Raw genomic sequence first — 53,489 nt, 5'->3', positions numbered from 1 at the left:
CCGTCTGTCCGTTACCGACGCGAACGGCAACCGCAGCAACTTCACCTATGACGGGCATGACCGATTGACCCGCTGGACCTTCCCGTCGCCGACGACGCCGGGGTCGGTCAATCCGATCGACTACGAAAACTACACCTATGACGCGAACGGTAACCGCACACAGCTGCGTCGCCGCGACGACACGAGGATCAACTACACCTACGATGCGCTGAACCGGATGACGCTCAAAAACGTACCCGGCACCGCGCAAGACGTCTATTACGGCTACGAACTGCAGGGACAGATGCTCGAAGCGCGCTTCGGTTCGGCGGGTGGCCTCGGCATAACCAATACATACGACCAGCTTGGCCGGATGACCTCGGCTGCGAATTCCACGGGCGGCACGACGCGCACGCTGACCTATGCCTATGACCTTGCCGGCAACCGCACCCGGATTACCTATCCCGGCAGTCAGCAGTTCCATTACAGCTACGATAACCTCTACCGCCTCGACATCATCCGAGAAAACAGCACGAGCGGCACGATCATCGCCGACTTCGCCTATAACAATCTCGGCCAGCGGGTCATCAGCAGCGCCGGGGTCGGACCGGATACGACTTACGGCTACAACGCCGCCAATCGGCTCTCCAGCCTGACACAAAGCCTCACCGGCACCGCCAACGACCTGACTACGGGCTTTGCCTACAACCCGGCCGGGCAGGTGACGACGCGGACCCGCTCGAACACGCTCTACAGCTTCACCGGCTATCAGAACGAGACGCAGGCTTACGCCGCCAACGGCCTCAACCAGTATACCAGCGTCGCCGGGCAGGCCTTCACGCACGACGCCAATGGCAATCTCACCTCCGACGGCAGCAACACATACGCCTATGACAATGAGAACCGGCTGACCTCGGTATCGGGCGGATCGAGCGCCGCCCTCGAATACGATCCGCTCGGTCGGCTCATCCGGATCAGCGGCGGACCATCGGGCGATGTGCGGTTCGTGCATGACGGCGATGCGCTGGTCGCCGAGTATAGCGGCTCGGGCACGCTGCTCGCCCGCTATGTCCATGGGCCGGGCGTGGATGAGCCGCTGGTCTGGTACAATGGCGACACCGTCTCCAACGGCACCCGCCGCCACCTCCTCGCCGATCATCAGGGCAGCGTCATCGGCACATCGGACAATGATGGCGACCTGATCCGGGCCAACCGCTATGACGCATGGGGCGTCAGCGATCCCTCCAATATCGGTCGGTTCGGCTATACCGGCCAGGCCTGGTTCCCCGATGTCGGCCTCTATTACTATCGCGCCCGGATGTATGCGCCGGAAGCCGGCCGGTTCCTGCAGACCGATCCGATTGGGTATGAGGATAATCTCAATCTCTATGCCTATGTCGGGAATGATCCTTTCAACAATATCGATCCGACGGGCACTCAGTGTTACACATGCTTGAGCGGGGAACAGGTCACTAATCCTGATGGCACGGTGACGATCAGAAGTAACGAGTTGTTGCGCCTTTTTGTTCCTGGGCAAGTACAGTGGGATAATGCGAGAACCTCGTGGGCGAATGGTGATCGCGTAGGAGCGGCAGTGGCTGTTGCTGCTATGGGCGGTGAGCAAGTGTTGACCGCAGCGACGGCAGGCATCGGGCGGGCAGCGCTGATCGGAACTCAGCCAGCAAGAGCACAAGCTGCTGCGGCCACGGCCTCGTTTGCGTCCGAAAGCAGATTGCTGGATCATTTTGCAAGACACGGCGAACGTCTCGGCGTTAGTACTGCTACCGAGTACCAACAGGCCGCTAGCACGTTTTTGACTGGAAGGCCGGGGCGTGGAGTCCTTCAAACAACAAGAGCGAACGGAGATATTCGTCGTTTTGACCCAAGAACCAATGAGTTTGGTGTGATAACCGAAAGAGGTACAATTAGGACATATTTCCGGCCCGATCCGGCTCGCAACGGAATGTCAAATTTGGAGTGGTTCTTAAATGGCCGATAAGAATATATGCCCGGTATGCGGCTATCCAGACTTAGAAGAGCCGCCCTACGATGAGCATGGATGTTCGTCATTTGAAATCTGTCCAAGCTGCGGCGTAGAATTTGGGTACGATGACTCAACGACGGATCATGAAGCCCTGAGAGAAAGATGGGTAGCCGATGGAATGAAATGGCATGGGGTTGCTAAACCTCAACCATCGGACTGGAATCCTAAAGAACAGCTCAAGCGGACCGCAACCTAAGCTGCTTTATCGAACACGCTCTACAGCTATACCGGCTATCGGAACGGGACACAGGCCTATGCCGCCAACGGCCTCAACCAGTACACGGCTGTTGCCGGGCAGGCGTTCACGCACGACGCCAATGGCAACCTCGCTTCGGACGGGGTCAACACCTACGCCTATTACAATGAGAACCGGCTGACCGCGGTATCGGGCGGATCGAGCGCCGCCCTTGAATATGATCCCCTCGGCCGGCTCACCCGCATATCGGGCGGGCCTTCGGGCGATATACGGTTCGTACATGACGGCGATGCGCTGGTCGCCGAGTATAGCGGATCGGGCACGCTGCTCGCCCGCTATGTCCATGGGCCGGGGGTGGACGAGCCGCTGGTCTGGTATGACGGGTACACAATGTTGTTCGTCATCCGCCAATTCCTCGACGCCGACTCTGCGGGAGCCGATCGGTCAGAAGCGAATACCAATATTTCCCATCGCTCGGTTTTCGCGATTCCGAAGCCTGGGAAAAAGTTGAAAATTGTCAGCACTGGGATTTAGGGGTTGGCTGGAAACACCAAAGCTGCTGCGTAGGCTGAGTCCGTTTTCGCCGCCAATCCGGATGTCGATTTCCGTTAGATTTTCTTCATTGTCGGATCGGTAACCGGCAAGCCATCGCGCCCTTGTATTCGAATCGAGGGGCTGACCCGACGGAGGCAAGATGCGTAATTGCAACCAATCGTCGCCGCGACTGGCATTGCCAAGCAGTTCGGGAGAAGATTCATTTAGCCCGGTAATATAACCCCCAGAAAATGTGGGTGTATCGATGGATCGTACTGGCTCCAACTCGAAGTCAGCCGGGCCGATCCTTTCATCGGAAAGCGATGACTGGCTGAAAGCTGCTGGGACCGAGCCGAAACTAATAATAGTGGCAATCCCCAAACAAGTAGAAGCTCTCCGCCAACTTAGACTTGCTGCATGTCTCATTACCTATTTTCCCATACGAGCAAGTGAATATAGCATCTTCCGGCCAACGCTCAAAATTCAGCCGACGCCGCGAACGAGTTCCAACACGCTCAACAGCTTCACTGGCTATCAGTGGGACACAGGCTCATGCCGCTAACGGCCTCAATCAATATACGAGCGTCTCCGGGCAGGCCTTCACCCATGACGCCAATGGCAACCTGACTTCGGACGGCGTCAACACATACATCTATGACGATGAGAACCGGCTGTTGAGCGCGACGGGCACGGTATCGGGCAGCCTAACGTACGACGGCCTGGGCCGGCTGCTGACCAGCGCGGGCGGAACGATTAGGCTTGCTTACGGTCGAATGGGATCACCTGGGCTCCGCCGCTCATGGTATCGAGTTGATCGCTCCACCATTGCGCCATCTCGACGCGCTCTTCCCAATATTTGCCACGATGATACGCTGCCCGCGTCGCGTTCGTATCCTTGTGCGCCAAGGCCCGCTCGATCGCGTCCGGGCTGAATTTCCCACTTTCGTTCAGCAGTGTGCTAGCTGTCGAACGAAAGCCGTGTGCGGTCATTTCCTTGCCGGTGTAGCCCAGCCGCCTCAGAGCCGCGTTGATCGTATTCTCTGACATCGGCCGATTGCCAGGATAAAGCGAAGAGAACATATAGCGTTGCCCGGCGCTAATCGCCTTGGCAGACTCCAGTAGTTCCAACGATTGACGCGACAAGGGCACTAGATGGGCATTGCGCATCTTCATTTTCTCCGCTGGTATCGCCCAGATCGCCGCATCCAGATCAAACTCGTCCCATTCGCACGCCGCAACTCGCCCGGGCGCACGAATAGGTGCGGCGTGAGCTTCAGCGCAAGGCAGGTGAGCGGATGGCCGGAATAGCCGTCAATGGCGCGCAGCAATGCGCCGACCTCCTTCGGGTCGGTTATAGCGCTGTGATGCGTCACTTTGGGAGCCACCAACGCGCCGCGAAGCAGCGCGGATGGATCAGCCGATGCGCGCGATGTCGCAACGCCATAACGGAAGATGCGGCTGGCCAGTGAGCGCATCCGCCGAGCGGTCTCCAGATGTCCTTTTTTCTCGACCTTCTGCAATGTCGCTAGCAACTCGGCAGGCGTCACGTCCGCGATCGGGCGATGGCCAAGGTCGCCTTCCATCAATGAGAACAACCAACGCGTTTTCTTGATCGTGACCGCCGCGCGCCCCTCCCGCGCAATCTTGTCGATATATTCCTCGCCGACGGCCTTGAACGTATTCGCTGCCGCTTCTTTCGCGGCTTCCGCCTCGTCCACCTTCACTTCCGACGGATCGATGCCATCGGCGATGTGTGCGCGGGCTTCGTCGCGGCGCTGTCGCGCCAGTTTCAGGCTGACATCGGGATAAATGCCCAGCGACAGCTTCTTCTCCTTATCGTCAATCCGGTATTTCAGCCGCCAGAGCTTTCCACCGGACGGCTGCAGCAAAAGAAACAGCCCGCGCTCATCGAAAAGCTTGATCGGCTTCGGGCCATGTTTCGCATTCCTGATTCGCGTGTCCGTCAATGCCATTTGGGGGCCACTCCTGAAGCGGGTTTCAAAGTGGCCCCAAATGTGGCCCCCAAAATACTCCGGCTGTGGGCGGACGAAGGCGAACATTGGCGACCAATGCAGCCTCATTTTTACCGGTTTTCTGGGGTTTTCGCAAGCTTTTACGAACATCTGCGAATGGTCAAATGGTGCCCAGAAGAGGACTCGAACCTCCACGTCCACAAAGGACACCAGCACCTGAAGCTGGCGCGTCTACCAATTCCGCCATCTGGGCCCGCGGCTCCGGCGAAAGGCTCGCCGGAATGCAGGCTGCGCGCTATGATGGCGGATCGCGCGCTTGTCAATCCGTTGGCGAAACGCCATCTGGGCCATGCGTATCTAAAGGAGCGGATTTGCGATGCAGGACAGGCTGGTAACGATGTTCGGCGGCGGCGGCTTTCTGGGCCGCTATGTCGCACAGGACCTGCTGAAGGCCGGGCTCCGCATCCGCATCGCCGAGCGCAATCCGGGCGACGCGTTTTTCATCAAGCCGATGGGCGGCCTGGGCCAGACACAGTTCGTATCGGCCGACATTACCAAGCCCGAAACGCTGCCGCGCGCGCTCGAAGGCGCGGACGCGGCGATCAATTTCGTCGGTATCCTCAAGGGCGATTTCCGCAAGGTTCATGCCGACGGCGCGCGCAATGCGGCGGAAGCGGCCAAGGCGGCCGGCGTGCGCGATTTCGTGCAGATCTCGTCCATCGGCGCATCGCCGGACGCGCAATCGCTCTATTCCCGCACCAAGGCGATGGGCGAAGAGGCCGTGCGCGCGGCCCTGCCCGATGCGATCATCATGCGCCCCTCGGTCGTGTTCGGGCCGGAGGACGGATTTCTCAACCGCTTCGCCAGCCTCGCCCGCATGGCGCCATTGATGGTGCCCGTGATGCGGCCCAACACGAAATTCCAGCCCGTCTATGTCGCGGACGTGGCGGACGCGGTCGCGAAGGTGCTGCAGAACCCGGCGGAGTATCGCGGACGCACGTTCGAGCTCGGCGGGCCGCAGGTCATGTCGATGCGCGAGATCAACGGCTTCATCCTCAAAGCGATCGGTAAGCCGGACAAGCCGATCTTCCAGGTGCCGGACGCGCTCGGCAGCACGATGGCGCGGTTCGGCTTCCTGCCCGGCGCACCGATCAGCTGGGACCAGTGGCTCTCGCTGCAAAGCGATAACGTCGTCGCCGACGATGCCGAAGGGTTCGAGGCGCTGGGCATAACCCCGCGCCCACTCGCCGCCGTGGCGGACAAGTGGCTGGTCCAGTACAAGTCGCAAGGCCGCTTCGCGAACCAGGCCCTGGACGACGCCTGACCGGGAGGCATAAGGCAAAGGCAAGGGGAGGAACGCGGCCGTGAACGACAGCAAGACCGACACGGCCGGCCAGCAACCCAGCGTCTTCATCAGCCATCACAGCGCACACGAACATTCCGCGCGGCGGCTCAAGAAAATCCTCGAACGCAACGGCTTTACGGGCTGGATGGCGCCGGACGACGTGCCGCCCGGCAAGGCGTTCGACGACGCGATCGTCGAGCAGATCGGCCGCGCCGACGTTATCGTGCTGCTGTTCAGCCGGGGCGCCGATACCTCACGCCATGTGAAGCGCGAGATGATCCTCGCCGACAATCAGGGCAAGCCCGTCTATCCGGTGCGGCTCGAGGAAGTGCCGGCCGAGGGCCTCGCTTATTGGCTCAACGATCAGCAATGGGTCGACTGGTTCGACGGCAAGGACGCGACGATCCAGCGCGCGCTCGATGCGATCCGCAGCCAGATCGCGGAAGCGGCCGGTGCCGCGCCCGATGCGCTGGCGGCCGACGATGTGCGCGGATTTGCCGAGCGGCTGCGGCGGCCGCGCGGGTCTTACACGCGCAGCATCTGGCAGCGGCGGATCGGCTGGGGCGCGCTGGCGGCAAGCCTCGCAGCCGCAGCGTTCGTACTGGTGCCGCAACTGAGCGTGGCGCCGGAGGCGGAGGAAACGAGCGCGCCGTTGATCCGGGCCGGGCTATGGGAAACGCGGCTCGATGTCAGCCAGATCCTGCAGACGCAAAACCCCGATGCCGATGCGATGCGCGCCTGGGAGGCGGCGTTCGAGCTCGAAGCGCCGCAATTCTGCGTGAGCGAAGAGGAAGCGCAGATGCCCGGCATCGCCTTTTTCGATCCCCATGGCCGTAACCAGTGCGCGCTCGTCGATATCGCCATGGCGGACGGCGACCTCGCACTCGCCATGGAATGCCAGCCGAACAGCCTCGAAGGCGATAATCTCAACCTCTCGATGGACGGGCAGTATACGAGCGACGGCTATGTCGCCGATGCCGAATATGCGTACGACCAGGGAACGGACCGCGAGTTCCGCTTCCTTGTGCGCCAGACCGCCCGCTATCTGGGACCCTGTGCCGAGGACGATAGCGAAGCGGTGGAGACCGCGGGCTAGCGGCTCAGAACATCCAGAGCAGCACGATCCCGAGCAGCACGCGATAGACGACGAAGACCATCATCGAGGCCTTGCGCAGAAAGCGCATCAGGAAGTGCATCGTCGCTAGCGCGGCGAAGAAGGTGAGCGTGCCGGTGATCAGCGCTTCGGTCACGAGATCGCCGCCGACTTCCATGATCTCGGGCACGATCAACACCCCTGCCCCGGCCACCGCCGGGATCGAGAGGAGGAAGGAGAAGCGCGCGGCCTCCACGCGTTTGTAGCCCAGGAAGCGCGCCGCCGTCATCGTCACGCCCGAGCGGCTCGTGCCGGGGATCAGCGCCAGCGCCTGGGCGAGGCCGACCACGATCGCGTCGCGCAGCGACATATCCTCATAGACTTTTTCCTGCCGGCCGAACCGGTCGGCGAGGCCCAGCAGCAGGCCATAGACGATCAGGTTGACGGCCACGAGATCGGTCGAGCGGAAGCTGTCGAGATAGCCCTGCGACTGAAGAAAGAACCCGAAAGCGACGGCCGGGATCGTGCCGATCACGATCCACCAGAACAGCCGCTTCTGCTCCGGCGCCTTGCCGATCCCCACGGTCGAAAACCCGCCGCGGACGAGCCCCCACGCATCGCGGAAGAAATAGACGATGATCGCGAGCAGCGAACCGACATGGACGGCAACGTCGATCAGTGGCCCCTGGTCCTCCGCGCCGAGGAATACCGGCGTCAGGATCAGATGGCCGGACGAGGAGATCGGCAGGAACTCCGTCACCCCCTGCACGATGGCCGTGATCAGCATTTGGAGGAATGTCATGCGCGCCCAGTATCACAGCCGATTCCGCCCTGTCTCGCGCTATTATAGGTCCGTTTCGGCCATTTAAGATCGCCTTTGCCGATCTTACGCCTGCTTGCGCACGAAATAATCCGTCTATTAGGCAGTTATACTGACCTATATGCGCGTTTTCCGCGTGACTTCGCCATTTTTCCTGTTAGCGTATCCCCTTCAACGGAGAATCCGATGGCAGACAATCCAATGCTCAAATTTGTGGGCGTTGAGCAGGCCTATCCTGCGAAACGCGCGCCCGGTACGCGAAGCGAGGACTTCGACGAGATCGCGCGCGCCTATGCCATGGAAAAGGCCGAGGAACAGTCGGCCCGCTGCTCGCAATGCGGCGTCCCCTATTGCTCGGTCCATTGTCCGCTGCACAATCATATCCCCGACTGGCTGAAGCTGACCGCCGAGGGCCGGCTGCGCGAAGCCTATGAGCTGTCCAACGCCACCTCGACGATGCCCGAGATTTGCGGCCGCATCTGCCCGCAAGACCGGCTGTGCGAGGGCAATTGCGTGATCGAGTTTTCCGGCCATGGCGCCGTCACCATCGGCGCGATCGAGAAATACATCACCGATACGGCCTGGAAGGAAGGCTGGGTCGAGCCCATCGTGCCCGTCCGCGATCGCTCGGCGCAATCGGTCGGCGTGATCGGCGGCGGACCCGCCGGGCTGACGACCGCGGAATATATGCGCGGGCACGGATACGACGTGCATGTCTATGACCGACATGACCGGGCCGGCGGCCTGCTGACCTATGGTATTCCCGGCTTCAAGCTCGAAAAGGATGTCGTGATGCGCCGCGTCCAGCGCCTCAAGGATAGCGGCATCCAGTTGCACGAAAATTTCGAGGTCGGCCGCGACGCGAGCCTGGCCGAACTGCGCGAGAAACATGACGCGCTGCTGATCGCCACCGGCGTGTACAAGGCGCGGCAGCTGAAGGCCCCCGGCGTCGGCACCGAGGGCGTCGTCGAGGCGCTCGATTTCCTGATCGCGTCCAACCGCAAGGGCTTCGGCGAGAAGGTCGAGGCGTTCGACAGTGGTGCGCTTAACGCGGCGAACAAGAATGTCGTCGTGATCGGCGGCGGCGATACGGCGATGGACTGCGTGCGCACCGCCGTCCGCCAGGGTGCGAAATCGGTGAAATGCCTGTACCGGCGCGACCGCGACAATATGCCCGGTTCGCAGAACGAAGTCCGCAACGCGGAAGAGGAAGGCGTCGAGTTCGTCTGGCTCTCCGCGCCCCAGGCGTTCGAGGGCACCGAGGGCGTGACCGGCGTGAAGGCGCACAAGATGCGGCTCGGCCAGCCCGACGCCTCGGGCCGCCGCGCGCCGCAGGTCGATCCCGGCAGCGAGTTCCAGCTCGACGCCGATCTCGCGATCAAGGCGCTGGGTTTCGATGCGGAAGACCTGCCCGGCATGTTCGGCAGCCCGGACCTGTCCGTCACCCGCTGGGGCACGCTGCGCGTCGATCACAAGACCATGCAGACGAGCCTCGACGGCGTGTTCGCCGCAGGCGATATTGTACGCGGCGCGAGCCTCGTCGTCTGGGCGATTCGCGACGGCCGCGATGTCGCCGCGCATATGCACAACTATCTCAAGGCGAAGGCGGCGGCCACAACGGAAACCGTTCGCGAAGAGGAATTGGCATGAACAGGGCTTTGGTCATTCTTTCCATGGGTATGGCGGCAATCGGCGCGCCGCTCGCTGCGCAGACGCCGCCTGCCCCGCCGGCTGCGGAAGCGCCCGATCCCGACCGGGTCGAGGAAGCGCGCGAATTGCTCGATCTCGTCCTGCCGCCCGAGCGGCGAGAGACGATGATGATGCAGATGATCGAACCGTCCATGGCCAATGTCGAACAGGGCCTGATGGAATCGCCGCAATTCATGGACGCCATGCGCGAAGACCCCGCGATGCAGCAGATGTTCGTCGAACTGCTGCAGCGCCAGCGCGTCGCGACGCGCGAGCTGATGGCCGCCTCGCTACCGGGCCTGATCGACGCGATGAGCCGCGCCTATGCGCGCCGCTTCACCGTTCGCCAGTTGCGCGACATGCAGGACTTTTTCGAAAGCGATACCGGCCAGGCCTATCTCGCCGAAGCGCCCGCGATCATGGCCGATCCCGATGTCGGCGCGTGGCAGCGCAACCTGACCGTCCAGTCGATGGCGATGATGGAGAGCGAGATCGAGGCGCTGATGGCGCATGTCGAACACCGCGCGCCGGGCCCGGCGACCAACCGGCCCGTCACCAGCAGCAATCTCGATGCGATGCGCGGTGGCGGGGAGCCCGATGCGGCTGGCGTCGACGAGCAGCCGGCAGAACAGGAGTAGGCGCATGAAAGGAATATCGATTGCGGTAGCGGCGATGTTGGCCATCGCCCCGGCGCCGCTCCTCGCGCAGACGCCGACTGCGCCCGTAAGCCCCGACCTCGAGGCGCGGATGGAGCTGGCCCGCGAAATCGCCGTGCTGGCGCGCGCCGAGGAACAGCTCGACCATGCCTTCGAGCGGCTGCGCCCCGGCGCCGTCTCGAACATGCTGGACCAGCTCATGCGGGTCAGCCCGGCGCGCGATATCGGCGCGGAGATCGAGAGCCGCTATCCGGGCGGCCAGGCCGGATTCGAACGCGAATTTTCGCGCCGCTACGCCGAGCAGTTCCGCACCCATTATCCCGAGATTCTCGAGGAGATCGCGCACTATTGGGCGCAGAACATGTCGCTCGAGGAACTCCAGGCGACCGCCGCCTTCTTCCGCACCGATCTCGGCAGCGCCTGGGTCAGGCTGCTCCCGAGCGTCTACCAGAACATGACCGCGCTCGGCCGGCAATACAGCCTGCAAGCGGGGATCGTTGTCGCGGGCGAGATGATGAACGCGTTCGACAGCAATAATGGCGGTGCTGAACCTGCTGAGGACATGGAAGGCACCGAATGACCGATACCCCCGCCCATAATCGCCTCGCCACGGAAGGCATGTACCATGCCGATATGGAGCATGATGCCTGCGGCGTCGGACTGATCGCGGCGATCGACGGGCAGCCCTCGCGGCGCGTTGTCGAGGCGGGGATCGAGGCGCTCAAGGCCGTCTGGCATCGCGGCGCGGTCGATGCGGACGGCAAGACCGGCGACGGCGCGGGCATTCTCGTCGACCTGCCCGAGCGCTTTTTCGACGAGGCGATCGCTGACAGCGGGCACAAGGTGCTGCCCAACCGGCTGGCGGTCGGCATGGTGTTCCTGCCGCGCACCGATCTCAACGCGCAGGAAACCTGCCGGACGATCGTCGAGAGCGAGATCATCGAATTCGGCTATGAGATTTACGGCTGGCGGCAGGTGCCCGTCGATATCTCGGTGATCGGCACCAAGGCGCAGGCGACCCGGCCCGAGATCGAGCAGATCATGATCGCCGGGCCGATGCCCGACGATGTGGACGCCGCGGAGTTCGAGAAAAACCTGTTCCTCATCCGCAAACGCATTGAGAAGCGGATCGTCCAGGCGCAGGTGCGCGATTTCTATATCTGCAGCCTCTCCTGCCGGAACATCGTCTATAAAGGCCTGTTCCTCGCGGAATCGCTGTCGACCTTCTATCCGGACCTGACCGACGAGCGGTTCGAGAGCCGCATAGCAATCTTCCACCAGCGCTATTCGACCAACACCTTTCCCCAATGGTGGCTGGCCCAGCCGTTCCGGAGCCTTGCGCATAATGGCGAGATCAACACGATCCGCGGCAACAGGAACTGGATGCAGAGCCATGAGATCAAGATGGCGAGCCTCGCATTCGGCGACCATTCGGAAGAGATCAAACCGCTGATCCCGGCCGGGTCCTCTGACACGGCTGCGCTCGATGCTGTGTTCGAAACGATCTGCCGCTCGGGCCGCGATGCGCCAACGGCCAAACTCATGCTCGTGCCCGAAGCGTGGCAGCATGACGACGACATCCCCAAGCCGCATCAGGACATGTACGCTTACCTCGCGAGCATGATGGAGCCCTGGGACGGGCCGGCCGCGCTCGCGATGACGGACGGCCGCTGGATCGTCGCGGGCATGGATCGCAATGCGCTGCGCCCCTTGCGTACGACGCAAACGTCGGACGGGCTGCTGATCGTCGGTTCGGAAACCGGGATGGTCGTCGTGCCCGAAAGCCAGATCGTGAAGAAGGGCCAACTCGGCCCCGGCCAGATGATCGCCGTCGATCTCGAGGAAGGCGAACTGTTCGAGGATCTGGCGATCAAGGACAAGATCGCGGGCGAGCGCCCTTATGGCGAATGGGTGAAAGGCTTCAAGACGAGCGCCGACCTGCCCAAGCCCAAAAAGCGTTACGCGCCGGACTGGGAGCGCGCGGAGCTGCTCCGTCGCCAGGTCGCTGCCGGGCAGACGATGGAGGATATGGAGCTGATCCTCGCGCCGATGGTCGAAACCGCCAAGGAAGCGATCGGATCGATGGGCGACGATACGCCGCTCGCCGTGATCTCCGGCAAGCCGCGCCTGATCAGCCAGTTCTTCCGGCAGAATTTCAGCCAGGTGACGAACCCGCCGATCGACAGCTTGCGCGAACGCCATGTGATGAGCCTCAAGACGCGCTTCGCGAACTTCGCCAACATCCTCGACAAGGAAGCCGAGCAGGACAGTGTACTCGTGCTCGATTCTCCGGTCCTCACCTCCGACCAATGGGGCGGGCTCAAGGAAGGCTTTGGCGACGTCGCCGCCGAGATCGATTGCACTTATGAGACAGGCGGCACGCTGCGCGAGGCCATCGCAACCGTCCGCAAACAGGCCGAACAGGTGGTGCGTGAGGGCCATATCGAGCTGTTCCTGACGGACGAAAATACCGGGCCCGACCGGATCGCTATCCCGATGGTACTCGCCGCCGCGGCCGTCCACACGCATCTCAAGCGCCAGGGGCTGCGCAGCTATGCGTCCGTGAACGTGCGCTCGGCCGAATGTCTCGACACCCATTATTTCGCGGTGCTGATCGGCGTCGGCGCGACGACGGTGAACGCCTATGTCACCGAGGCGGCGATTGCAGAGCGCCATGCGCGGGGCCTGTTCGTCGATCTGACGCTCGAAGACTGTCTGGAACGCTACCAGCTCGCGATCGACGAGGGCCTCAGAAAGATCATGTCGAAGATGGGGATCGCGGTGATCTCCAGTTATCGCGGCGGCTATAATTTCGAGGCGGTCGGGCTCTCGCGCTCGCTGGTCAACGAGTTCTTCCCCGGTATGCCCGCCAAGATTTCGGGCGAAGGCTATGCCTCGCTCCAGCTCAATGCCGAGCTGCGCCATGAAGCCGCCTGGGATCCGGCGGTCGTCACCCTCCCCATCGGCGGCTTCTACCGCCAGCGCGCGGGCGAAGAGAGCCACGCCTTTTCCGCCCCGCTCATGCACCTGCTGCAGACCGCGGTCAGCACCGACAGCTATTCGAGCTACCTCCAATTCTCGCGCGGCGTGCGCGACCTCGAGCCCGTCTATCTGCGCGACCTTATGGAGTTCAACTACGCCAAGGAACCGGTGCCGATCGACGAGGTCGAGGCGATCACCGAGATACGCAAGCGTTTCGTCACGCCCGGCATGAGCCTCGGCGCGCTCTCACCCGAAGCGCATGAAACGCTGGCCATCGCGATGAACCGGATCGGCGCGAAGGCGGTGTCCGGCGAAGGCGGCGAGGATGTCGAGCGCTACACGCCGCGCAGCAATGGCGACAATGCGAACAGCGTGATCAAGCAGATCGCGAGTGGCCGCTTCGGCGTTACGGCCGAATATCTGAACGCGTGCGACGAGATCGAAATCAAGGTCGCCCAGGGCGCAAAGCCCGGCGAAGGCGGGCAACTGCCCGGCTTCAAGGTGACCGAGTTCATCGCCAAGCTCCGCCATTCGACGCCGGGCGTAACGCTGATCTCCCCGCCCCCGCATCACGACATCTATTCGATCGAAGACCTGGCGCAGCTCATCTACGACCTCAAACAGATCAACCCCAAGGCGCGGGTCTGCGTGAAGCTCGTCAGCTCCGCGGGCATCGGCACGGTCGCCGCCGGCGTCGCCAAGGCGCATGCCGATGTGATCCTCGTCGCCGGCAATACGGGCGGCACCGGCGCCTCGCCGCAGACGTCGATAAAGTACGCCGGCACGCCGTGGGAAATGGGTCTTAGCGAGGTCAATCAGGTGCTGACGCTCAACGGCCTCAGGCATCGCATCCGCCTGCGCACCGATGGGGGGCTGAAAACGGGCCGCGATATCGTGATCGCCGCGATCCTCGGCGCCGAGGAATTCGGCATCGGCACGTTATCGCTGGTGGCCATGGGCTGCATCATGGTGCGGCAGTGCCATTCCAACACCTGCCCGGTCGGCGTCTGCACGCAGGACGAGCGGTTGCGCGAGAAGTTCGTCGGCACGCCCGAACGCGTCATCAACCTGATGACGTTCATCGCCGAAGAAGTGCGCGAGATATTGGCGCGCCTCGGCTTCCGCTCGCTCGACGAGGTGATTGGCCGGACCGAATTGCTGCGTCAGGTCTCGCGCGGGGCCGAGCATCTCGACGATCTCGACCTCAATCCGATCCTCGCCAAGGTCGACGCACCGGACGAAGAACGGCGCTTCAATATCGAGGGCTGGCGCAACGAAGTGCCCGACAGCCTCGATGCGCAGATGATTGCCGATACCCAGGCCGTGTTCGAGCGCGGCGAGAAGATGCAGCTCACCTATACGGTCCGCAACACCCACCGCGCGGTCGGCACGCGGCTATCGTCCGAAGTCACGCGCCGCTTTGGCATGTCCGAACTTGCCGACGATCACGTCCATGTCCGCCTGCGCGGATCGGCGGGGCAATCGCTGGGCGCGTTCCTGTGCAAGGGCATTACGCTCGAAGTGTTCGGCGATGCGAACGACTATGTCGGCAAGGGGCTTTCGGGCGGCCATATCGTCGTCCGCCCGACCGTCTCCTCGCCGCTCGAGAGCAAGGACAATACGATCATCGGCAACACGGTCCTTTACGGCGCTACGGCCGGCAAGCTGTTCGCCGCCGGGCGCGCGGGCGAGCGGTTCGCGGTGCGCAATTCGGGCGCGGAGGTCGTGATCGAGGGCGCGGGCGCGAATGCCTGCGAATATATGACCGGCGGGATCGCCGTCATCCTCGGCCGCGTCGGCAAGAATTTCGGCGCGGGCATGACCGGCGGCATGGCCTTCGTCCTCGACGAAGACGGGCTGCTCGAGCGTCATGCCAATCCCGAAAGCATCGTCTGGCAACGCCTCGCCTCTTCGCACTGGGAGGAACGGCTGCTCGAACTGATCGGCGAACATGCCAAGGCGACCGACAGCCCCTGGGCCCATTCGATCATCGACGACTGGGACCGCTGGCAGAGCCATTTCTGGCAGGTCTGCCCGAAGGAAATGATCGGCCGCCTCGATCACCCGCTCAGCGACGAGGAAGAGATCGCGGCCGCCGAATAGCGGCGGCGCTGCGCCTAAAGCCCCTCGACGGCCCTGCTGACGAGGATATTGACCGAGACGCGGCGGTTCTGTGCCCGGCCTTCGGCGGTCGTGTTATCGGCGAGCGGGTCCGCTTCGGCCATGCCGGTGGGCGTCAGCATGCGCCACGGCGCCCAGCCGCATTCCTGCTGCAGATAATTGACCACGCGCCCGGCCCGCCTTTCGCTCAGCACCTGATTATAGTCCTGATCGCCGACGGAATCGGTATAGCCGACGACGAGCAACAGCGCGTTGTCCGTCGCATCGGCTTGCGCGGCGGTCGCGCATAGCTCGCTCTCGGCCTGGGACGAGAGCTGCCAGCGGCCGGTATCGAAATAGACGTTCGTCGTGCCGCGAATATTATACTGATCGATATCGCCGACGCGGCCGCGCAGCGCTTCGGTCGCCGCCGTCTGTTCGGCAAAGCCCTGGGCCGTGCCCGTACGGATCATCGAGGCGGTTTCGAGATCCTCGTTGCTGAAGCGGATTTCGCTCGCGACCAGCCCGCTATTCCATTCGACGGTCTGCACCGTGACCGGCAGGCCGTTGAGCAGCGAGTCGGCGCCGAGCGTGGTGCGGCCGAGGCCGAGAAAACCGCCACGGCCCCTGATATCGGTCGCTTCGGAGATGAGGATCGTCGTCATGCTGCCGTCCGCGCTCGATACCCGCATGGCTTCGCCATCGCGCGCCGAAATCAGGCCTTCGATCTCGGGGCCCGGCGTCAATCCGGTGAGATCGGCCGGCGCCGAACCGTAGACGAGGATCGATTCCGCGCCCGTGGCCGGGTCCATCTCCTGCGCCGAGACGCTGGCCGGTATCGGCGTCGCGAGGATGGCGATACACGCCAATGCTTTGGGCCCTCTGATAATGATCTGCACGATGGTTCTCCTTCAACCTCTCAGGACCGCATAACATGGCCGTGAATTTTCGCTAAACTTGCCGATCTGTGAAGAGTTCCCACCCCCCACGGGCGGCGGGACGTTTGGAGCAAATCCTGCGGTAAACGGTTAACGCGCCCTTAGCTTCACGTTGCCCATTGCGCACCGCCCGATAAGAACATATAGTGAACACAGAGGAGGATCCGCCATGCAGATGCCCAATTATATCGAGCTCGCAACGACCGACATGGAGGCCATGAAAGCCTTCTACACAGCAGCATTTGATGTCGAATTCACCGATTACGGCCCCGAATATGCGGGCGCCAATACGGATATTTTCGAGATGGGTCTCGCCTGTTTCGGCGAGACTCCGCCGCCCCTGCCCGGCTTTCAGACCGACGACATTGCGGCGGCGGAAAAGGCGGTGCGCGCGGCGGGCGGCGTCATCGTCAAGGAAACATACGCTTTTCCCGGCGGGCGGCGCTTCCACTTTCGCGATCCGGGCGGCAACGAGCTGCTCGTCTATCAGTATGAGACTGAAGGCTGATTTCGCCATTCAGCCGAGACTCATTTCGCTTCGGTCAAGAAGTTGCTAAACATTCGATCCTGATTCCGGGAGATTTTTCATGCGCGTATGGCCGCTTCTCGCTCCGCTGGCGCTGGCAACCGCCGCCCCCGCACTCGCCCAGGACGGCGATATCTGGGACGACGATCCCTATGCGGCGCAGGATGAAACCGTGATCGCCGTCGACCGGTTCATGGATGTGCTGCTCGATCTGCCGATCGGACGGCTCGCTGGCTCCGTACCCAATGTCGAGATCGAGGGCGATGTCCGCCCCGACGATACGCTGCGCGACATGATGGTCCGCAACGATCCCAACGCCGAGGAAGATCTGCGCGGCAAGGCCCGCATGGCAACCGCGATGATCGGCTCGATGCTCAGCGAAATCGAAACGATGATCCCCGAACTCGAAAGCTGGGCCGAGCGGTTCGGCAACGCGGTTCCCGAATAACAAACAACCGAAAATCCGGCCGCCGCGGGAACGGGTCTCTCGTGCCTCTTACTAGGGCCGCATGAACGCGCGCACATCCGCCATCGAAGCCGCCAGAATCGCGACGCGCGATGTGTATGAGCGGCGGGCGCACGTTTGGGACAAGGACCGTCCCCGTTCCCTGTACGAGAAACCATGGCTCGATCAATTTGCGGCGGCGGTCGGGGGAAGTGGCCGCCTGCTCGATCTCGGATGCGGCGCCGGCGAACCTATTGCGGCCTATTTCATCGAAGCTGGCTTTACGCTCGTCGGTGTCGATTACTCGGACGCAATGATCGCGCTCGCGCGCCGCCGCTATCCGCAGGCGGAGTGGCTGGTCCGCGACATGCGACAGCTCGACCTGCCCGGCCGTTTCGATGGCATCTATAGCTGGGACGGCCTCTTCCATCTGTCCGTCGCCGAGCAGCGCGCCGCCCTGCCCGATCTCGCGGACCGGATCGGCGATGGCGGCGCGATACTGCTGACGGTGGGCACCGGCGAAGGCGAGGTCACCGGCACGGTGGGCGGCGAAACAGTTTATCACGCCAGCCTGTCCGAAGCGGAATATCGCGATATCCTGAGAAGCGCCGGGTTCCGGGAGATTACCTTCGTTCCGGAAGATCCCGAATGCCTCGGCCGATCGGTGCTGATGGCATCGCGCAAGCGCATCGCCTGACGAATAACCGCTGGACGGATTCCCCCGCCGCGCTACAAGCGCAGCGCATGTGGGAACTCTATCAATTTCCGCTCTGTCCGTTCAGCCGCAAGGTGCGGCTGCTGCTCGGCGAAAAGGGCATCGGCTACGATCTCGTGCGGGAATCGCCATGGGAGCGGCGCGACGAGTTTCTCGACATCAATCCCGCGGGCAAGACGCCGATCATGGTCGAAAAGGACAAGGGCGCGACGCTGATCGACAGCCGCGCGATCTGCGAATATTTCGAGGAGACGGTGGATGCCGCGCGCATGATTACCGGCCCGGCCGGCAGCCGCGCCGAAATCCGCCGCCTCGTCGCCTGGTTCGACGAGAATTTCTATGTCGATGTCGTCGCCCCGCTCATGCATGAGCGCATGTTCAAACGGCTCTTCCACCGCGAGGCGCCCGACGGCACGGTACTGCGCGAAGCGATGAAGGCCGCGGATTCGCATCTCGACTATATCGATTATCTGCTCGACCATCGCCGCTGGGTCGGCGGATCGACGCTGAGCCTTGCCGACCTGGCCGGCGCCGCGCAGATTTCGGTCGCCGACTATCTGGGCGGGTTCAACTGGTCGAGCCACAAACAGGCCAAGGCCTGGTATGCGGGGCTGAAAAGCCGGCCGAGCTTCCGCCCCTTGCTGTCCGAACGCATGGAAGTGATTTCGCCGCCTGCCCATTACGACAAGGTCGATTTCTGACGCGATGGCGTTTCTCGTAAGCGAGTATAATTTCTGTTTTTTCGCGGCCCCGGCGACGGGCAGCACCGCGGTCATCGTGGCCCTGCAGGAGGCCGGGATCGGAGCCTTCTGGCCGGCGGAGGATATCGTCGAGGACGGCCGCCGGATCGCGCCGAGCAAGCACAGCACATTGCCGCAGCTCCGTGATGCGGGGATTGCCGAACCGGTCGAACCGGCGATCAAGGTCGTCGGCGTGCGCAACATGTTTTCCTGGTATGTCGCCAAATTTCTGCGCAACCGCACCAGCCGGATGCGCAACGTGAAGAACAAGAAGAGCTGGATCTACGATCTCCCACCCGACGAGCGGGACCGCTATATCGAAAAGCTGACGCGCCAGTCCGAAATGACGTTCGAGGAGTTTCTCCATGACGGGCTGGACCGGCACGACGCCATCGACGTGCACGAAGCCTTTCACCTAGAGATGGACGTCTATCTGCATCAGGAAGCGCTGGCGGGCGAGTTCGCCGCGTTCGGCGGAGCAATCGGCCTGCCCGCCGACATCATCATCAAGCCGTACAATGTCACCGGCGCGATGCCCGCGGACCGCACCTATAAAGACTATTATACCCAAGAACTTGTCGACTATCTCTACGAGAAGACCGCGCCCTTTTTCGCGCGTTTCCCCGAATATTCGTTCGACGGTTACGATCCCGCGCGGGCCCGGCCGCTGCAGATCGAGCGGCAGGTTCCCACCCGCTAAGACGCCAAGTCAGCGCGCCGGAATTGCCGTCACCAGATAGTTGAGCGCGGTGCGGTCGCTGACTTCGAAACCGCGGGCCGGCGAAAAACTCAGACCCGAAATATCGGTAACGCGCAGCCCGGCCGTTTCCAGCAGTTCGGTCAGCTCTTCGGGCGTCAGGAACTTGTTCCAGTCATGCGTGCCCTTGGGGATGAGGCCTGCCCCCTCGCCAACCGTGATCATCGCCAGCCTCGAAAGCCCGGTGCGGTTGGGCGTCGACATGACGAGCAGACCGCCGGGCGCCAGCGCATCGGCCAGCCCTTGCGCGAACGCCGCCGGATCGGCGACATGTTCGATCACCTCCATACAGGTAACGAGATCGTATGGCCCGTCTGCTACCTCGATTCCGCCCGCGCGATAGTCGATCTCGAGCCCCGACTGCGCGGCGTGCGCCTTGGCCGCGGCGATATTCTCCGCCGCCGCATCGATACCGGTAACGTCCGCGCCGAGGCGCGCGAGCGGTTCGGCGAGCAGGCCCGCCCCGCACCCGATATCGGCCGCGCGCTTGCCGGCCAGCGGATGCCGCTCATATTCCGCACTGCCCCAATGCTGGTCGATCGCCTCGCGGATATAGCGCAGGCGCGGCGGATTGAGCCGGTGCAGAATCGCGGACGATCCCTTCGGGTCCCACCACTCGGCCGCGAGCCTGCCGAAATGTTCGGCCTCTTTCGGATCGACGGAGTTTTGCGGTTCCGGGGACGATGCTGCACTTGCGTTCATAACCCGCCCTGCCTAACAGGATCGCCCGCGCTCTGCCATGGGGCAAAGCGCATTTTTTCGGGGGTTTTCGGCAGTTCAATGGCCCGCATCGTGATGAAATTCGGCGGCACGTCCATGGCCGGGATCGAGCGGATCCGGGCCGTCGCCGAACGCGTGAAGAGCGAGGTCGACAAGGGCAACGACGTTGCGGTGATCGTATCCGCGATGGCCGGCGAAACCGACCGGCTCGTCCAGTTCTGCCGCGAAGCATCGTCGCTTTACGATCCGCGCGAATATGATGTCGTCGTAGCGTCGGGCGAACAGGTGTCGTCCGGGCTGCTCGCCATCATGCTCCAGTCGATGGATGTCGATGCGCGCAGCTGGATGGGCTGGCAGCTGCCGATCCGGACCTCGGAAGCCTATAGCTCGGCGCGGATCGACGATATCGACGCGGACATTCTCCGCGAAGCGATCGCGGGCGGCAAGGTCGCGGTCATTCCCGGCTTCCAGGGCATGACGCGCGAGGGCCGGCTGGCGACGCTCGGCCGCGGCGGATCGGACACGTCGGCGGTGGCGATCGCGGCGGCGGTGCAAGCCGATCGCTGCGACATCTACACCGATGTCGACGGCGTCTACACGACCGATCCGCGCATCGTGCCCAAGGCGCGCAAGCTTTCGAAAATCACCTATGAGGAGATGCTGGAGCTCGCCAGCGTCGGCGCGAAAGTGCTGCAGACCCGCTCGGTCGGGCTGGCGATGAAGCATCGCGTACCACTCCAGGTGCTATCTTCCTTCGAGGACAAGCCGGGCACGATGATCGTCGACGAGACGGAATTTGAGGACAAGGATATGGAACAGCAGCTGATCACCGGCATCGCCTATGCCAAGAACGAGGCGAAGGTCACGCTCACCTCGATCGCCGACAAGCCCGGCTCGGTCGCCGCGATCTTCAAGCCGCTCGCCGAGGGCAACATCAACGTCGACATGATCGTGCAGAATTTCGCGCGCGATACCGGCAATACGGACGTGACCTTCACCGTCCCGTCGGACGATCTCGCCCGCTCGCTCGACATCCTCGAACAGGCGAAGGATTCGATCGGTTACCGCGAGATCATCCATGATACCGATGTCTGCAAAGTCTCGGTCGTCGGCGTCGGCATGCGCAGCCATGCGGGCGTCGCCTCCACCATGTTCGAAACGCTGGCCGATCGCGGCATCAACATCATGGCGATCACGACCAGCGAGATCAAAGTCAGCGTGCTGATCGAGGAAGACTATACCGAGCTCGCCGTGCGCGTGCTGCACACGGCCTACGGCCTCGACCAGCAGGATGACGCGGCGTGAATGATGCCGCCCAATTCTCGTCATTCCCGCGAAAGCGGGAATCCCGCTTCTTTCTTGCCACGCCGCCGGGAGTTGGGATCGAAGAAGAAAATCGGGATTCCCGCTTTCGCGGGAATGACGGTGTTGGAGACATCGCATGACCACGACCATCGACGACATCAAAACCATGATGCAGCGCGGCCGGGATTTTCTCGGCACCGAATATGCAATCATGGGCGGCGCGATGAGCTGGATTTCGGAGCGCAACCTCGTCTCCGCCATCTCGAACGCCGGCGGCTTCGGCGTCATCGCCTGCGGCGCGATGGAACCGCACATGCTCGACGAGGAGATCGCCGAAACCAGGAAGCGCACCGACAAGCCGTTCGGCGTCAACCTCATCACCATGCACCCGCAGCTCGACGAACTGATCCAGGTCTGCGCGGATCATGAAGTCGGCCATGTCGTGCTCGCCGGCGGGCTGCCGCCGGGCTGGGCGATCCCGAAGATCAAGGAATTCGGCGCCAAGCTGATCTGCTTCGCCCCGGCGCTCTCGCTGGCGAAGAAGCTGCACCGCACCGGTGTCGACGCGCTGGTGATCGAGGGGATGGAAGCGGGCGGCCATATTGGGCCGGTTTCGACATCCGTCCTCGCCCAGGAAATCCTTCCCGAGCTGCGCGACGAGCTGCCGATCTTCATCGCCGGCGGCATCGGCCGGGGGCACGCGATCGCGGCCTGGCTCGAAGTGGGCGCGGTCGGCGTCCAGCTCGGCACGCGCTTCGTCTGCGCCACCGAATGCATTGCGCATCCGGACTTCAAAAAGGCGTTCATGCGCGCCCCGGCCCGCGACGCGATCGTCAGCACGCAGATCGACGATCGTCTTCCGGTTATCCCCGTCCGCGCGCTCAAGAACAAGGGCACGCAGGAGTTCAACAAGAAGCAGATCGAGGTCGCCAAGCTGCTCGATGCGGGCGAGATCGAGATGGGCGAGGCGCAGCTCCAGATCGAACATTTCTGGGCCGGCGCGCTGCGCCGCGCGGTGATCGACGGCGATGTCGAAAACGGCTCGCTGATGGCCGGCCAGAGCGTCGGGATGGTGAAGACCGAGGAACCGGTCGCCGACATCATCGCCGGGCTGATGGACGAGGCGGTCAAGGCGCTGGAGAAGAACCGGGGCTGATTTCGCCCGGCGGACAAACGGCCAGGCCTTCGCGGCGGTGCCCGATGCGGTTATACTGCGCGCCTCGAAAAGGGAGGAACTGCCCATGCGGAGCGTCTGTAATCGCCGTGCTTTTCTGAACCGGATCGGAGCGGCGACCTCGCTCGGCGCGCTCGCAGTGATCAGCGGCGCGAAGGCGCACGCGCAAAGCACCGATAGCGATACCGCCGAAGCAGAACCGGAACCCGCGCCGACCGGCATTACCGATGCCGATGCCGGCGCGTCGGCCGACCCGGTGGGGCATGGGCTCGGCGCGCCGGAGGCAGAAGCGCCGGCCGCGCGGCCGAGCAGCCCCATGACCGACAGCGACACCGGATCGATGGCCGACCCGGCCGGCCGCGGGCGCGGACTGACCCAGCATTTCCGGCCCGACAACAGCCGCAGCGACAGCGATACCGGCGCCACGGCCGATCCGGCGCGAGTCGGCAACGCGAAACCGGAATAGGCGGGCAGAGGTCGGCATGGTGAAGACCGAGGAACCGGTCGCCGATATCATCGCCAGCCTGATGGACGAGGCGGTCAAGGCGCTGGAGAAGAACCGGGGCTGATTTCGCCCGGCGGACAAACGGCCAGGCCTTCGCGGCGGTGCCCGATGCGGTTATACTGCGCGCCTCGAAAAGGGAGGAACTGCCCATGCGGAGCGTCTGTAATCGCCGTGCTTTTCTGAACCGGATCGGAGCGGCGACCTCGCTCGGCGCGCTCGCAGTGATCAGCGGCGCGAAGGCGCACGCGCAAAGCACCGATAGCGATACCGCCGAAGCAGAACCGGAACCCGCGCCGACCGGCATTACCGATGCCGATGCCGGCGCGTCGGCCGACCCGGTGGGGCATGGGCTCGGCGCGCCGGAGGCAGAAGCGCCGGCCGCGCGGCCGAGCAGCCCCATGACCGACAGCGACACCGGATCGACGGCAGACCCGGCCGGCCGCGGGCGCGGACTGACACAGCATTTCCGCCCCGACAACAGCCGCAGCGACAGCGACACCGGCGCCACGGCCGATCCGGCGCGGGTCGGCAAAGCGAAACCGGAATAGGCGGCGCCCTTCGCCGCGCGGTGATCAACGGCGATGTCGAAAACGGCTCGCTGATGGCTGGCCAGAGTGTCGGGGTGGTGAAGACCGAGGAACCAGTCGCCGATATCATCGCCAGCCTGATGGACGAGACGGTCAAGGGCTGGAGAAGAACCGGAGACAAGCACAGACCCAACGCTACACCGTTAGGGATGTTTAGGCGGCGGAGATGTGCCCCCTTCTTATCGAGAGAAAGAAACCACAGCGACTAGCTAGAGTTCTCTGTTATCGGCCATTCGAGTCCTTCTGTGTTAAACGTGAACTGCCGATTCCCGTTACTGTAGAATGGGAGCTCGATAATTACCCTCTCCGATCCTTGAATCCGCGAAAGCAATGGTCTTGGAAATCGAAAAAACACGATTTCGCTGTTGTAATCGGCGGACGTGTTAAGGCTTAAAGTTTCTGGATTTCCGTCGATATTTATCAGGCCCGAACAGCCATCGTACGATCGGCACACAATCTGAGAAGGACGCGCCTCAACGAATATGTCGAGTCCGTATGAGGGGTGCTGCCGTATCACAAGTCGAGCTCTTGTGCCTCCATCGTACGGAGGTGACAGAAAGACCTGGTTTTCGCTAGTTATGGATGCTGTCTTTATGTCCGCACCACGAGCTTCGTCTTGCGAGACGATATACTGCCAATTACCGATAGTTTCGGACGTTGAATCCTCCCCCAACGCACCTGCCGCGGCTGCTTCCATTTCTGCCATTATCGCATCGGCCTCTGCTCCGATATCCGTCGCAGTATCCTCGGCGAACGTTGAGCCAGAGTCCTGCCCGCCTGCAAGGCTTGCGTAGAGAAAAAAGGCCGCAAGAATTAGGCCGCCAATCAAAAGCGGCTTCGCGCTTACATTTGGATTTTCGGTAAATCCGTTCTCGGTACTCGAAGACTCAGTCTCTTGGATGCTCGGTGGATTTTTCGTTTCGACCAAAGGACTCTTTGAAAACTCATAATTGCAGAATCGGCAAATCCTCGCTTCAGATTTAACAAATTCAGCACAATCCGGGCATTGTTTTTCTGAATCCCCCACTGCACTCTCCAAGCTCAAGTAAGTATCCAAACCATTGGATACTATCCACTATTCAACAACCCCTCTTCAAGACGAATCCGAATAGAATCTTCAAAACGGATTCACCGTAAACCCCTCCTGCTGCAGCAGCGCGTGCGCCGTCATTGCGGATAGCGCCATATCGACGCCGGGCAGCAGGTCGCCGAGGCCGATCTCGTAATAGGCGGCGGTCTGGCCGCACAGGATGATCTGGACATTGTTGGCGAGCAGCGCCTCGATCGCCGCGGCGTTCGCATCCTCCGCGCCGTCCTGCCGGGCCGCGTAGAATTCGGCGCGCGTCAGATCGAGCGATGCCTGGCCATGGACGACGACCGCGACGCGGATATTCTCGCGCGGCACACCGGCCGCGACATGCATGTTGATGAAGCGCGCGGCGCTGTTGAGCGTCCGGTTGATCTCGCCCACATCCGCGCGGGTCGCCGTGTCGAAAGCGACCGCGAACTGTGCGTCGGCCGGGATGGCCATGGTCGTTTCGACATCGGCGGTCTGGCCGAAATCGGTGAAGACCGGGCCGGTGCGGAACGCATCCGGTTGCGCGGCGAGCGGCGTTGCGATGAGGCAGGCGGCGGTCAGGGCGGCGGCGAATGTGCGCATGGGATATCCTTCCGGCAACGGCGTTTGGCCTTCCCTATCGCTCCACCCATCGGTGCACCAGCCGGCCGAACCCTATTTCCTGTCCTACAGGCGCCCCGCCATGCTATCGTCACCGCAATCGCCCCGCGTCCGTCCGTTCGGCCGCGCGCGGGACAGGCTCTTTGATCCGTCGATCCACGGGAACCGCGAACTGCGCCGGCACAGCTCGCCCGGAATAGCTCGCTACGCGTCAACTTTGTCAACTTAGCGCCAGGATGACCCACGATTGCCCAGGCCCAGTGTCAACCAGTGTCAACCGCGGGTCGGTTCAGCCGATCTCTTTCGCGAGCAGGATCATCTTGCGCCGGTCTTCATAGACCGGCTTTTCGAAGGTCCGCGAACCGATCTCGAGGAAGCCCCAGCTCAAATAGGCGCCATAGGCCCAGTCCGCGCTGTCCATCACGTCGAGCCAGATATGATCGCCGCCATGGTCGCGCGCATAATCTTCGACGGCATCGTACAGCCGCTTGCCAAGGCCCGACCCGCGTACATTGGGCAGCACATAGACCCGCCGGAGTTCGACGCCGCTCTCGCTCCCGGTGGACGGATTTTTGGAGCCGCGCACGGCCATGGCGAACCCCACGGCAACACCGTCGCTCTCGGCCACCCAGAAAGCCGTGTTTTCGTCTTCCATCGCGGATCGCACGGCCGCTTCGCCATAGGTTTCGAGATGCCGCATGAGCGGCGCCGGTTCGGGCCAGAGATAGCCATAGGCGGCCGCATAGGAGGCAGGCCCGACGATGCCGAGCTGCGCCGCGTCTTCGGCCTGCGCGCGCCTGATCGTATAGTCCGCCATCGAACGACCCCTGTCTCTCTGGAACCTATAGCGCAGATCGGCCGCGACCGCGAGTTTCGGCATTTGCCGGCGCGCTGCTGCGAAGCCAATCTTTTGCTTTGCCTAGCGTTTCCCCGATGGCGCCCTGCCTGTGCGTCTGCTAACCGGTCGGCCATGAGTTTCGCCGAAGCAACAACCGCGTCCCGGGAGATACTGACCGGGCTCCACGACGTGATGGCGTCGCGCAACCATGCGCAGGGCAAGCTCAACCGCGTCGTCGAGATTATCGGCGAGGCGCTGTCGAGCGAGGTCTGCTCGATCTACCTGCTGCGCGAGGGCGTGCTCGAGCTGTTCGCGACGCGCGGCCTCAACCAGGACGCGGTGCACGTCACCAAGCTCGCCATGGGCGAAGGGCTGGTCGGCGTGATCGCCGAGAGCGGCCGCATCCTCAATCTCGACGAGGCGACCTCGCACCCGGACTTCGCCTACAAGCCCGAAACCGGCGAGGAAACCTATCACAGCTTCGCCGGCATCCCGATCATCCATCGCGAACGCGCGGTCGGCGTGCTCGCCGTGCAGCATGCCGACCCCCGGCCCTATGACGATGTCGAGATCGAGGCGCTGCAGACCGTCGCCATGGTGCTCGCCGAACTGATCGCCAGCGCCGAGCTGATCGACGAGAGCGGCACGGAAGCCGAGATCGCGCGCCAGACCGAAGCCATGCGGCTGACCGGGCAAAAGCTCGTCATCGGCATGGGCGAGGGCAAGGCGGTATTCCACCAGCCGCGTGTCGATATCGAGCATACGGTCGCCGAGGATACCGAAGCCGAACGCCAGCGCGTCTATCAGGCGTTCCGCAAGATGCGCGAACAGATCGACGCGCTGTCCAACCAGGCGGAATTCGGGGCGGCGGGCGAGCACAAGGACGTGCTCGAGACATACAAGATGTTCGCCTATGACGAAGGCTGGAGCCGCCGGATCAACGCGGCGATCGACAGCGGCCTCACCGCCGAAGCGGCGATCGAACGCGTACAGCAGCGCACCCGCGCCCGGATGCACGAGATCGACGACCCGCTGCTCGCCGAGCGGATGCACGACCTGGAAGATCTGGCGAACCGGCTGATCCGGATCGTCGCCGGGCAATTGGGCACGGCCGCCCAGCTCGGCCTGCGCAGCGATTCGATCCTGATCGCCCGCAATCTGGGGCCCGCCGAACTGCTCGAATATGACCGGCGGCGGCTGAAAGGCGTCGTGCTCGAGGAAGGCTCGCTCACCGCGCACGTCACGATCGTCGCGCGGGCCATGGGCGTGCCCGTGCTCGGGCGCGTGCAGAATATCCGCCGCCTGATCCATGAAGGCGATCAGCTGCTGCTCGACGTCGAGGACGGTTCGGTATTCGTGCGCCCGTCTCCGACGATGGTCGAAGCGTTCGAGGCCAAGCTCGCCCGGATGCAGCAGAAGCGCGCGGCGTTCGAGGCGCTGCGCGACCTGGCACCGGAAACGCAGTGCGGCAAGCGGATGAAAGTGATGGTCAATGCCGGGCTGCGCGAGGATGTCGACACGCTCAGCCTGGCCGGCGCCGACGGGATCGGCCTGTTCCGCACCGAGTTCCAGTTCCTCGTCTCCGCCACCCTGCCCCGCCGCGAGGCGCAGCAGAAGCTCTACAAGGACGTGCTCGACGCGGCTGGCGACAAGCCGGTGATCTTCCGCACGCTCGATATCGGCGGCGACAAGTCGGTGCCCTATCTGCGCACCGAAACGGCCGAAGAGGAAAATCCGGCGATGGGCTGGCGCGCGCTGCGCCTGTCGCTCGATCGCGAAGGCCTGATGAAGGTGCAGGCGCGCGCGCTGATCGAGGCGGCGGCCGGCAAGACGCTCAGCGTGATGTTCCCGATGGTGTCCGAACCCTGGGAGTTCGAAGAGGCCCGGGCGCTGTTCGAGGCGCAGCGCGTCTGGCTCGAAGACCATCATCACATGCTGCCGCACGAAATCCGCTATGGCTGCATGCTGGAAGTGCCGGCGCTGGCCGAGGCGCTGGACCAGCTTCTGCCGCGCATCGATTTCCTGTCGGTCGGCACGAACGATCTGACCCAGTTCCTGTTCGCCGCCGATCGCGCCGACCCGCGCATCGCGGAACGCTACGATTGGCTGAGCCCGGCCATCCTGCGGTTCCTGCGCCGCATCTTCAAGGCGAGCGCCGAGGCGGGCGTACCGGCGACGATCTGCGGCGAGATGGGCGGCCGGCCGCTGGAGGCGATGGCGCTGATCGGCCTTGGCGTGGAGCAGCTTTCGATCACGCCGGCGGCCGTCGGATCGATCAAGGCGATGATCCGGTCGCTGGACGCTGCCATGCTGCGCGAGCAGATGGATGCATGGCTCGCCGAACCGCCCTATGACATGCGCCAGACTCTACTCGACTGGGCAGAGCAACGGTCGGTCGCGATCGGTTGACTTGGCAACATTGGCGGCGCGAAAGCCATTGACATGAATCACGGCAGCTTGCGAAAGCGCAGCTGCAGTTAACCAGCGCGCCGACTGGTTTATAGGGGACGCAGATGTCGGACGAAAGTGGCGAAGACGGCACTTTATTCGAAACGCCGGTCGGAACCAAGCTTCGCGAAGCCCGCGAGAGCCAGAGCATTTCGCTCGAAGACATCGCACGAACGACGCGCATCCCTTTGCGCCAGCTCGAAAATATCGAGAATAGCGATTACGAAAAATTGCCGGCGCCGACCTATAGCACTGGCTTCGTGAAGGCCTATGCGCTGGCCGTCGGCCTCGATCCCAAAGCGATGGCCGCGGCCTTTCGCGAGGAGATCGACTATGGTTCCGCCACACAGGCGAGCGGCGACTATTTCGAACCGACCGATCCCGCGCGCGTGCCGCCGCGCAGTCTCGCCTGGATCGCCGCGGCCATCGCGATCGTCCTGATCGCCGCCTATGCATTGTGGCGCAGCGGCGTTTTCGGGCTCGACGCGGACGATCGGGCGCGAATGGCCGCTGGCACCGAACCTTCGGCCGCGAGCGAACAGGCCGATGGCGTGGCGACCGAACAGGCGACCCCGACCGCACCGCCCCCGGCCGACGGCGCTGTCGTGCTGGAAGCCACGGACACGGTGTGGCTGCGCATCTATGACGGCGAGACCGGCGATCGCATCCATGAGACCGAGATGCAGGCCGGCGATCGGTATGAAGTACCCGCCGACGCGGCGAACCCGATGATCCGCACCGGCCGCGCCGACGCCCTGCGCGTGACGGTCGGCGGCCAGCCGGTCGATCCGATCGGCCCGCCGCAGACCGTGATCAGCGATGTCAGCCTGCTGCCCGCCGATCTCGTGCGGCCCCGGCCCCAGGCGCCTCCCGCCAACTAACAGGCTGCCACCGCTTCATATTGGCGACAGCTTTGCCCGGCGATATAGACAGCGCACGGGTTCAGGGAGGGACATTCGCCATGCGCTACATGCTGATCGCCGCACTCTTGATGAGCGGAACCGCAGCTCCGGCCCTGGCGCAGAGCGACGATCTGGACCGGCGCATCGATCGCGTCGAACGCGAGGTCCGCGCGCTGCAACGCGAAGTGTTTCCGGGCGGCAATTCGGACTTTTTCGAACCCGAGATCCAGACCGGTACGCGGGACGGCACGGCCGGCAATCCGGCATCCGCGCCGATCACCGCGCTTACTGACCGGGTGAATGCGCTCGAACGCCAGCTGGCGACGCTGACGGGCCAGGTCGAGGAAAACAGCTTCGAGCTGCGCCAGCTCAGATCCATGGTGGAGGCACTGCAGGGCGGCGCACCGACGGGCGACGAGGATGTCATGCTCGACGCGGCGACCTTGGCGGACGAGGGAGATGCCGCGTCGGAAGACACCGCGACCGGCGATAGCGACACCGGAGCCGAACCCACCGAAAGCACCGACGCACCGCCGCCGGACACGAGTTCGAGCGAACCGCCTTTGCCCGAAGATGCGGGCGAAGCCTCCTATGTGCGCGGCTATCGCATGTGGCGTGATGGGCGTTACGAGGAAGCACGCACGCAGCTTCGCGAAACGGTCGAGAATTTCCCGGGGCACCGTTTCGAAAGCTATGCGCGCAACCTGCTCGGCCGCGCCTATCTCGACGACGACAAGCCCGCCAACGCCACCGAAATTTTCGTGCGCAACTACCAGGAATTGCCGGAAGGCGACCGGGCGGCGGACAGCCTGTTCTTCCTCGGCATTGCGCTGACGCGTCTCAATTACAACGACCGCGCCTGCCTCGCCTTCGACGAGTTGCGCGATGTTTACGGCGAGAGCCTGCGCAGCACGATCCGCGAGCAGGTCCCCGCCGCGCGCGAAGCCGCGGGCTGCAGCTAGCGCCGCGGGCGGTCGCATCGCTTTCTTTGGGCGCCGCGGCTAAGACCGACGGATGTCCGACACTCCCCTTCTCGACCGGTTTCGCGCCGCGACCGAGCGCCTGACGGGACGCCCGCCACAATCGGATAGCGCGCTCGGGATCGCGGTATCGGGTGGACCGGATAGTGTGGCGCTGCTGTCGCTCGCCGCAGCCGCCTATCCCGGCGCGGTCAAGGCGGCAACGGTCGATCATGGGCTGCGGCCCGAAGCCGCGGACGAAGCGCGGCATGTGGCCGCTATCTGCGAGACGCTCGGCGTGCCGCATGCGATCCTCACCCCGGCCACGCCGATCACCGGAAATCTGCAATCGGCGGCGCGTGCCGCGCGCTACGCGCTGCTCGAAGACTGGCGGACTGCGGAAGGCCTGCAATGGATCGCCACCGCGCATCATGCCGACGACCAGCTCGAGACGGTCCTCATGCGGCTTTTGCGCGGCAGCGGCGTGGACGGCCTGTCGGCCATCCGGCCCGTCAACGGCCCCGTAATCCGACCGCTGCTGGACGTGCCTAAGGCCGAACTCGTCGCGCATGTCGAAGCGACCGGATTGTCGGCAATTGCCGATCCGAGCAACACAGACGACGCTTTCGACCGGGTTCGGCTGCGCAAGGCGCTGATGGACCTGCCGGACTTCGATCCGGCGCGTGTTTCCCGGTCCGCCGACGCGCTGCGCGATGCCAGCGAAGCACTGAAATGGATGTGCGCGCGAGAGGCGGAACATTGCATCAAGCACGACGAGGGAAGCGTCACTCTGACCCGCACCGATTATCCGCGCGAGCTGCTCAGGCGGCTCGTCATCGACTGCCTCGACCGGGTCGATCCCGAGCATGGCGCGCGGGGACCGGCGCTCGACCGGGCGATCGCGGCGCTTTCGGACGGCGAAAAGACTGTGATCGGTAAAATTCTTTGCGTGCCGGAATCGCCGGAAATTTGGCGGTTTTCTATGGCCCCGCCGCGAAAAACGGGCTGAATCGCCCCGGTCACCCGCTGTTCACCGTATCGCGCTAATTGTCTTTTCGCCGGGAAAACCTATTTTGACGGCATCACAAGGGCGAGAATGCGATGAACGACGAGAAAGATCCGCAAGGCGGCGGCACGAATCCCTGGATGAAGAGCCTCTTCATCTGGGCCGGCATATTGGTGGCGCTGATCCTGTTCGTGACGATGTTCGACAGCAGTAGCGCGCGCGCCGACGAGTCCCTTCCCTATTCGGATTTCCTCGATCGCGTCGAACAGAATGAGGTCACGCAGGTCGAGATCAACGAGGGCTTCATCAACGGCACGCTGACCGACCAGTCGACCTTCCGCACCGATCTTCCGCCGCGCGTCACGATTCCCGTCGACGAAATGCGCGAAGCCGGTATCGAGATCAGCGGCCGTCCCGCCGAGCAGGCGAGCATCTGGACCTATGTGCTGCTCAATCTCCTGCCCTTCATCCTGATCTTCGGCATCGCCTTCCTGATCATCCGGCAAATGCAGAAGAATGCGGGCGGCGGCGCGATGGGCTTCGGCAAGTCCAAGGCCAAGATGCTGACCGAGCGACAGGGCAAGGTGACGTTCGAAGACGTGGCCGGCATCGACGAGGCGCGCGAAGAGCTGCAGGAGATCGTCGAGTTCCTTAAGGACCCGGGCAAATTCTCGCGTCTCGGCGGCCAGATCCCGAAAGGCGCGCTGCTCGTCGGCTCGCCCGGTACCGGTAAGACGCTGCTCGCGCGCGCGATTGCGGGCGAAGCGGGCGTGCCCTTCTTCACCATTTCCGGTTCGGATTTCGTCGAGATGTTCGTCGGCGTCGGTGCGAGCCGCGTCCGCGACATGTTCGAACAGGCCAAGAAGAATGCGCCGTGCATCGTCTTCATCGACGAGATCGACGCGGTCGGCCGCCATCGCGGCGCTGGCCTCGGCAACGGCAATGACGAGCGTGAGCAGACGCTCAACCAGCTGCTCGTCGAAATGGACGGCTTCGAGGCCAATGAAGGTATCATTATCATCGCCGCGACCAACCGGCCCGATGTGCTCGACCCGGCGCTCCTGCGGCCCGGCCGTTTCGACCGCCAGGTCGTCGTGCCGCGACCCGACATCGACGGGCGCGAGAAGATTCTCGAAGTGCATATGCGCAAGGTGCCGCTGGCGCCGGACGTCGATGCGCGGGTCATCGCGCGCGGCACACCCGGCTTCTCGGGCGCCGATCTCGCCAACCTCGTCAACGAGGCCGCGCTCATGGCTGCCCGGCGCGGTAAGCGCCTCGTTGCGATGAGCGAGTTCGAGGACGCCAAGGACAAGGTGATGATGGGCAGCGAACGCAAGTCCATGGTCATGACCGAGGACGAGAAGCGGATGACGGCCTATCACGAAGCCGGCCATGCGATCGTCTCGATCCACGAACCAGCGTCCGACCCGATCCACAAGGCGACGATCATCCCGCGCGGCCGCGCGCTGGGCATGGTGATGCGCCTGCCCGAGCGGGACAATTACAGCTATCATCGCGACAAGATGCACGCCAATCTTGCGGTCAGCATGGGCGGCCGCGTCGCCGAGGAAATCATTTTCGGCCACGAGAAAGTGTCGAGCGGCGCGCAGGGCGATATTCAATACGCCACCAAGCTCGCCCGCGACATGGTGACGCAATGGGGCATGTCCGACGAGCTCGGCCCGCTTCAATATGAAGAGGAGCAGGGCGAAACCTTCCTCGGCTATTCGCAGTCGCAGCGGGTGCACATGTCCGACGAGACGGCGAAGAAGATCGACAAGGAGATCCGCAAGCTGATCGACGACAGCTATGCGCGTGCGCGGCAGGTGCTGACCGATCACGAGGACCAGCTCCACGCGCTCGCCAATGCGCTGCTCGAATATGAGACGCTGTCGGGCGACGAGATCGACGAGCTGATCGATACCGGCAAGTTCGAGCGGCATGATGGCGAGACCGTCAAGCCGTCTACCATCCCCGCCGGCGGTTCGAGCATTCCGAAAACAAAGCGCCGGAAACGGCCCTTCGGCGGCGCCGCGCCTGAAGGCGCCTGACGCGCCGGTCTCGACCGAATGGAAAGGCTCGCTTCGGCGGGCCTTTTCTTTGCCCGCTAACCGAGCGCGCCGATCGCGAGCAGCAGGATGAAGAAGATCATCGCGGTGAAAATGCAGAAAAAGGCGAGAATGCAGGTGCGCAGAAACGCCGTGATCCGGCCGATGTCGTACGTCCCGCGCAATTGCTTGTACATGTGGATGAACGGGATAAAGGTCGCCGCCGTAGCGATCCAGCCGGCCCCCACCCCGGCAAAACCGAGTACCGTGAGCATGATCGCAAAGAGCGACATGAAGGCCAGCGAATAGGTGACGAACACCGTGTGGTCGTACATCTTGAAACGGCGTGTGTAGAAGAAGAGCAGCCAGACGAACGGCACGGATATCGGGATCAGCAGCCAGGAGAATTTGTAGAAATTCGCCTGCAGCTTGTAGAGCGCGAGGCTCGGATTTTCCTCGATCTTCTCGATGCCGTAATCGAGCCGATCCCAGCCCGTCGTAAAGCCGGAGCCGCTGTTTTGCGCCGCATCCGTCGTGCCGCCGATCGCCTCGAGCGAATTCTGGCCGACCTGCATGCCGGCAATCTGATCGTCCAGCTCCGCCGCCCGCTGTTCGAGCGCGGGAAGCCTCCAGCTTTGCCCCGGCTGGCTGCCCACTACCGCGATCCGCCGCTCCAGCTCCTCGCGTTCCTCCTGCACCCTCGCCATCTGCTCGTCGAGATTGGCCCGGGCCGCACCCACATCGACCACGGCTTGCGGATCTTCGACGTCCAGATTGGAGAGCGAAACGCCGTAGATCGTCAATATGCCGAACATCAGGAACACGCCGAACAGGAACATGCCAAGCGGCGAGACGAATTTGGCGCGCTCGCCATGAATGTAGCGACGGGTCAACTGGCCCGGCTGGAACATCAATAGCGGCAGCGTCCGCCAGAATTTTCCGTCGAGATGGAAGACACCATGGATAAGCTCATGGCCGATCGCGCCGATGCTGCGATGGACATGGGCTTTCTGGCCGCAATAGTGACAGTGCGTGCCGACCAGCTCGGTCGAGCAGTTGCCGCAATGGGTCTCGCCATGGCCGGCGCCGCCTTCGCCATGCGCACTCTCGACCGCGCGTGCTGCAAGCCCGCCGGTTACGGCTTCCCCTATGCCTTCAATGCCGTCGTCCATCGACCGCTCCCCTTATGCACCCCATAGCGGGCAAGACAGCCGCTCGTCGATAGCCGTTCCCGCACGGCGCCGGGCATGATATGCCGCCACCGATGAACGAACATCGATCCATTCCCGACCCCGAGGCGCTGATCGCCGATATGGGCGCGCGTGCGCGGGACGCCGCGCGCGTGCTGGCACAGACCCCGACGGAGACCAAGGCCACGGCCGTGCGCAATGCCGCGGCCGCGCTGCGCGCGTCCGAAGACGAAATCGTGAAGGCCAACCGCGCCGATATGGCGCGCGGCGAAGCGAACGGCCTGACGGCAGCCATGCTCGACCGGCTGAAGCTCGACGGCGAGCGGATCGAGGGCATCGCACAGTCATTGGAATCGGTCGCCGCGCTGCCCGATCCGGTCGGCGCGGTCATCGACGAAAGCACCCGGCCGAACGGCCTGAAACTGTCCCGCGTGCGCATTCCCTTGGGCGTGATAGGGATCATCTATGAAAGCCGGCCCAATGTGACGGCGGATGCCGGAGCGCTGTGCCTGATGGCGGGCAACGCGGCGATTCTGCGCGGCGGATCGGAGGCCCTGGAATCCAACCGCGCGATCCATGCCTGCCTCGTCGAAGGCCTGCAGCAGGCGGGCCTGCCCGAAGATGCGGTCCAGCTCGTCTCGTCGACCGACCGTGCGGCAGTCGGCGCCATGCTGCGCGCAAACGGCCTGATCGACATCGTCGTGCCACGCGGCGGCAAGGGGCTGGTCGCGCGTGTGCAGGAGGAAGCGCGCGTGCCCGTGCTCGCGCATCTCGACGGGCTCTGCCATACCTATGTCCACGCCGCGGCCGATCCGGAGATGGCACGCGACATTGCCGTGAACGCCAAGATGCGGCGGACCGGCATTTGCGGCGCGATGGAAACGCTGCTTGTGGATCGCGAATTTCCGGAGCCCGCCATGCTCGTCGACGCGCTGATCGAAGCGGGGTGCGAAGTGCGCGGCGACGATGCGGTGCAACAGCTCGACAAAAGGGTGAAAGCCGCAAGCGCCGAAGATTGGGACACGGAGTATCTCGAGCCCATTGCGTCGGTCGCAATCGTCGATGGCATGGACGCTGCACTCACGCATATCGCGCGCCATGGATCCGGCCACACCGACGCCATCGTGACCGAGGATGCCGATGCCGCCGCGGCGTTCCTGAACGGCACCGACAGCGCCATCGTCATGCACAACGCCTCGACCCAGTTTGCCGATGGCGGCGAGTTCGGGCTGGGCGCGGAGATCGGCATCTCCACCGGCCGGCTCCACGCCCGCGGCCCGGTCGCGCTGGAGGGACTGACAACGTACAAGTGGATCGCGCGCGGAGACGGGACGATACGCTCATGAACGGGCGGCTCCTGCTGATCGTCGGCGGATGGCTGTCGGCTGCCGCTTCGCTTCTGCATATTGCGGTGATCTTTGGCGGACCGGATTGGTACCGCTTTTTCGGCGCGGGCGAGCAAATGGCCCGGATGGCGGAACGCGGCGATGCCTACCCCGCCATCGTCACGACCCTGATCGCCCTGATACTGGCGATCTGGGCGGCATATGCCTTTTCCGGCGCAGGCGTGATCCGCCGACTGCCGCTGTTGCGGACCGGACTCGTCACGATCTCGGCCATCTATCTGCTGCGCGGACTGATCCTGGTTCCGATACTCTTTCTTTCCGATGTGCCCGCCACGCCGTTTGCCATCTGGAGCTCGCTGATCGTGCTCGCCTATGGCCTTGCCTATGCCGCAGGCACCTGGCTGAGCTGGCGGGCACTTCGCCCCGATGGCGGCAGCATCGCGGCTTGAAACCCACAGGCCTTCTCGGCGGATCGTTCAACCCGGCGCATTGCGGGCATCGCGGGATCAGCCTGTTCGCGCTCCACGCGCTCGGGCTCGACGAGATCTGGTGGCTCGTATCGCCGGGTAACCCGCTGAAGGAGGGCGCGAGCGACATGGCGCCGCTCGGCGCGCGGCTGGCCTCGGCACGCAAGATGGCACGCCGCGCGCGCATCCGGCCGACGGCGATCGAAGGCCAACTGGGCACGCGCTATACCGTCAATACGCTGGAAAAGCTGATCCGGCGCTATCCGAAGCGCAAATTCGTCTGGATCATGGGATCGGACAATCTCGCCCAGTTCCACCGCTGGAAAGACTGGCGGAGAATCGCCCGGCATATAGTGATTGCCGTGATCGCCCGTCCGGGGTATGAAGATGAGGCCTTGACCGCTCCGGCCATGGCTTGGCTGCGGCGCTACGTCCGGCCCGCAAGCCAATCGCGTGATTGGACGGATTGGAGACCGCCAGCGCTCGTGTATTTGCGCTTTCGACCCGATCCCCGCTCCGCCACGAGATTGCGGCGTGACAATCCGCAATGGCATCTCGCATTTTCCTCAACAGCTTCGCGTGATCCGGTCACGCGACGGCGCATCCCATAGGAGACATCTTGCCCGCTTCATCAGCTGCGACGCTCCCGAACACTGACGCCCAAACGGCCGAAGATCTTCACCAGCTCATATTGCAGTCCCTCGATGACGATCAGGCGCAGGAAGTGACCTCGATCCCGCTCGCCGGGAAGTCGTCTATCGGCGATTATATGGTCATCGCCAGCGGCCGCTCGACCCGTCATGTCGCCGCGATTGCCGAAAAACTGGCCGAGCGGATGAAAGCCGAATTCGGCATCCCGACGCGGATCGAAGGCCTGCCGCAGGCGGACTGGGTCCTGCTCGACGCGGGTGATGTCATCGTCCACCTGTTCCGCCCGGAAGTCCGCAGCTTCTACAATCTGGAGCGGATGTGGGGCTTTGGCGAGCAAGAGGATGCCGGCGAGGCCGATAGCTGAGCCTGACGCTCCACATCGTCGCGCGCGGCAAGATCGGCCGCGGGCCGGAAGCCGATCTCGTCGACCGCTATGTCCAGCGGATCGGCTGGGACGTCCGGATTACCGAACTGCCGGATACGGGCGGCAAGGCACCCCCTGCCCCGCCGGCGACGAAAATCGTGACGCTCGACGAGAAGGGCAAGCAGCTCGGCTCGGTCGAGCTCGCCAACCGGATCGGCGACTGGCGCGACCAGGGCATTCGCGAAATCCGCTTCCTGATCGGCGCGGCGGACGGACTGACCGCGGAGGAACGCGCGAGTGCCGATCTCTCCATCGCCTTCGGCAAGGCGACTTGGCCGCATCTGATGGCCCGCGCGATGCTGGCCGAGCAATTGTGGCGCGCCAGTTCGATCCTTGCCAATCACCCCTATCATCGCGAAGGGTAGCGTGATGATCCTGCGCCTTCTCGCCATGTTCGCGCTGTTCGCGGCCGTGCTCGCGCCCTTCGCGCTCGCCCAGCCGAGCAGCAGCACGAGCGAGGCCGAGGCGCTGGAAGAGGCGTTGCGCCAGCGCGCCATCGCCCGGCAACGCGCCGAACAGTTTGAAAGCCAAGCGGAAAATGCGCAGAGCCGGGCCGAGCGCGCCGCGGCCGACGAGGCCGCCGCCGCGGCACAAGTGCAGGCCGCAGAGGCCGATCTCACCGCCGCGCAGAGCCGGATCGCGCTGATCGAGCGGTTGCGCGCGGAACAGCGCGCCCGGCTCGCCGAACGGCAGGGATCGATCATCACGCTAACCGCCGCGCTTCAGACCATGGCGCGCCGCCCGCCCGCGCTCGCGCTCGTCCATCAGGGCAGCATCACCGATCTCGTCCATATCCGCTCGCTCTTCTCGACGACCCTGCCGATCGTGCGGGAACGCACGGCGGGATTGCGCGCCGAAGTCGTGCGCGGATCGAATTTGCGGCTGCAGGCCGATCGCGCCGTGGCGCTGCTCGAAGAGCGGCAGAGCGCGCTCGAGCAGCGCCGTGTCCAGCTTGCGGAGCTCGAACAAGGCTCGCGCGCGCGCGCCGAGCAGCTCGAACGCTCGGCGATGGTGGAGAGTGACCGCGTTCTGGCACTCGGCGAGGATGCGCGCGATATCCGCACGCTGATGGCCGAACTCGAACGCCAGGCCGAGGTCCGCGAGGACCTGATGGCGCTGCCGGGCCCGCGCCTGCGTCCCGCCCGGCCCGGCGAAGCGCGCGCACCCACCCGCCAGACCGCCGATGCGAATGCAAATCGCCGGCCGCCCTATCGCCTGCCGGTCATGGGCCAAGTGGTCGAAGGACTGGGCGAAGTGTCCGATGCGGGCGTCAGGTCGCGCGGACTGACCATCGCGACCCAACCGGGCGCCCAGGTGATCGCGCCGACGGCCGGGCGCGTCAGCTATGCGGGCGATTTCCGCGGCTATGGACGGATCGTCATCATCGACCATAGCGGCGGCTGGACGACGCTGATCACCGATCTCGCGACGATCAGCGTGCAGGTCGGACAGGTGGTGCGGCAGGGCTCACCGATCGGCCGCACGGGAGACGATCGACCCACAGTTACTGTGGAATTGCGCCGCGGCGGCGAACCGGTCGATATTTCCTCGCTCGTAAGCCGCGGTTAAGGCGAAACATCCTATCCTTTGCCGAACACCGGAAAACCGCTATTATGCCGCGATCAGTTGAGAGAGTGAGACCCATGGCAAGACCCTTTATCAGTGCGATCGGCGCCGCCGGCACCCTGGCCCTGATTCCCGCCTTCACCGCCGCCCTCGCGGCCGTGGATGTCGATACCTATCGCGAACTCGACCAGTTCATGGACGTGTTCGAACGGGTGCGCGCCGAATATGTCGACGAGATCAGCGACGAAGACCTGATGCGCGGCGCGATCGACGGGATGCTCGCCAGCCTCGATCCGCACAGCTCCTTTCTCGACGAAACGGGCTTTGAGCGGCTGACGACGCAAAGCCAGGGCGAATATGGCGGGCTCGGCCTCACCGTCACGCTGGAAGACGGCGCGGTGAAGGTGATCGCGCCGTTCGAGGATACGCCGGCAGATCGCGCAGGCATTCAGGCCGGCGACTATATCACGCATCTCGACGGCGAGCTGATTTTCGGCGGTACGCTGGACGAGGCGGTCGAGCAGATGCGCGGCACACCGGGCACCTCGATAGAGTTGACCGTCGTCCGGCCCGGACAGGACGAACCGCTCGAATTCACGCTGACCCGCGAGATCATCGAACTGCGCGCCGTGGAATGGGAAGTGCAGGACCGGGTCGGTATCATCAACATCAACACCTTCAACCGCAATACGGGCGAAGAAGTCAGCGCAGCCATTGCGGCGATCAACCAGTCGCTCGGCGGCCAGCCGACCGGCTATGTGATCGATTTGCGCTCCAATCCGGGCGGGCTGCTCGATCAGGCGATCGCGGTGTCCGACATCTTCCTGGAACGCGGCGAGGTCGTATCGCAGCGCGGGCGGCGCAGCGGCGACATCCAGCGCTATTATGCGCGCTCCGGAGACGATACGAACGGGCTGCCGCTCGTCGTGATCGTCGATGCGGGCACGGCTTCGGCCTCCGAGATCGTCGCGGGCGCATTGCAGGACCATCGCCGTGCGCTGATCATCGGCGAGCAGACCTTCGGCAAGGGATCGGTCCAGACCATCCTGCCGCTCTCTGAAAATACCGCGCTCCGGCTTACCACCGCGCGTTACTACACGCCGGCCGGTAATTCGGTACAGGAAGGCGGAATCGAACCCGATCTCGACGTGCCGCAGCTCACCAACCCGAACTGGCGCGACGCACCGCGTTTCCGCGAGGCCGATCTCCGGCGTCACCTCATCAACGAGGAAAATGTCCAGGAAGACGTGATCGAGGACGATATCCGCGAAGATCCGCGCTTCACCGCCACGTCGGAAGAACTGGCCGAACAGGGTATCGAGGATTTCCAGCTGCATTATGCCGTGGAAACGATCGCCCGGCTCGCGCGGCAGAACCCGCCCTTGAGAACGGCATCGGCACGACGCGAATAGCCGGAATCGAACGGCCATGACGTCTATCGGACTTGCCCGCACGCTTGCGCTTGTCGTGCCGACCGCATTGCTCGCCGGCGCGCTCGGCTCCGAACATCTCGCTGGGCTCTACCCATGCGAAATGTGCCATTGGCAGCGCTGGCCGCACTATGCGGCGGTACCGCTGGCGCTGATCGCGATTGTCCTGCGCAGTAACAGCATCGGCACCGCCTTTCTCTGGCTGGCCACGTTCGCCATTTTCGTGAGCGGCGCGATCGGCGTTTTTCACGCGGGCGTTGAATATGGTTTCTGGGAAGGCATTACGGGCTGCGCGACCATGCCGGCCGCGGGCGGCGATTTCCTGACCGATATCGCATCGACACCGATCATCGCCTGCGACCGGCCGCAATGGACGCTTTTCGGCATTTCGCTCGCCGGATTTAACGCGATAATTTCGATCGGCGCTGCTATGGTGATCGCATGGCTAATACGCAAACCGACCCCGTAAGACTTCCCGGCGACCCACGCCCCGACGTGGAGGCGATGATCCGCGTCGACCAGGCCGGCGAATATGGTGCAACGCGCATCTATGCCGGGCAATTGGCGATCCTTGGCGATCGCAGCCCCGCCGCCCGCTCGATTGCCCATATGGCCGAACAGGAAAAGCGCCATTGCGAGCGGTTCAACGCACTGACGATCGAGCGCGGCGTCCGCCCGACCCTGCTCCAGCCTTTCTGGGACAAGGCCGGTTTTGCCCTCGGCGCCGCGACAGCCCTGCTCGGCCCGGAGGCCGCGATGGCTTGCACCGCCGCGATCGAAACCGAAATCGACAAACATTATGGCGAGCAGCTTGAAGAGCTCGGCGATTCGGACCCCGAACTCAGCGAGATGATCGCCGAATTCCAGGCCGAGGAAGTCGAACATCGCGAAACGGCGCTGGCCGAGGGTGCGGAGCAGGCGCCAGCCTATCCGCTGCTGTCCGGCGCGATCCGGCTCGGCTGCCGGCTCGCCATCGCCGCCGCCAAGCGCATCTGACCGGTTTCGGGAATTCAGGCCAGCGCAATAATCGCTCTGGCATCTTGCCGACATGGTTCGAAAGGCTGTAGCGTTGGCGCTGCAATAGGAGGTTGAGAATGACGCGTTTACTTGCCGTTACGGCGCTTTTCGGAGCGATGGCCGTTCTCCCTTCCGCACCTGCCGACGCGCAGAATAATGTCCGCATGCAGATCGTATACGGCGACGACGAATGCACGACCTCCAATGGGGAGATCATCGTGGTCTGCGTCCGCCGCGACGAAAGCGAACGTTATCGCATCCCGCCCGAATTGCGCGATACGCGCGATCTTGCCGCCAATGAAAGCTGGCTCGCCCGCGCCCAGAGCGTCGAATATGTTGGCCGCAGCGGCACACAGAGCTGCTCGCCGGTCGGCCCTGGTGGTTTTACCGGCTGCACCGAACAGCTGCTCCGCTCGGCCCGGGCCGAACGCGGCGCATTGCTCGAATTTTAGGATCTAGCCCAACACGGTCTTGCAGCTCGGGCGCCTAACTGCCCTGCTGCTCCGCGACCCAGTCCATCACTTGTTGTTCGAGCACATCGAGCGGCACCGACCCCTGGCCAAGCACCGTATCGTGGAATGCCCGGATATCGAACCGCTCGCCCAACGCTTCCTCCGCCTGGGCGCGTAGCTCGCGTATCCGGAGCTCGCCGATCTTGTAAGCGAGCGCCTGGCCCGGCCATGAGATGTAGCGATTGACCTCTGCCTCGATATTCGCGTCGGTCAGCGCCGTATTCTCACTCATGAACGCGATCGCGCGATCCCGCGACCAGCCGAGCGCATGGATGCCCGTATCGACGACGAGGCGACAGGCGCGCCACATCTCGTAGGAGAGCCGCCCCATATTCTCCGCGGGCGTATCGTAAATGCCCATCTCGATGCCGAGATGCTCGGTATAGAGGCCCCAGCCCTCGACAAAGGCGGTGAAGAAGGCCGCGTTGCGGCGCAACGGGTGGATATCCATTTCCTGCTGCAGCGCGATCTGATGATGATGGCCGGGCACGCCTTCATGCGCGGACAGCGCCGGGATTTCCCAGAGCGGCCGCTGATCGAGCAGCGAGGTGTTCACATAGTAGAAGCCCGCAATGCCCGATTCCGGGGAGCCGGGGCTGTAATAGGCGGTCGTCGTGCCCTCGGCGATCTCCTCCGGCACGGCGCGAATGCCATAAGGGAGCCGCGCGGGCGTGCCGAAGAATTGCGGCATCAAGCCGTCCAGTTCCTTGGCCATCAGCGCCGTCGCCGCCATCAGCTCTTCAGGCGTTTCCGCATAATATTGCGGGTCGGTGCGCAGATGCGCGATGAAAGCTTCGCGCGTGTCGAAGCCCGCTTCGGCTGCCACCGCCTCCATCTCGGCACGAATGCGCGCGACTTCTTCGAGGCCGATATCGTGAATCTGCTGGGCCGTCAGATTGGTGGTCGTCATCTGCCGGATGCGGAAATTGTAGAATTCCGCGCCGCCCGGCTGCGCTGAAATACCGACCTCGGTGGCGCAGGCCGGCAGGTAGGTGTCGGTGTACCATTGTAGCTGCTCGTCATATTCGGGCACGAGCACGGTTTCGATGATTTCGCGCGCCTCGTCGGCATAGGCGGCAAAGGCCGCTTCGCTCACGCCAGCCGGGCGCGGACGGCGGAAGGGTTCGTAGAAGCGCGACTGGGTCACGTCGTCGCCGATGACGCCCGAAATCGAACTCTCATAGCCGTCGAGGATTTCGCAGGGCAGCGTATAGCCGCCTTCGGCCGCCATCGTGCTGATCGCAATCCCCGTATCGTTGATCGTCGGATAGAGGCGCAGGCGCGCGAGATAGCTCTCGAAATCCGCCGAGGTCTGCATCGGCAATGTGGTCGGCAGCGAGGCGAAATTCTGCTGCCAGCTCGAAAAGGTCGTGAACAGCATCGTGCGCTGCGGATAGCTGTTGCCTTCGACGGTTTCGGACAGCAGCCGTTCGAGAATGCCGTAATCGGCCCGCGCGGAAGCCGACAGCGCATCGCGCGGGATCGCGCGGAGCCGCGCCAGGAACGCTGCGGACTCGGCGGCGCGCCGGTCCTCGGCTTCGAGGCTGATATCGCCTACCCGGTCGTCATAATCGCGCACGCCGACTCGCGTCGCCAGCACCGGGTTTTCGCGGAGCACCGAGGCCCAGATTTCATCCATCAATGCCGCGAGATCGTCCTCGGGTGCCGCCACTGCGGGCGAAGCGGTCGCCAAAGCCAGAGCCAAAACCAGTGTGCGCATGATGCTGTCCCCTAAGTGTTTATTGCACCGGAATAATCGGGCCGGGCAGGAATGGCCAGCACGGCTTCGACAAGCGGCCGGCGACAATCTGCACGCGCCCTGTCCCTTGGGGAAGGATTGGCGAAAATGCGTTACGGCTATGCAACGAATGCGGCGCTCGCGCTTTGACAGCATGCAAAGGAAGGAAAATCATGAGCGACAATATCTATAAGGTCACCGAAGTCGTCGGCACGTCCAAGACGAGCATCGAGGACGCGATTCAGGGCGCGATCGAGCGCACAGCCAAGACGGTGCGCGATATCGGCTGGTTCGAGGTCACAGAGACGCGCGGTCATGTCGTCGATGGCAAGGTTGCGCACTATCAGGTGACACTGCGCATCGGTTTTCACATCCAGGACTAGCTCGCGGATACTAGACGCGGCAGATGCGCTCGCCGAGCAACCGGCGGGCGACTGACTCGTCGAGATCGAGAATCCTGAGCGGTGATCCGAGCGATGCGCCGGCCGTGCCGATGGCGAGCGTCGCAATCCCGAAACCGCGCTGCGTCAATCCGCGCACAAGGCTCGCCGATTGGGCGCGGTCGAGCGGCAGGATCGTGATGCGCGGCCTCCAGAAGCCACGCCGGACGAACAACAGATCGTCATCGATGCAATAGCCGTGCGCGCGATATTGGAGCACCGGGGCGATAGCAAAGAACGGCACCAGCAAGAGCAGCCACGGCCCACCCGACCAAAACAGCGAGACGCCGGCGATAATCGCGGCCAGAACGAGCCCATCCTCCAGCCAGCTCCGATAGACGAGGCGCGGCGAAACGCGCTCGAATTGCCCGTCGGGCGGCGGCGGACGAGAGCCGAGTTCGTCGAGTATCGGCTCCAAGTCTTCTGCATAAGCGAGCGGCGCGACGACATGGTTGGTGCCAGCACCGCCGTCGGTGCCGAGGCTCTGCACCGCCATCCCCTGCCAGCCGAAAAAGCGTTTCACGAGCGACGTGGAAATCACCACGGCCTGTACGCGCCTGAGCGGTATGACGACATCGGTGCGGGTGAAAAGACCGCGCCGCCGCCTGAGACCGGTTTCGGTGCGCGTCAGGCGGAAGCCGAATTCGCGCGCAAAAGTGCGCACCATTCCCGTGATCGCGCCAATTGCGATCAGCAGCATTGCAAATCCGAGGACCGGGAGCGCGGTCATCATCCCGACCGCCTGTTCGCCATAACTATCGATCCATTGCCGCGGGTCGAGATAGTCGGACGGTAGATAGCTGCCGACATATTGCCAGACGCCGCCCAGCACCGCGAGAAACACGAGCGAGAAGTTGAACAGCCCGGCGATCACCAGCCGACCGACCGACATGGTGTAGAGCGTCGGCTCGCTTACGACCGCCTCGGCCTCGCCACCCTCCGCACCTATACTCGACCCCGCCCGATAGGCGCGAATGCGATCCCTGAGCCGGTCAGCTTCCTCGCGGCTGATACAATCCAGCTCGCCCTCGTCACCGCCCGAACCGCCGGTTTCGATCCGCGCGACAGACACGCCGAAGAGCCGCGCAAGCAATTTCTGTTCGAGGCTCACATCCTGAATACGATCGAAGGGGATCGTCCGGCGATTGCGGTTGAGGATACCGCTCTCGATGATCAACTGCTCCTCGCCGACATGATAGGCGAACCGCAGCCAGTAGACATAGGCAAGACCCACCGACACTGCGATCCCGACGAGCGCGAAGAACAGCGCCACGACGATGCTGCTATCGGCGATGAAATAGGCGGCCGCGGGCAGGCCCAGCACGAATTGCGGCAGCTGCTCGAGCGCACGGATGGCGAATGTCGCGGGATGCAGCCGTGACCAGCTTTCCGGCAACTCGCTCACGGCAGATCGTGCCGGATGAAGCTGCGGATTTCGTCGCGCATGCGCTCGGCATCCTCATGTGCGAGCCCCGGCAGGTCGACCGTGCTGTTATAGCTTCCCGCCGTATGCAGGGTCAGCTTTGCAACGCCGAAGAAACGTTCGATCGGCCCGCGCGAAATGTCGATATGCTGCACGCGATCATAGGGTACGACCGTCTCGCGGCGGACGATGAGGCCGGACGCGATCCTGATCCCGCGCCCCTCCTGCCGATAGCCCCAGCGCCGATAGCGCCGCTCGGGCAGCAGAAGCACCGTCGCCATGTAAAGCACGATGCCCGCGCCGATGATCCAGAGCGACGGGAAGCCCGTTTCGCGTTCGAGGATCGACGCGCCGACGCTCAGGATGATCAGCGGCACGAGGCCGGCGATGATTGAGCGCACGCGCAAAACCGCCTTCTGGCGCGGGTCGAGCGGCGTCAATTTGCCCGAATCGACGTCTTCGACTGCCATCTCGTCCGTCATCTACGTCCTTTCGTACAGGGGTTAAGTCGTTCCAGTTAATAACGATTCTCAGGTGAAACAATCGCCCTACCCGCCCGTTGATAGGGCATGCAGACACAGGAGACACCTACAATGGCAAACGAAAAGATTTTCGAGCGACTGAAGGAAGATCATGACAAGCATCGCACGATGCTGGACCTGATCGACAAGACGCAAGGCGACAGCGAAGGGCGCCGCGAACTGTTCGAACGGTTCAAGAAGGAAGTCACCGCGCATGCCGCCGCAGAAGAGGAAACGCTGTACGCGACGATGCTGGGCGAGCCCGATCTGCGCGAAGAAGGTCAGCATTCGGTTGCCGAGCACAAGGAACTGGACGACTATCTCGAAGAGCTGGAAGAGATGGACTATTCCTCGACCGGCTGGCTCGCGCGCTTCCGCACGATGAAGGATCGTTACCTCCATCATATCGAGGAAGAAGAAAACGAGATGTTCGTCGCCGCCGCGAAGGGCCTGGACGAGAAGACCGAAAAGGAACTCGCCAAGAAGTTCGAAGAGCGCAAGCCTGCGGAACTCGAACGCGCTGCCTAACGCGCTCTAGCGCATCCAATATCACGATGTCGGCGTCCGTCCCTATCGGGGTCGGGCGCCGCGTTGTATTTCGAAGCGGCAAATATCGGAATCATCCTGCGCGCCGCAGTGCGTCTCCACGCAGATGCTCGTGCGGCACACAAGCGCGCGGTAGAGACGCTCGAACACGGCCGCATGCCAGTGGCACAGCGGTATCGCACTCCTCTCGCCGCTGATCATCGGGTTGTGCGCGATCTCGAACGTCCACGGATCGACGGCCCGGAACGTGCCCGACCCGGCGAAGGTCCATGCGTGGCGCGTTATGGCCCGCGAGAGACCGCGCGCGGCCAAAGATGCCGGCAGGATTTTGAGCGCGGTCTGCGCGATCCTCGGGATGCGATGCGCGAGAATATAGTCGGCGGTCCGGCGACCGGCTTCGGCGGCAATGCGAGGCGCGGCCTCCGGGTCCTGAATCCGCAACAACTGGTGGAGCCGTGCCGCATCGCCCTCGGGGACCATATGCTCGCCATCGGGCACGGACGCGATCAGGGCCCTGCGCAGCATCGCGCTGAGCCGGCTCGCCCCATAGACGCGCTCGACCACCGGCAGGAGCTGGAGAATGGCGTTCGGGCCGATCAGGCCCGGCGCATCGAGGCGGGCATCGGCTGGCAGGCTATACGTCCTCCATCTGGAGATCGCCGCCGCCACAGGCCTTCACCTCGGCCGCGCGGGCCTTGCTCGCCTTGGTTTGTGCGCGCACGGCCTCGCGGCGTTCGGCGGCCCGGGCCGCGCGGTCGCCCGCCGCTTCCCAGTCTTCGAGCTGCGCCTCCGCGATCGTCCGGCTTTCGTCGAAATGGAAATCGACCGTCTTCTTGGTCTGCGGCCCCCAATAGCCAGCCTTGCCCAGATCGTAGAAGGTCCGCTGGAAACCGGCTTTCATGAAGGCCCACAGGCAGCCGAGCAGATAGCGCCGGCGAAAGCCCGTGCCGCGCCACGGATAGTGGAACAGCGCCTTTTTCATATAGAAGCGCCGGTAATTGTTCATGACCCCGTCGAGCAGTTCGCCGCGTTCCATCGCCGCCGGCTTCATGATCGGCGTGACGAAATTATATTTGCTGAAATCATGGATTTCGACCTGATCCTTCAGATCCTGAAACAGCGGCGTAAAGGGCCAGGGTGTGTACATCGACCAGTTGGCGAGATCGGGCTGCCAGTCCCACGCCATCTGATAAGTCTCTTCAAGTGTCTCACTGGTCTCGTTGTCGAGCCCGACGATGAACTGCGCCTCGACGAGGATATCGGCCTCGCGCAGCAGCCGGATCGCCTCCTTGTTCTCCTCGACCTTGGTTTCCTTGTTGAACCGGTCGAGCTTCATCTGCGCGGCCGCCTCGGTGCCGAGGCTGACATGGACGAGCCCCGCCTTGCGATAGAATTTGAGGTCGTCGCGATCGCGATAGATATCGGTGACGCGCGTATTGATTCCCCATTTGACGCGCCTCGGCAGGTCGCGCGCGATCAGCTCCCCGCAAAAGGCAACGAACTTCTTCTTGTTGATCGTCGGTTCTTCGTCGGCAAGGATGAAGAAGCCGACACCATGGTTGTCGACCAGATCCTCGATCTCGTCGACCACGTCCTTGGGATCGCGGACGCGATAGTCGCGCCAGAATTTCCATTGCGAACAGAAGGAACAGGTGAACGGGCAGCCGCGCGCGAGATTGGGGATCGCAACTCGCGTGCCGAGCGGGATATATCTATACTTATCCCAGTCGAGAATATTCCAGTCGGGCTTGATCTTGGAGAGATCCTTGACCGTGCTGGCCGCCGCGGTCGCCACGATCCGCTCGCCGTCGCGAAAGGCCAGCCCCTTGATGCTATGGCGTTCCGCCGGCCAGCGGCCCTTGTCGATTGCCCGCATGAGTTCGTTGCAAATTTCCTCGCCCTCGCCGCGCACGATGACATCGACCCAGGGCGCCTCGCTCAGCACCTGCTTGTACATGAAGGTGGCATGGACACCGCCGAGCACCCGCACGGCGTCAGGAACGACCTGCGAGGCGACTTTCAGCACGTCCTCGGCGCGGTAGATGGAGGGGGTGATCGCCGTGACGCCGACCACATCGGGCCGATACTCCTCCATCTGCCGGGCGAGTTCGGCGTCCGAAATGTCGTTGGTCATCGCATCGATGAAATGGATGTCCTCGAACCCGGCCTGGCGGAGATGGCCGGTCAGATAGGCAACCCAGGCGGGCGGCCAGGTGCCCGCTATTTCTGCGCCGCCCGACCGGTAATTCGGATGCACGAAAAGAATCCGCATCTACCCTCTCCTGTTATGTGCAAACAGGGATGGCATCGACGGTGTCAATTTTGATTGACACAGATCAAAAGGCCGTCAAGCGGATGCAACGGATGCGAAAAACAGCCAAATCGCGCCGACGACCGGTTAACAAGACGGACGCTTCGGGATATCGGTGGCGTGTTCGACGATCGCTGGAGAATGTTCGATGCGTTGGATCTGCGTCGCCCTTGCCGCCCTGCTCTTTTCCGCCTGCGCAAGCACCCCGCCGCCGACAATGACCGGTGCGTCCCAAGCGCTGATCATCGCGCATCGCGGGGCGTCTTCCGAGCTGCCCGAACATACGCTGGAGGCCTATCAGCACGCCATCAATCAGGGCGCGGACTATATCGAGCCCGATCTGGTGATGACGCGCGACGGCGTGTTCATCGCGCGCCACGAAAACGAACTGTCGGGCACGACGGACGTGGCGGATCGCGCGGAATTTGCCGACCGCCGCACGACCAAGACGATCGATGGGCGGACAGTGACCGGATGGTTCGCCGAGGATTTCACGCTCGCCGAAATCCGAACCCTGCGCGCCCGCGAGCGCCTGCCCGAAATACGTCGCGATAGCGCGCGGCATGACGGTCATTACGGCGTTCCGACGCTCGCCGAGATCATCGCGCTCGTGCAGCGGCAGGACCGGACAGTCGGCCTGATCCCGGAGATCAAGCATCCGAGCTATTCCGCCTCGGTGGGCTTGCCGATGCCGGAAGCGCTGGTCCGCCAATTCGCCGAGGCCGGTTACGACAGTGCCGACGATCCGGTGATGATCCAGTCCTTCGAGATCGCGCCGCTCGCCGAGCTGGGCGTGCTGACCGATATCCGCCTTGTACAATTGATTGCGGGCCGTGGCAGCCCAGCCGACGCGCCGGAGACGAGCTATGCCCATATGACCAGCCCTGCCGGGCTCGAAGCGATCGCCACCTATGCCGATGCAATCGGGCCGGACAAGAACCTCGTCCTGCCGCGCGAGGCACATTCCCTTGGCCAACCGACCGGAATCGTCGCAAGGGCGCAGGCGCAAGGCTTGCTCGTCATTCCCTACACCTTCCGGCCGGAAAACCCTTTCCTGCCGGACGACCTCCATATCGAGGGCGGCGAGACCGTCCATGGCCAGGCGGATCGCGAAATCGAAGCCTTTCTCGCGCTCGGCATCGACGGGCTGTTCACCGATTATGTGCCCGCCGCGATGACCGCGGTCCAGCGCCTGCGCGCCCAAGCCTCCGAATAGGCGACCTTTCGGCTTTGACGGCTACTCGGCGGCGAGTAAGGTTTCCGCATCGCCGAGATCGACCGACACCAGCCGACTGACGCCGCGCTCGACCATCGTCACGCCGTAGAGCCGATGCATGCGCGACATGGTGACCGCGTTATGCGTCACTATGAGGTAACGCGTGTCGGTCTCGGCCGACATCTTGTCGAGCAGCTCGCAGAAGCGTTCGATATTCGCATCGTCGAGCGGCGCGTCGACCTCGTCGAGCACGCAGATCGGCGCCGGATTGGTGAGGAACAGCGCGAAGATCAGCGCGACCGCGGTCAGTGCCTGTTCGCCGCCCGAAAGCAGCGTCAGCGTCGCCAGCTTCTTGCCCGGCGGCTGGGCCATGATCTCGAGCCCGGCTTCGAGCGGATCGTCGGAGTCGACGAGCGCGAGATGCGCCTGCCCGCCCTGGAACAGCGTCCCGAACAGCCGGCGGAAATGCTTGTCCACATCTTCGAACGCCGCCAGCAGACGCGCCCTGCCCTCGCGATTGAGATTGCCGATCGAGCCGCGCAGCCGGTTGATCGCCTGCCCCAGCTCCTCGCGCTCGGCGAGCGAGGTTTCGCGCTCGGTCTCGAGTTCCTCGAGCTCTTTCTCGGCCACGAGATTGACCGGGCCGATCCGTTCGCGATCCGCCTTCAGCTTGTCGAGCGCGGCTGACTCCGTTTCGGCACCCGCCACCGTTTCCGCGTCGAACTCGAATTTCGCCGCGAGCCCGCCCGGTGCCGACTGGAACCGCTCGCTCGACACCCGCTCGAACTCGCGCCGCCGGCTCTCTGCATTTTCGAACCGCGCCTGGCCGCCCGCGCGATGCTCGCGCGCCGAAGACAGGGCTTCGACCGCCTCCGCGGCGAGCCGCTCGGTCTCCGCGACCCGCTCCTCGCCTGTGCGCTCCTCGGCCCGCGCCGCTTCGGCCTTCTGCTCGGCCTCTGCCGCCTGCGTTTGCAGCAGCGCGATCTTCGCTTCGATAGCCTCGGGCGCATCGACCAGCGATTGCGCTTCGGCCTCCGCTTCCGCTTCGCGCTTGGCCATTTCCTGCACGCGCCGCGCCGCCTCGCCGGCGCGGCTCTTCCAGCTATCGGCCTCGGCCCTGGCCGCATCCAGTCGCGCCTTGTCCGCATCGATCGCCTGTCCGACTGTCGCCGCCTCGGCGCGCGCCTCGGCCAGGATCAGCCGCGCCGCTTCGCTCGCCGATTTCAGCCGCTCGACCGACGCGTCGGTGTCGCCGCTGTCCGGCAGTGCCGCGATGCCCTGCTCGGCCGCTGCCAGCGCCTCCTTGGCCTCGGCCAGTTCGGTCGCCGCGCGCTCGCGCCGTTCGGCAAGCCCGGCCTGTTTATCGGCCAGCCTCTCGATGGCAGCCCGGGCGACGTCCTGCTCACGGATCGCCGCGCGGGCCTCGTCTTCCGCGCCACCGAGTGCAGCGCGCGCATCTTCCAGCGCCGTTCGCGCTTCGGTGACGGCCGCGATCGCTTCTGTCGCACGTGCCGCGGCCTTTTCGACAGCCGTGCGCGCGTCCGGCAGTTGCGCCTCGATCGCTTCGAGGCGATTGGCACGCTCCAGCCGGTCCGCCGCGGCGGCGCCCTCGTCGCGCGCGACATAGCCGTCCCAGCGCCGCAATCCGCCGCTGCGCGTGACGAGCCGTTGACCGACCGCGAGTACGACCGATCCGTCATCGCTATCGACAACGCCGATCTGCCCGAGCCGGCGCATCAGTTGCTTGGGCGCCGTAACATGATCGGCGAGCCGCTCGGTGCCCGACGGCAGATCGGGATCGCCGCTCGCCGCATCGGAGCCCGACCAGCGGCGCGGGCTCGCTTCGCCCAGCCCGGCCTCGAGATCGTCCCCGAGCGCCGCGGCCAGCGCCTTTTCGTATCCGGCTTCGGCCCGCACATGGCCGAGCGCCTTGTCGTCGACGGCATCGTCCATGCCTTTCGTAAGCGCTTCGGCCTCAGATTCGAGCGCGGACAGCGCTGCCCGGGCGGCGGCGGTTTCGCTTTCCGCTTCGTCCCGCGCGAGCGCTGCTTGCTCCCGCTTGTCGTCGGCGGCTTCAATTGCGGCACGCAAATCGGCGACGCGCGTTTCGGCTTTCTCCCGCGCCTTTTCGGCATCTCGATAAGCTTTTTCGAGCGGGTCGACATCGCCGAGTTCGGCGAGTTCGCTTGCAATCCTTTCGGCTTCCGCTTCCGCCCGAGCAAGCCGTTGGCGCGCGCTTTCGGCATTGGCCTCGGCAACCCGCACATCGGCTTGCTGCGCGGCCTGCGCCGCCAGCGCGCGGGCCATCGCAAGCTCCGCCTCGCGTGAGACGGTCTCGGCCTCCTGGACCTTCTTTTCGCTTTCCGCGAGCCGCTCGTCGGTGCCTTCGAGCCGCGCGGCGATTTCCTGCTCTTCGGCTTCGAGCCGTTCGAGCGCGGCCGCGGCATCGCTCGCCAATGCGTCCTCGCGGCCCCGGTCGCGCGCGAGATTTTCGCGCTGGCTGGCCAGTTCGCCGATCCGGCGTTCGAGCGCATTGCGTTCGTTCTTGAGCCCGGCCAGTTCATGGCCGAGCGCCGCAGCCTGCTCGCGCGCGTCCTGCGCCGCGTTGCGCTGTTCGGAAAGCTTACGCGCGGCTTCGGCCTGATGCACGGCGGCAGCGCGCTGCCGTTCCGCCGCCTCGGCAACAGCCGCTTCGGCTTGCTCCGCCTCGGCCTTCGCATTCTCCGCCGCTTCCGCCGCATCGCGCCAGCGCGCAAACACGAGCCGGGCCTCGCCCAGCTCGATCTGCTCGGTCAGTTTGCGATAGCGCCGCGCCGCGCTCGCCTGCCGCTTCAGTGCGCGGACCCGGCTTTCCATATCGGCCAGAAGATCGTCGAGCCGCGCAAGATTGGTTTCGGTCGCGCGCAGCTTCTGTTCGGCATCCTTGCGGCGCACATGCAGGCCGGCAATGCCCGCCGCTTCTTCCAACATCTGGCGCCGCTCGGCAGGC

Annotated in this window: 50 protein-coding genes, 1 tRNA gene and 1 pseudogene; 35 read left to right on the top strand and 17 right to left on the bottom strand. The window is 63.9% G+C overall.

What is annotated here, in order from left to right; translation table 11 throughout:
- Positions 1 to 1,978: RHS repeat-associated core domain-containing protein (locus ACTS1Z_RS06295; RefSeq protein ID WP_442623594.1), on the top strand; the 1,978-nt coding region annotated here is incomplete at its 5' end.
- Between the two features lie 685 nt (positions 1,979 to 2,663).
- Here the strand turns inward: ACTS1Z_RS06295 and ACTS1Z_RS06290 are convergent.
- The 4 genes from ACTS1Z_RS06290 to ACTS1Z_RS06275 form a co-directional block, all read right to left on the bottom strand.
- Positions 2,664 to 3,179: a hypothetical protein gene (locus ACTS1Z_RS06290; protein WP_442623593.1), complete on the bottom strand. Its 516-nt coding sequence runs from the start codon at positions 3,177 to 3,179 to the stop codon at positions 2,664 to 2,666.
- 327 nt (positions 3,180 to 3,506) lie between these two features.
- The gene (locus tag ACTS1Z_RS06285) at positions 3,507 to 3,926 is read right to left on the bottom strand and encodes a tyrosine-type recombinase/integrase (protein ID WP_442623592.1); all 420 of its coding nucleotides are present in this window, start codon (positions 3,924 to 3,926) and stop codon (positions 3,507 to 3,509) included.
- Positions 3,923 to 4,726: a tyrosine-type recombinase/integrase gene (locus ACTS1Z_RS06280; RefSeq protein ID WP_442623591.1), complete on the bottom strand. Its 804-nt coding sequence runs from the start codon at positions 4,724 to 4,726 to the stop codon at positions 3,923 to 3,925. The genes ACTS1Z_RS06285 and ACTS1Z_RS06280 overlap by 4 nt, the downstream gene beginning before the upstream one ends.
- A 165-nt stretch (positions 4,727 to 4,891) precedes the next feature.
- Positions 4,892 to 4,979, bottom strand: a tRNA-Leu gene (locus ACTS1Z_RS06275).
- Positions 4,980 to 5,102: 123 nt separating this feature from the next.
- On the opposite strand from ACTS1Z_RS06275, the gene ACTS1Z_RS06270 reads away from it, so the two are divergent.
- Together ACTS1Z_RS06270 and ACTS1Z_RS06265 are read left to right on the top strand one after the other, a co-directional pair.
- Complete coding sequence (locus tag ACTS1Z_RS06270; RefSeq protein ID WP_442623590.1) at positions 5,103 to 6,050, top strand: complex I NDUFA9 subunit family protein; 948 nt, start codon at positions 5,103 to 5,105, stop codon at positions 6,048 to 6,050.
- Positions 6,051 to 6,090: 40 nt separating this feature from the next.
- Positions 6,091 to 7,167, top strand: coding sequence for a TIR domain-containing protein (locus ACTS1Z_RS06265; protein WP_442623589.1), 1,077 nt, complete (start codon positions 6,091 to 6,093; stop codon positions 7,165 to 7,167).
- 4 nt (positions 7,168 to 7,171) lie between these two features.
- Here the strand turns inward: ACTS1Z_RS06265 and ACTS1Z_RS06260 are convergent, their stop codons facing one another.
- Entirely contained in the window at positions 7,172 to 7,966 is a 795-nt protein-coding gene (locus ACTS1Z_RS06260) for an undecaprenyl-diphosphate phosphatase (protein ID WP_442623588.1), read from the bottom strand.
- Between the two features lie 204 nt (positions 7,967 to 8,170).
- On the opposite strand from ACTS1Z_RS06260, the gene ACTS1Z_RS06255 reads away from it, so the two are divergent.
- Genes ACTS1Z_RS06255 through gltB form a run of 4 tightly spaced genes read left to right on the top strand, consistent with a single transcriptional unit; the run spans position 8,171 to position 15,414 of the window.
- On the top strand, positions 8,171 to 9,634 hold the full coding sequence (locus tag ACTS1Z_RS06255) for an NAD(P)-dependent oxidoreductase (RefSeq protein WP_442623587.1): 1,464 nt from the start codon (positions 8,171 to 8,173) through the stop codon (positions 9,632 to 9,634).
- Complete coding sequence (locus tag ACTS1Z_RS06250) at positions 9,631 to 10,311, top strand: DUF2059 domain-containing protein (RefSeq protein WP_442623586.1); 681 nt, start codon at positions 9,631 to 9,633, stop codon at positions 10,309 to 10,311. Before ACTS1Z_RS06255 ends, ACTS1Z_RS06250 begins: the two co-directional genes overlap by 4 nt.
- A gap of 4 nt (positions 10,312 to 10,315) precedes the next feature.
- Positions 10,316 to 10,909: a DUF2059 domain-containing protein gene (locus ACTS1Z_RS06245; RefSeq protein ID WP_442623585.1), complete on the top strand. Its 594-nt coding sequence runs from the start codon at positions 10,316 to 10,318 to the stop codon at positions 10,907 to 10,909.
- Entirely contained in the window at positions 10,906 to 15,414 is a 4,509-nt protein-coding gene (gltB, locus tag ACTS1Z_RS06240) for a glutamate synthase large subunit (protein WP_442623584.1), read from the top strand. Before ACTS1Z_RS06245 ends, gltB begins: the two co-directional genes overlap by 4 nt.
- A 14-nt stretch (positions 15,415 to 15,428) precedes the next feature.
- Here the strand turns inward: gltB and ACTS1Z_RS06235 are convergent, their stop codons facing one another.
- Positions 15,429 to 16,310: an OmpA family protein gene (locus ACTS1Z_RS06235; RefSeq protein ID WP_442623583.1), complete on the bottom strand. Its 882-nt coding sequence runs from the start codon at positions 16,308 to 16,310 to the stop codon at positions 15,429 to 15,431.
- 208 nt (positions 16,311 to 16,518) lie between these two features.
- Here ACTS1Z_RS06235 and ACTS1Z_RS06230 point away from each other — a divergent pair, with 208 nt between their 5' ends.
- The 5 genes from ACTS1Z_RS06230 to ACTS1Z_RS06210 all read left to right on the top strand — a co-directional run bounded on the left by ACTS1Z_RS06230 (position 16,519) and on the right by ACTS1Z_RS06210 (position 19,475).
- Complete coding sequence (locus ACTS1Z_RS06230) at positions 16,519 to 16,857, top strand: VOC family protein (RefSeq protein WP_442623582.1); 339 nt, start codon at positions 16,519 to 16,521, stop codon at positions 16,855 to 16,857.
- Between the two features lie 79 nt (positions 16,858 to 16,936).
- Positions 16,937 to 17,323, top strand: a complete 387-nt coding sequence (locus ACTS1Z_RS06225) for a hypothetical protein (RefSeq protein ID WP_442623581.1) — start codon at positions 16,937 to 16,939, stop codon at positions 17,321 to 17,323.
- A gap of 61 nt (positions 17,324 to 17,384) precedes the next feature.
- Positions 17,385 to 18,017 carry a class I SAM-dependent DNA methyltransferase gene (locus ACTS1Z_RS06220; RefSeq protein WP_442623580.1) on the top strand — a complete coding sequence of 211 codons (633 nt, stop codon included), beginning with the start codon at positions 17,385 to 17,387 and terminating at the stop codon, positions 18,015 to 18,017.
- Positions 18,018 to 18,064: 47 nt separating this feature from the next.
- Positions 18,065 to 18,736, top strand: coding sequence for a glutathione S-transferase family protein (locus tag ACTS1Z_RS06215; RefSeq protein ID WP_442623597.1), 672 nt, complete (start codon positions 18,065 to 18,067; stop codon positions 18,734 to 18,736).
- Positions 18,737 to 18,740: 4 nt separating this feature from the next.
- Positions 18,741 to 19,475 (top strand): hypothetical protein, encoded by a 735-nt coding sequence (locus tag ACTS1Z_RS06210; RefSeq protein WP_442623579.1) that lies wholly within the window; start codon positions 18,741 to 18,743, stop codon positions 19,473 to 19,475.
- A gap of 9 nt (positions 19,476 to 19,484) precedes the next feature.
- On the opposite strand, the gene ubiG is transcribed toward ACTS1Z_RS06210, so the two are convergent.
- Positions 19,485 to 20,234, bottom strand: coding sequence for a bifunctional 2-polyprenyl-6-hydroxyphenol methylase/3-demethylubiquinol 3-O-methyltransferase UbiG (gene ubiG, locus ACTS1Z_RS06205; RefSeq protein ID WP_442623578.1), 750 nt, complete (start codon positions 20,232 to 20,234; stop codon positions 19,485 to 19,487).
- Positions 20,235 to 20,312: 78 nt separating this feature from the next.
- Here ubiG and ACTS1Z_RS06200 point away from each other — a divergent pair, with 78 nt between their 5' ends.
- The 5 genes and pseudogenes from ACTS1Z_RS06200 to ACTS1Z_RS06180 form a co-directional block, all read left to right on the top strand.
- Positions 20,313 to 21,557 carry an aspartate kinase gene (locus ACTS1Z_RS06200; protein ID WP_442623577.1) on the top strand — a complete coding sequence of 415 codons (1,245 nt, stop codon included), beginning with the start codon at positions 20,313 to 20,315 and terminating at the stop codon, positions 21,555 to 21,557.
- Between the two features lie 169 nt (positions 21,558 to 21,726).
- On the top strand, positions 21,727 to 22,713 hold the full coding sequence (locus ACTS1Z_RS06195) for an NAD(P)H-dependent flavin oxidoreductase (protein ID WP_442623596.1): 987 nt from the start codon (positions 21,727 to 21,729) through the stop codon (positions 22,711 to 22,713).
- A gap of 85 nt (positions 22,714 to 22,798) precedes the next feature.
- On the top strand, positions 22,799 to 23,197 hold the full coding sequence (locus ACTS1Z_RS06190) for a hypothetical protein (RefSeq protein ID WP_442623576.1): 399 nt from the start codon (positions 22,799 to 22,801) through the stop codon (positions 23,195 to 23,197).
- Positions 23,198 to 23,385: 188 nt separating this feature from the next.
- Positions 23,386 to 23,784, top strand: a complete 399-nt coding sequence (locus ACTS1Z_RS06185; protein WP_442623575.1) for a hypothetical protein — start codon at positions 23,386 to 23,388, stop codon at positions 23,782 to 23,784.
- 2 nt (positions 23,785 to 23,786) lie between these two features.
- Positions 23,787 to 23,915: pseudogene (locus ACTS1Z_RS06180) on the top strand (2-nitropropane dioxygenase); the annotation flags it as partial.
- Positions 23,916 to 24,028: 113 nt separating this feature from the next.
- Here ACTS1Z_RS06180 and ACTS1Z_RS06175 read toward each other — a convergent pair.
- From ACTS1Z_RS06175 to ACTS1Z_RS06165, 3 genes are all read right to left on the bottom strand, one after another.
- The gene (locus ACTS1Z_RS06175) at positions 24,029 to 24,850 is read right to left on the bottom strand and encodes a zinc ribbon domain-containing protein (protein WP_442623574.1); all 822 of its coding nucleotides are present in this window, start codon (positions 24,848 to 24,850) and stop codon (positions 24,029 to 24,031) included.
- A 90-nt stretch (positions 24,851 to 24,940) separates the two neighbouring features.
- Entirely contained in the window at positions 24,941 to 25,483 is a 543-nt protein-coding gene (locus ACTS1Z_RS06170; protein ID WP_442623573.1) for a DsrE family protein, read from the bottom strand.
- 307 nt (positions 25,484 to 25,790) lie between these two features.
- Positions 25,791 to 26,318 carry a GNAT family N-acetyltransferase gene (locus ACTS1Z_RS06165; protein WP_442623572.1) on the bottom strand — a complete coding sequence of 176 codons (528 nt, stop codon included), beginning with the start codon at positions 26,316 to 26,318 and terminating at the stop codon, positions 25,791 to 25,793.
- A gap of 153 nt (positions 26,319 to 26,471) precedes the next feature.
- Between ACTS1Z_RS06165 and ptsP the strand changes: the two genes are divergently transcribed.
- The 5 genes from ptsP to ftsH all read left to right on the top strand — a co-directional run bounded on the left by ptsP (position 26,472) and on the right by ftsH (position 33,705).
- Positions 26,472 to 28,748 carry a phosphoenolpyruvate--protein phosphotransferase gene (gene ptsP / locus ACTS1Z_RS06160; protein WP_442623571.1) on the top strand — a complete coding sequence of 759 codons (2,277 nt, stop codon included), beginning with the start codon at positions 26,472 to 26,474 and terminating at the stop codon, positions 28,746 to 28,748.
- A gap of 104 nt (positions 28,749 to 28,852) precedes the next feature.
- Positions 28,853 to 29,668: a helix-turn-helix domain-containing protein gene (locus ACTS1Z_RS06155; RefSeq protein WP_442623570.1), complete on the top strand. Its 816-nt coding sequence runs from the start codon at positions 28,853 to 28,855 to the stop codon at positions 29,666 to 29,668.
- An 80-nt stretch (positions 29,669 to 29,748) separates the two neighbouring features.
- Positions 29,749 to 30,651: a YbgF trimerization domain-containing protein gene (locus ACTS1Z_RS06150; RefSeq protein WP_442623569.1), complete on the top strand. Its 903-nt coding sequence runs from the start codon at positions 29,749 to 29,751 to the stop codon at positions 30,649 to 30,651.
- A gap of 52 nt (positions 30,652 to 30,703) precedes the next feature.
- Positions 30,704 to 31,657 carry a tRNA lysidine(34) synthetase TilS gene (gene tilS, locus ACTS1Z_RS06145; protein WP_442623568.1) on the top strand — a complete coding sequence of 318 codons (954 nt, stop codon included), beginning with the start codon at positions 30,704 to 30,706 and terminating at the stop codon, positions 31,655 to 31,657.
- Positions 31,658 to 31,749: 92 nt separating this feature from the next.
- Positions 31,750 to 33,705, top strand: a complete 1,956-nt coding sequence (gene ftsH, locus ACTS1Z_RS06140) for an ATP-dependent zinc metalloprotease FtsH (protein ID WP_442623567.1) — start codon at positions 31,750 to 31,752, stop codon at positions 33,703 to 33,705.
- A 56-nt stretch (positions 33,706 to 33,761) separates the two neighbouring features.
- Here ftsH and ACTS1Z_RS06135 read toward each other — a convergent pair whose 3' ends face one another.
- Positions 33,762 to 34,874, bottom strand: coding sequence for a DUF3667 domain-containing protein (locus ACTS1Z_RS06135; RefSeq protein WP_442623566.1), 1,113 nt, complete (start codon positions 34,872 to 34,874; stop codon positions 33,762 to 33,764).
- 92 nt (positions 34,875 to 34,966) lie between these two features.
- Between ACTS1Z_RS06135 and ACTS1Z_RS06130 the strand changes: the two genes are divergently transcribed.
- The 10 genes from ACTS1Z_RS06130 to ACTS1Z_RS06085 all read left to right on the top strand — a co-directional run bounded on the left by ACTS1Z_RS06130 (position 34,967) and on the right by ACTS1Z_RS06085 (position 42,245).
- The gene (locus tag ACTS1Z_RS06130; RefSeq protein WP_442623565.1) at positions 34,967 to 36,238 is read left to right on the top strand and encodes a glutamate-5-semialdehyde dehydrogenase; all 1,272 of its coding nucleotides are present in this window, start codon (positions 34,967 to 34,969) and stop codon (positions 36,236 to 36,238) included.
- Positions 36,235 to 36,687 carry a hypothetical protein gene (locus ACTS1Z_RS06125; protein ID WP_442623564.1) on the top strand — a complete coding sequence of 151 codons (453 nt, stop codon included), beginning with the start codon at positions 36,235 to 36,237 and terminating at the stop codon, positions 36,685 to 36,687. The genes ACTS1Z_RS06130 and ACTS1Z_RS06125 overlap by 4 nt, the downstream gene beginning before the upstream one ends.
- Positions 36,684 to 37,316: a nicotinate-nucleotide adenylyltransferase gene (locus ACTS1Z_RS06120; protein ID WP_442623563.1), complete on the top strand. Its 633-nt coding sequence runs from the start codon at positions 36,684 to 36,686 to the stop codon at positions 37,314 to 37,316. The genes ACTS1Z_RS06125 and ACTS1Z_RS06120 overlap by 4 nt, the downstream gene beginning before the upstream one ends.
- An 8-nt stretch (positions 37,317 to 37,324) precedes the next feature.
- Positions 37,325 to 37,720, top strand: a complete 396-nt coding sequence (gene rsfS / locus ACTS1Z_RS06115; protein ID WP_442623562.1) for a ribosome silencing factor — start codon at positions 37,325 to 37,327, stop codon at positions 37,718 to 37,720.
- A gap of 2 nt (positions 37,721 to 37,722) precedes the next feature.
- A complete protein-coding gene (locus tag ACTS1Z_RS06110; protein WP_442623595.1) occupies positions 37,723 to 38,145 on the top strand; it encodes a 23S rRNA (pseudouridine(1915)-N(3))-methyltransferase RlmH in 423 nt (140 codons plus the stop codon).
- A gap of 4 nt (positions 38,146 to 38,149) precedes the next feature.
- Positions 38,150 to 39,349 carry a murein hydrolase activator EnvC family protein gene (locus ACTS1Z_RS06105; RefSeq protein WP_442623561.1) on the top strand — a complete coding sequence of 400 codons (1,200 nt, stop codon included), beginning with the start codon at positions 38,150 to 38,152 and terminating at the stop codon, positions 39,347 to 39,349.
- 74 nt (positions 39,350 to 39,423) lie between these two features.
- On the top strand, positions 39,424 to 40,758 hold the full coding sequence (locus tag ACTS1Z_RS06100) for a S41 family peptidase (RefSeq protein WP_442623560.1): 1,335 nt from the start codon (positions 39,424 to 39,426) through the stop codon (positions 40,756 to 40,758).
- Between the two features lie 16 nt (positions 40,759 to 40,774).
- Entirely contained in the window at positions 40,775 to 41,245 is a 471-nt protein-coding gene (locus ACTS1Z_RS06095; protein ID WP_442623559.1) for a disulfide bond formation protein B, read from the top strand.
- Entirely contained in the window at positions 41,218 to 41,772 is a 555-nt protein-coding gene (locus ACTS1Z_RS06090) for a demethoxyubiquinone hydroxylase family protein (protein ID WP_442623558.1), read from the top strand. Before ACTS1Z_RS06095 ends, ACTS1Z_RS06090 begins: the two co-directional genes overlap by 28 nt.
- 98 nt (positions 41,773 to 41,870) lie before the next feature.
- On the top strand, positions 41,871 to 42,245 hold the full coding sequence (locus ACTS1Z_RS06085; RefSeq protein ID WP_442623557.1) for a hypothetical protein: 375 nt from the start codon (positions 41,871 to 41,873) through the stop codon (positions 42,243 to 42,245).
- Positions 42,246 to 42,279: 34 nt separating this feature from the next.
- On the opposite strand, the gene ACTS1Z_RS06080 is transcribed toward ACTS1Z_RS06085, so the two are convergent.
- Positions 42,280 to 44,025, bottom strand: a complete 1,746-nt coding sequence (locus tag ACTS1Z_RS06080; RefSeq protein WP_442623556.1) for a DUF885 domain-containing protein — start codon at positions 44,023 to 44,025, stop codon at positions 42,280 to 42,282.
- A gap of 191 nt (positions 44,026 to 44,216) precedes the next feature.
- Here ACTS1Z_RS06080 and ACTS1Z_RS06075 point away from each other — a divergent pair, with 191 nt between their 5' ends.
- Positions 44,217 to 44,426, top strand: a complete 210-nt coding sequence (locus ACTS1Z_RS06075) for a dodecin (RefSeq protein WP_442623555.1) — start codon at positions 44,217 to 44,219, stop codon at positions 44,424 to 44,426.
- 10 nt (positions 44,427 to 44,436) lie between these two features.
- On the opposite strand, the gene ACTS1Z_RS06070 is transcribed toward ACTS1Z_RS06075, so the two are convergent.
- Both ACTS1Z_RS06070 and ACTS1Z_RS06065 read right to left on the bottom strand, forming a co-directional pair.
- Positions 44,437 to 45,888 carry a PH domain-containing protein gene (locus ACTS1Z_RS06070; RefSeq protein WP_442623554.1) on the bottom strand — a complete coding sequence of 484 codons (1,452 nt, stop codon included), beginning with the start codon at positions 45,886 to 45,888 and terminating at the stop codon, positions 44,437 to 44,439.
- Positions 45,885 to 46,388 (bottom strand): PH domain-containing protein, encoded by a 504-nt coding sequence (locus ACTS1Z_RS06065; RefSeq protein WP_442623553.1) that lies wholly within the window; start codon positions 46,386 to 46,388, stop codon positions 45,885 to 45,887. The genes ACTS1Z_RS06070 and ACTS1Z_RS06065 overlap by 4 nt, the downstream gene beginning before the upstream one ends.
- Positions 46,389 to 46,499: 111 nt before the next feature.
- Between ACTS1Z_RS06065 and ACTS1Z_RS06060 the strand changes: the two genes are divergently transcribed.
- On the top strand, positions 46,500 to 46,955 hold the full coding sequence (locus tag ACTS1Z_RS06060; protein ID WP_442623552.1) for a hemerythrin domain-containing protein: 456 nt from the start codon (positions 46,500 to 46,502) through the stop codon (positions 46,953 to 46,955).
- Between the two features lie 42 nt (positions 46,956 to 46,997).
- Here the strand turns inward: ACTS1Z_RS06060 and bchJ are convergent, their stop codons facing one another.
- The gene (gene bchJ / locus ACTS1Z_RS06055) at positions 46,998 to 47,642 is read right to left on the bottom strand and encodes a bacteriochlorophyll 4-vinyl reductase (RefSeq protein ID WP_442623551.1); all 645 of its coding nucleotides are present in this window, start codon (positions 47,640 to 47,642) and stop codon (positions 46,998 to 47,000) included.
- A complete protein-coding gene (gene bchE / locus ACTS1Z_RS06050; protein WP_442623550.1) occupies positions 47,608 to 49,245 on the bottom strand; it encodes a magnesium-protoporphyrin IX monomethyl ester anaerobic oxidative cyclase in 1,638 nt (545 codons plus the stop codon). The genes bchJ and bchE overlap by 35 nt, the downstream gene beginning before the upstream one ends.
- A gap of 187 nt (positions 49,246 to 49,432) precedes the next feature.
- Between bchE and ACTS1Z_RS06045 the strand changes: the two genes are divergently transcribed.
- A complete protein-coding gene (locus ACTS1Z_RS06045) occupies positions 49,433 to 50,500 on the top strand; it encodes a glycerophosphodiester phosphodiesterase family protein (RefSeq protein ID WP_442623549.1) in 1,068 nt (355 codons plus the stop codon).
- Between the two features lie 21 nt (positions 50,501 to 50,521).
- Here the strand turns inward: ACTS1Z_RS06045 and ACTS1Z_RS06040 are convergent.
- Positions 50,522 to 53,489 (bottom strand): chromosome segregation SMC family protein (locus ACTS1Z_RS06040; RefSeq protein WP_442623548.1); only part of this gene is annotated, 2,968 nt, incomplete at its 5' end.

Origin of the sequence: Parasphingopyxis sp. (genome assembly GCF_052168295.1) — a bacterium.
Taxonomy (GTDB): domain Bacteria; phylum Pseudomonadota; class Alphaproteobacteria; order Sphingomonadales; family Sphingomonadaceae; genus Parasphingopyxis.
This window is presented reverse-complemented; position numbering and strand designations above follow the sequence as displayed.

Bases quoted from the DNA above. Each gene is read 5' to 3' on its own strand.
- ACTS1Z_RS06260 (WP_442623588.1), bottom strand. From the start codon at position 7,966: ATGACATTCCTCCAAATGCTGATCACGGCCATCGTGCAGGGGGTGACG.
- ACTS1Z_RS06225 (WP_442623581.1), top strand. From the start codon at position 16,937: ATGCGCGTATGGCCGCTTCTCGCTCCGCTGGCGCTGGCAACCGCCGCC.
- ACTS1Z_RS06085 (WP_442623557.1), top strand. From the start codon at position 41,871: ATGACGCGTTTACTTGCCGTTACGGCGCTTTTCGGAGCGATGGCCGTT.
- ACTS1Z_RS06155 (WP_442623570.1), top strand. From the start codon at position 28,853: ATGTCGGACGAAAGTGGCGAAGACGGCACTTTATTCGAAACGCCGGTC.
- ACTS1Z_RS06285 (WP_442623592.1), bottom strand. From the start codon at position 3,926: ATGAAGATGCGCAATGCCCATCTAGTGCCCTTGTCGCGTCAATCGTTG.
- ACTS1Z_RS06195 (WP_442623596.1), top strand. From the start codon at position 21,727: ATGCAGCGCGGCCGGGATTTTCTCGGCACCGAATATGCAATCATGGGC.
- tilS (WP_442623568.1), top strand. From the start codon at position 30,704: ATGTCCGACACTCCCCTTCTCGACCGGTTTCGCGCCGCGACCGAGCGC.
- ACTS1Z_RS06200 (WP_442623577.1), top strand. From the start codon at position 20,313: ATGGCCCGCATCGTGATGAAATTCGGCGGCACGTCCATGGCCGGGATC.
- ACTS1Z_RS06125 (WP_442623564.1), top strand. From the start codon at position 36,235: ATGAACGGGCGGCTCCTGCTGATCGTCGGCGGATGGCTGTCGGCTGCC.
- ACTS1Z_RS06060 (WP_442623552.1), top strand. From the start codon at position 46,500: ATGGCAAACGAAAAGATTTTCGAGCGACTGAAGGAAGATCATGACAAG.
- bchE (WP_442623550.1), bottom strand. From the start codon at position 49,245: ATGCGGATTCTTTTCGTGCATCCGAATTACCGGTCGGGCGGCGCAGAA.
- ACTS1Z_RS06220 (WP_442623580.1), top strand. From the start codon at position 17,385: ATGAACGCGCGCACATCCGCCATCGAAGCCGCCAGAATCGCGACGCGC.
- ACTS1Z_RS06280 (WP_442623591.1), bottom strand. From the start codon at position 4,726: ATGGCATTGACGGACACGCGAATCAGGAATGCGAAACATGGCCCGAAG.
- ftsH (WP_442623567.1), top strand. From the start codon at position 31,750: ATGAACGACGAGAAAGATCCGCAAGGCGGCGGCACGAATCCCTGGATG.
- ACTS1Z_RS06170 (WP_442623573.1), bottom strand. From the start codon at position 25,483: ATGCGCACATTCGCCGCCGCCCTGACCGCCGCCTGCCTCATCGCAACG.
- ACTS1Z_RS06150 (WP_442623569.1), top strand. From the start codon at position 29,749: ATGCGCTACATGCTGATCGCCGCACTCTTGATGAGCGGAACCGCAGCT.
- ACTS1Z_RS06190 (WP_442623576.1), top strand. From the start codon at position 22,799: ATGCGGAGCGTCTGTAATCGCCGTGCTTTTCTGAACCGGATCGGAGCG.
- ACTS1Z_RS06215 (WP_442623597.1), top strand. From the start codon at position 18,065: ATGTGGGAACTCTATCAATTTCCGCTCTGTCCGTTCAGCCGCAAGGTG.
- ACTS1Z_RS06255 (WP_442623587.1), top strand. From the start codon at position 8,171: ATGGCAGACAATCCAATGCTCAAATTTGTGGGCGTTGAGCAGGCCTAT.
- ACTS1Z_RS06090 (WP_442623558.1), top strand. From the start codon at position 41,218: ATGGCTAATACGCAAACCGACCCCGTAAGACTTCCCGGCGACCCACGC.
- gltB (WP_442623584.1), top strand. From the start codon at position 10,906: ATGACCGATACCCCCGCCCATAATCGCCTCGCCACGGAAGGCATGTAC.
- ACTS1Z_RS06045 (WP_442623549.1), top strand. From the start codon at position 49,433: ATGCGTTGGATCTGCGTCGCCCTTGCCGCCCTGCTCTTTTCCGCCTGC.
- ACTS1Z_RS06135 (WP_442623566.1), bottom strand. From the start codon at position 34,874: ATGGACGACGGCATTGAAGGCATAGGGGAAGCCGTAACCGGCGGGCTT.
- ptsP (WP_442623571.1), top strand. From the start codon at position 26,472: ATGAGTTTCGCCGAAGCAACAACCGCGTCCCGGGAGATACTGACCGGG.
- ACTS1Z_RS06130 (WP_442623565.1), top strand. From the start codon at position 34,967: ATGAACGAACATCGATCCATTCCCGACCCCGAGGCGCTGATCGCCGAT.
- ACTS1Z_RS06250 (WP_442623586.1), top strand. From the start codon at position 9,631: ATGAACAGGGCTTTGGTCATTCTTTCCATGGGTATGGCGGCAATCGGC.
- ACTS1Z_RS06245 (WP_442623585.1), top strand. From the start codon at position 10,316: ATGAAAGGAATATCGATTGCGGTAGCGGCGATGTTGGCCATCGCCCCG.
- ACTS1Z_RS06230 (WP_442623582.1), top strand. From the start codon at position 16,519: ATGCAGATGCCCAATTATATCGAGCTCGCAACGACCGACATGGAGGCC.
- ACTS1Z_RS06075 (WP_442623555.1), top strand. From the start codon at position 44,217: ATGAGCGACAATATCTATAAGGTCACCGAAGTCGTCGGCACGTCCAAG.
- ACTS1Z_RS06210 (WP_442623579.1), top strand. From the start codon at position 18,741: ATGGCGTTTCTCGTAAGCGAGTATAATTTCTGTTTTTTCGCGGCCCCG.
- ACTS1Z_RS06165 (WP_442623572.1), bottom strand. From the start codon at position 26,318: ATGGCGGACTATACGATCAGGCGCGCGCAGGCCGAAGACGCGGCGCAG.
- ACTS1Z_RS06100 (WP_442623560.1), top strand. From the start codon at position 39,424: ATGGCAAGACCCTTTATCAGTGCGATCGGCGCCGCCGGCACCCTGGCC.
- ACTS1Z_RS06080 (WP_442623556.1), bottom strand. From the start codon at position 44,025: ATGCGCACACTGGTTTTGGCTCTGGCTTTGGCGACCGCTTCGCCCGCA.
- ubiG (WP_442623578.1), bottom strand. From the start codon at position 20,234: ATGAACGCAAGTGCAGCATCGTCCCCGGAACCGCAAAACTCCGTCGAT.
- ACTS1Z_RS06105 (WP_442623561.1), top strand. From the start codon at position 38,150: ATGATCCTGCGCCTTCTCGCCATGTTCGCGCTGTTCGCGGCCGTGCTC.
- ACTS1Z_RS06095 (WP_442623559.1), top strand. From the start codon at position 40,775: ATGACGTCTATCGGACTTGCCCGCACGCTTGCGCTTGTCGTGCCGACC.
- ACTS1Z_RS06270 (WP_442623590.1), top strand. From the start codon at position 5,103: ATGCAGGACAGGCTGGTAACGATGTTCGGCGGCGGCGGCTTTCTGGGC.
- ACTS1Z_RS06185 (WP_442623575.1), top strand. From the start codon at position 23,386: ATGCGGAGCGTCTGTAATCGCCGTGCTTTTCTGAACCGGATCGGAGCG.
- ACTS1Z_RS06065 (WP_442623553.1), bottom strand. From the start codon at position 46,388: ATGACGGACGAGATGGCAGTCGAAGACGTCGATTCGGGCAAATTGACG.
- ACTS1Z_RS06290 (WP_442623593.1), bottom strand. From the start codon at position 3,179: ATGAGACATGCAGCAAGTCTAAGTTGGCGGAGAGCTTCTACTTGTTTG.